Annotated in this window: 39 protein-coding genes (1 of these 39 running past the window's edge); 13 read left to right on the forward strand and 26 right to left on the reverse strand. The window is 70.8% G+C overall.

Annotation, left to right across the window (positions count from 1 at the left end; genetic code table 11):
- On the reverse strand, positions 1–3,334 hold a 3,334-nt coding region (locus K8640_RS36055; protein WP_223751237.1), incomplete at its 3' end, for a serine/threonine-protein kinase.
- A 329-nt stretch (positions 3,335–3,663) separates the two neighbouring features.
- Here K8640_RS36055 and rsgA point away from each other — a divergent pair.
- Positions 3,664–4,752 carry a ribosome small subunit-dependent GTPase A gene (gene rsgA, locus K8640_RS36060; RefSeq protein WP_223751238.1) on the forward strand — a complete coding sequence of 363 codons (1,089 nt, stop codon included), beginning with the start codon at positions 3,664–3,666 and terminating at the stop codon, positions 4,750–4,752.
- Positions 4,753–5,165: 413 nt separating this feature from the next.
- Here the strand turns inward: rsgA and K8640_RS36065 are convergent, their stop codons facing one another.
- The gene (locus K8640_RS36065; RefSeq protein ID WP_223751239.1) at positions 5,166–5,672 is read right to left on the reverse strand and encodes a hypothetical protein; all 507 of its coding nucleotides are present in this window, start codon (positions 5,670–5,672) and stop codon (positions 5,166–5,168) included.
- Positions 5,673–5,710: 38 nt separating this feature from the next.
- The gene (locus K8640_RS36070) at positions 5,711–7,315 is read right to left on the reverse strand and encodes a hypothetical protein (protein ID WP_223751240.1); all 1,605 of its coding nucleotides are present in this window, start codon (positions 7,313–7,315) and stop codon (positions 5,711–5,713) included.
- A 297-nt stretch (positions 7,316–7,612) separates the two neighbouring features.
- On the opposite strand from K8640_RS36070, the gene K8640_RS36075 reads away from it, so the two are divergent.
- Positions 7,613–9,739, forward strand: coding sequence for a PAS domain S-box protein (locus tag K8640_RS36075; RefSeq protein WP_223751241.1), 2,127 nt, complete (start codon positions 7,613–7,615; stop codon positions 9,737–9,739).
- Here K8640_RS36075 and thrA read toward each other — a convergent pair.
- The 6 genes from thrA to K8640_RS36105 form a co-directional block, all read right to left on the reverse strand.
- Positions 9,661–12,114 (reverse strand): bifunctional aspartate kinase/homoserine dehydrogenase I, encoded by a 2,454-nt coding sequence (thrA, locus tag K8640_RS36080; protein WP_223751242.1) that lies wholly within the window; start codon positions 12,112–12,114, stop codon positions 9,661–9,663. The two genes, K8640_RS36075 and thrA, sit on opposite strands and share 79 nt — an antisense overlap.
- Before the next feature lie 359 nt (positions 12,115–12,473).
- Positions 12,474–14,051, reverse strand: a complete 1,578-nt coding sequence (locus K8640_RS36085; protein WP_223751243.1) for an adenylate/guanylate cyclase domain-containing protein — start codon at positions 14,049–14,051, stop codon at positions 12,474–12,476.
- A 76-nt stretch (positions 14,052–14,127) separates the two neighbouring features.
- Positions 14,128–15,153 carry an inorganic phosphate transporter gene (locus tag K8640_RS36090; RefSeq protein WP_141330118.1) on the reverse strand — a complete coding sequence of 342 codons (1,026 nt, stop codon included), beginning with the start codon at positions 15,151–15,153 and terminating at the stop codon, positions 14,128–14,130.
- Between the two features lies 1 nt (position 15,154).
- Positions 15,155–15,781: a DUF47 domain-containing protein gene (locus K8640_RS36095; protein ID WP_223751244.1), complete on the reverse strand. Its 627-nt coding sequence runs from the start codon at positions 15,779–15,781 to the stop codon at positions 15,155–15,157.
- Positions 15,782–15,971: 190 nt separating this feature from the next.
- Positions 15,972–16,298 (reverse strand): thioredoxin, encoded by a 327-nt coding sequence (trxA, locus tag K8640_RS36100; protein ID WP_223751245.1) that lies wholly within the window; start codon positions 16,296–16,298, stop codon positions 15,972–15,974.
- Between the two features lie 123 nt (positions 16,299–16,421).
- The gene (locus tag K8640_RS36105) at positions 16,422–17,324 is read right to left on the reverse strand and encodes a LysR family transcriptional regulator (RefSeq protein ID WP_255653754.1); all 903 of its coding nucleotides are present in this window, start codon (positions 17,322–17,324) and stop codon (positions 16,422–16,424) included.
- A gap of 151 nt (positions 17,325–17,475) precedes the next feature.
- Between K8640_RS36105 and dusA the strand changes: the two genes are divergently transcribed.
- On the forward strand, positions 17,476–18,474 hold the full coding sequence (dusA, locus tag K8640_RS36110; protein WP_223751318.1) for a tRNA dihydrouridine(20/20a) synthase DusA: 999 nt from the start codon (positions 17,476–17,478) through the stop codon (positions 18,472–18,474).
- Between the two features lie 184 nt (positions 18,475–18,658).
- Here dusA and K8640_RS36115 read toward each other — a convergent pair whose 3' ends face one another.
- From K8640_RS36115 to K8640_RS36130, 4 genes are all read right to left on the reverse strand, one after another.
- Complete coding sequence (locus tag K8640_RS36115; RefSeq protein WP_223751247.1) at positions 18,659–19,552, reverse strand: Virginiamycin B lyase; 894 nt, start codon at positions 19,550–19,552, stop codon at positions 18,659–18,661.
- A 175-nt stretch (positions 19,553–19,727) separates the two neighbouring features.
- Positions 19,728–21,680: a hypothetical protein gene (locus K8640_RS36120; RefSeq protein ID WP_223751248.1), complete on the reverse strand. Its 1,953-nt coding sequence runs from the start codon at positions 21,678–21,680 to the stop codon at positions 19,728–19,730.
- Positions 21,681–21,832: 152 nt separating this feature from the next.
- Complete coding sequence (locus K8640_RS36125; RefSeq protein WP_223751249.1) at positions 21,833–22,387, reverse strand: CGNR zinc finger domain-containing protein; 555 nt, start codon at positions 22,385–22,387, stop codon at positions 21,833–21,835.
- Between the two features lie 9 nt (positions 22,388–22,396).
- Positions 22,397–23,326, reverse strand: coding sequence for an arginase family protein (locus K8640_RS36130; RefSeq protein ID WP_223751250.1), 930 nt, complete (start codon positions 23,324–23,326; stop codon positions 22,397–22,399).
- 422 nt (positions 23,327–23,748) lie between these two features.
- On the opposite strand from K8640_RS36130, the gene K8640_RS36135 reads away from it, so the two are divergent.
- Positions 23,749–24,375 carry a hypothetical protein gene (locus tag K8640_RS36135; protein WP_223751251.1) on the forward strand — a complete coding sequence of 209 codons (627 nt, stop codon included), beginning with the start codon at positions 23,749–23,751 and terminating at the stop codon, positions 24,373–24,375.
- Positions 24,376–24,453: 78 nt separating this feature from the next.
- On the opposite strand, the gene K8640_RS36140 is transcribed toward K8640_RS36135, so the two are convergent.
- Positions 24,454–24,852 carry a GFA family protein gene (locus K8640_RS36140; protein ID WP_223751252.1) on the reverse strand — a complete coding sequence of 133 codons (399 nt, stop codon included), beginning with the start codon at positions 24,850–24,852 and terminating at the stop codon, positions 24,454–24,456.
- A 252-nt stretch (positions 24,853–25,104) separates the two neighbouring features.
- On the opposite strand from K8640_RS36140, the gene K8640_RS36145 reads away from it, so the two are divergent.
- Positions 25,105–26,691: an adenosine deaminase gene (locus tag K8640_RS36145; RefSeq protein ID WP_223751253.1), complete on the forward strand. Its 1,587-nt coding sequence runs from the start codon at positions 25,105–25,107 to the stop codon at positions 26,689–26,691.
- A gap of 58 nt (positions 26,692–26,749) precedes the next feature.
- Here K8640_RS36145 and K8640_RS36150 read toward each other — a convergent pair whose 3' ends face one another.
- The 5 genes from K8640_RS36150 to K8640_RS36170 form a co-directional block, all read right to left on the reverse strand.
- Positions 26,750–27,142, reverse strand: a complete 393-nt coding sequence (locus K8640_RS36150) for a hypothetical protein (protein ID WP_223751254.1) — start codon at positions 27,140–27,142, stop codon at positions 26,750–26,752.
- Positions 27,143–27,224: 82 nt separating this feature from the next.
- The gene (locus K8640_RS36155) at positions 27,225–28,322 is read right to left on the reverse strand and encodes a hypothetical protein (RefSeq protein WP_223751255.1); all 1,098 of its coding nucleotides are present in this window, start codon (positions 28,320–28,322) and stop codon (positions 27,225–27,227) included.
- Between the two features lie 214 nt (positions 28,323–28,536).
- Positions 28,537–29,307 (reverse strand): tetratricopeptide repeat protein, encoded by a 771-nt coding sequence (locus K8640_RS36160; RefSeq protein WP_223751256.1) that lies wholly within the window; start codon positions 29,305–29,307, stop codon positions 28,537–28,539.
- A 107-nt stretch (positions 29,308–29,414) separates the two neighbouring features.
- Positions 29,415–30,944 carry an acetyl-CoA hydrolase/transferase C-terminal domain-containing protein gene (locus K8640_RS36165; protein ID WP_223751257.1) on the reverse strand — a complete coding sequence of 510 codons (1,530 nt, stop codon included), beginning with the start codon at positions 30,942–30,944 and terminating at the stop codon, positions 29,415–29,417.
- Between the two features lie 75 nt (positions 30,945–31,019).
- Positions 31,020–32,090: a hypothetical protein gene (locus tag K8640_RS36170; RefSeq protein ID WP_223751258.1), complete on the reverse strand. Its 1,071-nt coding sequence runs from the start codon at positions 32,088–32,090 to the stop codon at positions 31,020–31,022.
- A gap of 201 nt (positions 32,091–32,291) precedes the next feature.
- Here K8640_RS36170 and K8640_RS36175 point away from each other — a divergent pair, with 201 nt between their 5' ends.
- Positions 32,292–34,508, forward strand: a complete 2,217-nt coding sequence (locus K8640_RS36175; RefSeq protein WP_223751259.1) for a M3 family metallopeptidase — start codon at positions 32,292–32,294, stop codon at positions 34,506–34,508.
- Between the two features lie 53 nt (positions 34,509–34,561).
- On the opposite strand, the gene K8640_RS36180 is transcribed toward K8640_RS36175, so the two are convergent.
- Positions 34,562–36,322: a glycosyl hydrolase family 18 protein gene (locus tag K8640_RS36180; RefSeq protein WP_223751260.1), complete on the reverse strand. Its 1,761-nt coding sequence runs from the start codon at positions 36,320–36,322 to the stop codon at positions 34,562–34,564.
- Between the two features lie 199 nt (positions 36,323–36,521).
- On the opposite strand from K8640_RS36180, the gene K8640_RS36185 reads away from it, so the two are divergent.
- The 3 genes from K8640_RS36185 to K8640_RS36195 all read left to right on the forward strand — a co-directional run bounded on the left by K8640_RS36185 (position 36,522) and on the right by K8640_RS36195 (position 41,666).
- Entirely contained in the window at positions 36,522–37,982 is a 1,461-nt protein-coding gene (locus K8640_RS36185; protein ID WP_223751261.1) for a M20 family peptidase, read from the forward strand.
- Positions 37,983–38,186: 204 nt separating this feature from the next.
- The gene (locus K8640_RS36190; protein WP_223751262.1) at positions 38,187–39,995 is read left to right on the forward strand and encodes a DUF4215 domain-containing protein; all 1,809 of its coding nucleotides are present in this window, start codon (positions 38,187–38,189) and stop codon (positions 39,993–39,995) included.
- Positions 39,996–40,211: 216 nt separating this feature from the next.
- A complete protein-coding gene (locus K8640_RS36195; RefSeq protein ID WP_223751263.1) occupies positions 40,212–41,666 on the forward strand; it encodes a hypothetical protein in 1,455 nt (484 codons plus the stop codon).
- Between the two features lie 36 nt (positions 41,667–41,702).
- Here the strand turns inward: K8640_RS36195 and K8640_RS36200 are convergent, their stop codons facing one another.
- The 3 genes from K8640_RS36200 to K8640_RS36210 form a co-directional block, all read right to left on the reverse strand.
- Positions 41,703–42,413, reverse strand: a complete 711-nt coding sequence (locus tag K8640_RS36200; protein WP_223751264.1) for a hypothetical protein — start codon at positions 42,411–42,413, stop codon at positions 41,703–41,705.
- Positions 42,414–42,566: 153 nt separating this feature from the next.
- The gene (locus K8640_RS36205; RefSeq protein WP_223751265.1) at positions 42,567–43,376 is read right to left on the reverse strand and encodes an SAM-dependent methyltransferase; all 810 of its coding nucleotides are present in this window, start codon (positions 43,374–43,376) and stop codon (positions 42,567–42,569) included.
- Positions 43,377–43,416: 40 nt separating this feature from the next.
- On the reverse strand, positions 43,417–44,526 hold the full coding sequence (locus K8640_RS36210; RefSeq protein ID WP_223751266.1) for a kelch-like protein: 1,110 nt from the start codon (positions 44,524–44,526) through the stop codon (positions 43,417–43,419).
- A gap of 321 nt (positions 44,527–44,847) precedes the next feature.
- On the opposite strand from K8640_RS36210, the gene K8640_RS36215 reads away from it, so the two are divergent.
- Positions 44,848–45,279, forward strand: a complete 432-nt coding sequence (locus K8640_RS36215; protein WP_223751267.1) for a hypothetical protein — start codon at positions 44,848–44,850, stop codon at positions 45,277–45,279.
- A 141-nt stretch (positions 45,280–45,420) separates the two neighbouring features.
- The gene (locus K8640_RS36220) at positions 45,421–48,687 is read left to right on the forward strand and encodes an RCC1 repeat-containing protein (protein WP_223751268.1); all 3,267 of its coding nucleotides are present in this window, start codon (positions 45,421–45,423) and stop codon (positions 48,685–48,687) included.
- 78 nt (positions 48,688–48,765) lie between these two features.
- Here the strand turns inward: K8640_RS36220 and K8640_RS36225 are convergent, their stop codons facing one another.
- Positions 48,766–49,794: a kinetoplast-associated protein gene (locus K8640_RS36225; RefSeq protein WP_223751269.1), complete on the reverse strand. Its 1,029-nt coding sequence runs from the start codon at positions 49,792–49,794 to the stop codon at positions 48,766–48,768.
- 262 nt (positions 49,795–50,056) lie between these two features.
- On the opposite strand from K8640_RS36225, the gene asnS reads away from it, so the two are divergent.
- Positions 50,057–51,457, forward strand: coding sequence for an asparagine--tRNA ligase (asnS, locus tag K8640_RS36230; RefSeq protein WP_223751270.1), 1,401 nt, complete (start codon positions 50,057–50,059; stop codon positions 51,455–51,457).
- A gap of 24 nt (positions 51,458–51,481) precedes the next feature.
- Here asnS and K8640_RS36235 read toward each other — a convergent pair whose 3' ends face one another.
- Together K8640_RS36235 and K8640_RS36240 are read right to left on the reverse strand one after the other, a co-directional pair.
- Positions 51,482–53,203, reverse strand: a complete 1,722-nt coding sequence (locus tag K8640_RS36235) for a CotH kinase family protein (RefSeq protein ID WP_223751271.1) — start codon at positions 53,201–53,203, stop codon at positions 51,482–51,484.
- Between the two features lie 175 nt (positions 53,204–53,378).
- Complete coding sequence (locus tag K8640_RS36240; protein ID WP_223751272.1) at positions 53,379–55,358, reverse strand: hypothetical protein; 1,980 nt, start codon at positions 55,356–55,358, stop codon at positions 53,379–53,381.
- Positions 55,359–55,729: 371 nt separating this feature from the next.
- On the opposite strand from K8640_RS36240, the gene K8640_RS36245 reads away from it, so the two are divergent.
- A protein-coding gene (locus tag K8640_RS36245) for a TonB-dependent receptor domain-containing protein (RefSeq protein ID WP_223751273.1) crosses the window boundary here: on the forward strand, positions 55,730–57,671 show its 5' portion. The gene runs 818 nt beyond the window's last position; only the first 1,942 of its 2,760 coding nucleotides appear in the window; its start codon is at positions 55,730–55,732; its stop codon lies beyond the right edge, outside the window.

Raw genomic sequence — 57,671 nt, forward strand, 5'->3', positions numbered from 1 at the left:
CGCGCGTTGCCACGCCTTGCACCGCATCTTCGCGCGGGTGGTTTACCGCAGAGGCATCGCGTGGAGCGCGCGTTGCCGCGCTTTGCAAGGCATCTTCGCGCGCGTGGTTTACCGCAGGGGCCTCGCGTGGAGCGCGCGTTGCCACGCCTTGCACCGCATCTTCGCGCGGGTGGTTTACCGCAGAGGCATCGCGTGGAGCGCGCGTTGCCACGTCGCGCAGGGGGGCCACGCGTGCGTGGCTGAACCCCAGGCCGCGCTCCCACGCGTACGTCGCGAGCAGCAGCTCGGCGTGGCCCAGGTTGGCCCACGCGGTCGACAGCTCCGGCTGGAGCGCGAGCGCCGCCTGGGCCTCGCGCTTCGCGGCCTGGGCGTCCTCGCGCGGGTCCTCCCCGAGCTCCAGCCGATACGCCGCGCGAGCCGCCAGCGCCTCCGACAGGTTGCTGTGCGTCAGCCCCTGTTTCGGCGCGAGCGCGCGAGCCCGGACGAAGGCCTCACGGGCCTCGTCGACAGCAGGGAAGGGGGATTCTCCTCGCTGCCACGCATCGCGAGCACGCTCCAGGTGCACCAGCCCCACGCCACCGTGGAGCTGCGGCACCTCGGCGTTGAGCGCGAGCGCGCTTCGATACGAACCGAGCGCCGCGTCCAGCGCGGACCGTGCATCCTTGCCCGAGTCACGCGCGCGCGCCGCGCGGAGCGCATGCACCTGCGCTTCGTAGAAGTGGCTGACCAGGTTGCGCGGGTTGAGGCTCCGCGCCTTCTCCAGCGCCTCCCGGGCGCGCTCCAGATCCTCATCCGCCGTGGTGCTGCGCGGATTCGACGCGCGCTTGAACCAGGCGCTGCCCAGGTTGATCCACGCATCCGGCAGCGACTCGTCGATGCCGATGGCGGTGCGGTACGCCTCGATGGCGCGCTGCCGGTTGCCGAGCGAGTCCTCGCCCACCGCGTCCTCATGGTCCGCCCAGACCTTGAAGATGAGCCCCAGGTTGGCGTGATAGTCGTAGCCGCGCTCCCGCGGCGCCACCCCTTCGAACGCCTCGATGGACTGACGCAGCAGCGCGCGAGGGTCCTCGCTGCGCGCCTGCCGCAGCCGCGCCTCCTGCCAGAGCACCAACCCGAGCGCCTGCCGCGCCTCGCTGCGATTCGGCTCCACCTCGAGCGCCGCGCGCGCCGCCTTCAACGCGGCCTCCAGTGGCGCCCGCACATCCCCACCCTGTCTGCCGCGATACTCCGCGAGCCTGCGATGCAGCATGGCCTTGCGAACCAACGACGGCACATGCCGAGGCGAGGCCGTGAGCCCGCGCTCCAACGCCTCCAACGCCCGCTCAAGGTGGGGCGTCACGTCCCCCTGGCCATACATCCCCATGCGCAGCGCCACCTGCTCCACACCCGCGAGCGCCAGGTGCGCCTCCGGCAGACTCTCCGCGAGCGACGCGGCCCGGGCATGCGCCCGTCGCGCCGCGTCCAGGTCCTCCTGCGCGGACTCGCGCCGCCCCGCATCCCAATGACTCGTGGCGCGCGCCACCAGCACGTCCCCCCGCAGCAGCGGCGCCTCGAAGAACCAGGGCAGCCGCTCACCCAACGCATCCAGCCGCTCCAACGCGTCCGCGTAGCGCTCCTCGTGGTACGCGAGCAGCGCCGCGACGTACTCGGCGGGGGGCAGGTCCACGTCGCCGCCCTTCCTCAACCACTCCAGCGCCGGCTCCCGATACTGCGCCACCAGCGCCTTGCGTCGCCCCTGCCGCTCCAGTGCGGGCAGGTGCTCGGACGCGCGCAGCTGCTCCTGGTAGAGCTGCCCCAGCGCGAGCGCCAGCGCGCACGCGACGCGAGGCGTCCGCGTCCCGTGGTGCCACGCGGCCTCCAGCGCCTCCTTCGCGCGCCCGGGCTCCCCCATCGCCAACCAGCCCCGTCCCAGCGCCTCGTTGCCCGGCCCCAGCGCGCGCTCGCCTCCCGCGCGCATCTCCCGAGCGATGTCCTCCAGGCGCGCCTCCAGCGTGCGCCGCTCCTCCCGCGTGTCGTGCAGCCGCGCCAGGGCGGTGTACCGGGCGCGGGCCTCCACGTGCTCGGCGAGCTCGGAGAAGCGGCGCGCAAGATGTTCGCGCACGTCCGCCTCGCGTCGGGCGAGCACCGCCTGCACCCCCGCGAGCAGCAACACCAGCCCCACCACCGCCGCCAGCGTCAGCCCCCGCCAGTGCCTGCGCGCCAGCCGCGCCATCCGGTAGCCCGGCCCCGTCGAGCGCGCGAGCACCGGCGCCCCATCGAGGAAGCGCCGCAGGTCCTCCACCAGCGCCCGCGCCGAGTCGTACCGGCCCCCACGCTCCTTCTCCAGGCACTTGAGGACGATGGCCTCCAGGTCCGCGGGCACCTCGGGCGCCAGCGCGCGCGGAGGCCGGGGCTCCTCCGTGGGGATGCGGCTGAGCACCTCCAGCGCGTTGCTCCCGGGCACGGGCGCCTGGCCCACCAGGAGCGCGTAGAGCGTGGCGCCCAGCGCGTACACATCCACGCGACGGTCCAGCCGGCTCACCTCGCCGCGCGCCTGCTCGGGCGCCATGTAGTGCGGCGTGCCCAGGATGGCCCCCGTGGCGGTGACGCCTTCGCCCGGCGCCCGCGCCAGCCCGAAGTCCAGGACGTAGGGCTTCCACTGTCCGTCGGCCGTGCGCTCCACCAGGATGTTGGACGGCTTGATGTCGCGGTGGATGAGGCCGGCCCGGTGCGCCGCGTGTACGCCCTCGGCGGCCTGCGCCAGCAGCAGCGCCTTCTGCTCGACGGAGAGCTGGCTCGCGACCTGGTGGAGCGGCAGGCCGTCCACGTACTGCATCGCGATGTACGCGCGCCCCTGGACCTGGCCCACCTCGTAGACCTTGCACACGCGCTCGTGCTCCACGCGCGCCTGGGCCTGCGCCTCCGCCACGAAGTGCCTCACCCGCCCGGGCTCGTCGTCCTTCACGAACTTGAGCGCCACGAGCCGCCGCAGCACCAGGTCCTGCACCAGGAAGACGCGCCCCATGCCGCCCTGGCCCAGGAAGCGGATGGGCGCATAACGCTCCCAGCCCGGCACGGGGAAGGCGGGCTCGGCCTCCAGGGCCTCGGGCTCCAGCGGGCGGGGCGCCCCGACCTGGACCGTGGGCGGGCCCACGAGCGCTTCCTGGAGGGCGGCCCGCGAGGCGCTCCGGAGGGAGGCGAGGGTGGCCTCGGACAGTCGCCCCCGGGCATGGAGCAGGTCCAGGGGGCCTTTCTGCTCGCGCTCGACGGCCGCCCGCAGGGACTCCACCTCGTCGTCGGCCAGCAGGCCCTCGAGGAGCACCGCTCGCAGCTCCGCCTCGTCGTCCTCGCGCATCGGTGGTCCCCGGGCGCGCGCGCGTCCGGGCCCCGCCGGAACGCCGTGCGGGGAGAGTTGTACCACCCCGCCCCCGACGACATCCCGTGCAGGCGCCGGGCTGGATTGATATGCAGGGAGCGCCGGACGGCGATGGACGCCGCCCCGCCCGGTCCCGGAGGGCCCCATGTACGCCGATATTGATCTTGCCGCGGTGGGAGTCCCGTTCGCCCGGAGGACGTCGGCCTGAACAGGCCGACGTGAAGGTCCGTCACAGCGCGGTCCTCGCTCCGGGTGCCCTGACGAATCCAGGTGCGCCGCAGGCACCGCCTTGTCCGGAGTCCTTCTCAGTGTCTCTCGAAACTTTTGGTTGGGGGCCCCAGCTGGCCCAGGCTTTCTCCCTCCTCGTCGAGTCGTCCCCTCTTCCCCTCGTCCCCGGCCGCGTGGTGCGCCAGGCCCGAGGGCTGCTCACCGTCCAGACCGCGGAGCGCACCCTGCTGGCGCGCACCGCCGGCCGGCTGCTCCACCAATCCTCCAGCGCCGAGTCCCTGCCCACCGTGGGTGACTGGGTGGCCCTCCAGCTTCCTCCAGGCGAAGGGGAGGGGATGCTCCACGCCGTGCTCCCCCGCAAGAGCCTGCTCGCGCGCCGCGAGGTGGGACGCGAGAGGGAGGTGCAGCTCATCGCCGCCAACCTGGACGTGGTGCTCCTGGTCGCCGGTCTCGACGGGAACTTCAACCCCCGCCGCATCGAGCGCGCCCTCACCCTGGCCTGGACGAGCGGCGCCTCCCCCGCGGTGCTGCTCACCAAGGCGGACCTCCATGACGACGCCGACGCCGTCGTCGAGGAGGTCTCCGCGCTGGCCCCCGGCGTCCCCGTGCTGGCCCTGAGCTCCAGGACCGGCGAGGGGCTGGACGCCGTGCGGGCCCTCATCCCCGAGCACCGCACCGGCGCCCTGCTGGGCTCCTCCGGCGTGGGCAAGTCCACCCTCGTCAACCGCCTGCTGGGTGAGTCGCGCCTGGCCACGCAGGAGGTGCGCTACGAGGACGACAAGGGGCGTCACACCACGACCCACCGCGAGCTGTTCCGCCTCCCCCACGGGGGGCTGCTCATCGACGGACCCGGAATGCGCGAGCTGGGGCTGCTCGGCGAGGAGGAGAAGGCGATTGAGCAGGCCTTCACCGACATCCTCGAGCTCGCCGAGGGCTGCCGCTTCCGCGACTGCACGCACCAGCGTGAGCCCGGCTGCGCCGTCCGCGCCGCCGTCCAGTCCGGGGCCCTCCCCGAAGAGCGCCTCTCGAGCTTCGAGAAGCTGCAAAAGGAGAAGGCCTTCCAGGCGCGTCAGTCGAGCACCGCGCTGCAGAAGGAGCAGCGGCGCATCGACAAGAGCCGCTCCGTGCAGGGCTGGGAAATCACCCGCGCCAAGCGCCGGCGGGACTGAAACCCGGACCGAAAATTCGCCGTAAATCCTCCACTCAAGGATTCCGACGGGCCGCGTTTGGATATTTCGAAAGGTGGGGACACCCGGGCAGAGCCTGGATGTCCGAGGGCTTCGGGCGCTGAGCGTCCGGGCAGGTGGGTGGGGGGAGTGTCCGGGGGAATCACCGGCACTCGGGTTTTCGAACGTCCGACGTTCGAGGGGGGAAGAGGCGCGCCGGGGGGCTCGCCTCGGACCTTTTGAGGGGGCGCCCCTGGGGAGGGGCGTGGCTTCCGGAGGGTGCGCCGAGGGGCGCGCTCACGCTGGACCGGAGGTACGAATTCTCGCAGTCCTTCATACGGCGGGGAGCGCGTCGAGGGGGCGCGCTCCCCGCGGTTCTTTTCAGGGTCCTTCTTCGGACCCGCCCGCGTCGTGGACTACTTCGTGTCCGACGAGGGCATCATCTTGATGCGCTGGCCCTGGTCATCCGTCACCACGGAGCCGTCCGCCTTCTGCTGCTCGGTGGGCTGACCGACGGCGAAGCTGGCCACCTTCGTCAGGGGCACGCCCTGGAAGATGCCGCTCACCGTCACCACCAGGTGGGAGCGTCCGGCGCCCGGCGCGAAGGCCACGTCCAGGTTCGTGACGGCCGCCTTCTCCACGCTCACGCCCGTCACGGGCGAGGTGCTGCTGGTCACCTGGAGCCCGTCGACGCCGGAGACCTCCACCCGGACATCCTCGCCGGGGACCTGGAAGCGCAGCGAGACGGTGGCGCTGGTGTCGGACACCTTGGCGCCCACGTCCACGGGCGCGCTGAGCTTGGCGGTGGAGCCCGGGTGGTCGGCGCTGTCCGCCGGAGTGCTGCTCTTCGCCGGAGAGGTGCAGGCCACGGGCGCCATCAGCGCCAGGAGGCCGGAGAGGACCGCGGAGGCAATGCGATTCATGGGTGCTCCTGGGAACGCGGGAGGAGTGAGAGGTCCGCTCATTGGCTGCTGATGGAGAGGGTGTAGTTGTAGTTGCCCGAGCCCTCGTCGGCCCAGCCCGTCGTGACCAGGACGTAGCGCCGGTCGGTCTGGCTGTTGAAGTCGAAGGTCTCCTTGCCCGTGGTGAAGCGGTCGGCCTCACCCGCCGTGGCGCCCTGCTGCAGGGCGAGGATGCTCACGTCCTCCGTGGAGTCGGCGGTGACGGTCATCCTGCGGCCATTGCCGGTGAAGACGTAGTACCGGTTCTGCTGCCGCTGGTTGAAGGGCTCGCCTCGGGTGAAGAAGTTGTTCTCCGAGAAGGGCACCGTCACGAACTTGTACATGCCATACAGGTCCGTGTCCCCCTCGCCCCACTCCGAGCGGATGGCGCCGATGTTGTAGTGCGCCGCGAGCCGGTCCACCGCGGCGGCGTCCACGCCCGGCTGGGCCTTGAGGCCGTGGATGAAGGAGCCGACGGTGGTCACCGCCTCCGTGGTGCGCTGCGGCCCCACCAGCACGTCATAGAGCGTGCCCAGGCTCAGGGACACCTGGTCGAACGGGGTCTCCGACAGCGTCGACTCGTCGTGCAGGTCGTAGAGGAAGCGCATGATGCTGAACTCGGAGAAGACGCCCGGGTTCGGGTCGTCCGTGGTCGTCGGCGGCGTCTCCAGGTCGAAGCCGAACGCGCCCAGCCGGGTGCCGCTCCAGAGCGTGTCCACGTAGATGGAGCTGGGCAGGAGCATGCCGGACAGCGCGTTGCCGTAGCCCTCGCCGAAGGCGATGCGCGGGTCCAGCACGTCGCCGGAGGAGTGCGGGCCACCCGGGTTGTCGGCGCGCGACAGGTTGGCCTCGAAGAAGTGCCCCCACTCGTGGACGATGACGTGGCTGTCGAACTCGTCGGTGTCCGCGCCCGCGAGGCCCAGCACGTAGACCTCGTTCTCGTTGGGGGAGAAGTGCGAGGTGCCAATCTGGCCCCGGGCCTTGTCGCCGTTCTGCGGGGCGTTGTTCGGGCTCCAGTTCACCTTGAGCGGCGGGAAGGGCACGGGGCGCTCCGCCAGGAAGGCGTGGGACGCGGTGTACATGGCGTCCAGGATGGCGAAGGGCGCCGCGACGCGCTGGTTGGCGGTGTAGCTGGAGCCGTTCCAGCCGTGGCCCGCGTGCAGGTCCTTGCTCGTGGTGCCGCCCTTGATTTGCGTCACCACCGCCCAGATGGCGTTGCCGTCGGTGTTGTCCTCCACCTGGATGTCCGGCGTGGTCGTCTTGGCGAGCGTGGCCAGCGTCACGTCGGCCTGGTCGCCGGCCGTGAAGGTGAGCTGGTAGCGGCCGTCGTCGTCGGTGGTCGCCGAGGCGAGCACCGTGCTGCCCCGGAGCACCTGCACGGTGGCGTTGCGCACGGGCTTGACGCTCACCTGGTTGAAGGCGAGCGAGCCCTGGCGCGTCGTCGGCGTGTAGACGGCCGGGACGGAGTCGAACGTCACCCGGCCCGTGAGGGTGGCCGTGACGGGCGTCCCCTCGTCCTTGTCGTCGTCACCCTCCTTGTCGGAACAACCGAGCACGGTGAGACCGAGCGCGAGTGCCAGCGTCGCGCCTGTGCGGGCCCACGCTGATTTGCGAGATACGTACATTCCGTCCTCCCCCTTCCTTTCGTCGCCTGAGATGGGTGGCGGGCCATTCTCGACGGGACGTCCGGGAACTTCAAACACGGAGGACCCGGAGAAGGCCGTGGGATGAGGCTTGTCCGTCGTGAGGGGCGGGTGCGGGACAGCATCCTGGCGGGCGTGCCCGTCTTCCGGGGCTCGGTGGGTTGGCCGACCTGGGGGTGGCGCGGAGGCCGGGTTGGCGGGGCCCGGGGGCGCGCCAATCATTGAGGAGGGCGTCACGCGCGGAGGGCGGGCGACCCCACGGCCCATCGCCTCCTCGCCATGCCCCACCCGACCGACAGCCCCGCGTCACCTCCCGAGGCGTCCCGGGACCTCGCCGGCGTCGAGCGGGCCCTGCGCGAGAGCGAGGAGAAGTACCGCACGCTCTACAACAACACGCCGGTGATGATGCACTCCATCGACCGGGCGGGCCGGCTGGTGAGTGTCAGCGACTGCTGGCTGGCCACGCTGGGCTACACGCGCGAGGAGGTGCTCGGCCGCGACTCCACGGAGTTCCTCACCGAGGAGTCGGCCCGGCGGGCGCGCGAGGAGGTGCTGCCGGCCTTCCACAGGACGGGCCGCTGCAAGGACGTGCCGTACCAGCTGGTGAAGAAGGACGGGACGCGGCTGGACGTGCTGCTGTCCGCCATCATGGAGCGCGACGCCTCGGGCGCCTGCGTGCGCTCCCTGGCGGTGCTGCTGGACGTCACCGAGCGCAAGCGCGCCGAGGAGGCGCTCCAGCAGAGCGAGCGGCAGCTGCGCGCCATCCTGGACAACGCCACCTCCGTCTTCTTCCTGCTCGACACCCACGGGCGCTACATCTTCGTGAACCGCCAGTGGGAGCTGATGTTCCGCCGCACGCGCGAGGAGGTCTTTGGCAAGACGGTGCACGACATCTTCCCGGAGGACAGCGCGAGAGAGTTCCAGGCGCTGAGCGAGCAGGTGCTGGAGCAGCGGCTGCCCGTGGTGCGCGAGGAGCGCGTCCCGCAAGAGGACGGCGTCCACACGCACATCACCCAGAAGTTCCCGCTCCTGGACGCGTCGGGTGTGCCCTACGCCGTCTGCGGCATCTCCACCGACATCACCGAGCGCAAGCGCCTGGAGGAGTCCCAGCGCTTCCTCGCGGAGGCGGGGCGGGAGCTGGGCACGTCGCTCGACTACGAGACGACGCTCCAGCGCGTCGCGGAGCTGACGGTGCCCCGCCTGGGGGACGTGTGCATCGTCTTCATGCCCGACGGCAGTCGCGGGCTGCACCCGGTGGCGGTGGCGGCGCGCTCGCCCGACGTGGAGCGCGAGGTGCGGGAGCTGCTCGAGGCGCATCCGCTGGTCCCCGGCGTGACGTACGGCCCGGTGGGGGTCATGGCGTCGGGGCGCTCGGAGTGCTCGCCGGTGCCCCATGGAATCCTGCGCGACGGAGGGCTGGGCTCACCGCGGTGGCGCCACGTGCGCGCGTGGGGCGGCAAGCCCTCGCTCAGCGTGCCCCTGCAGGCGCGCGGGCGGGGGCTGGGCGTGCTGACGCTCGTGTCGCGACAGGGGGCGCGGGCCTTCGGCGCGGACGAGGTGGCGCTGGCGGAGGAGCTCGGGCGGCGCGCGGGGTACGCCATCGACAACGCGCAGCTCTACCGCGAGTCCCAGGAGGCCATCCGCGTGCGCGACGAGTTCCTCTCCATCGCCTCGCACGAGCTGAAGACGCCGCTGACGTCCATGAAGCTGCGCATGCAGCAGATGGGCGCCCTCCTGGCGCGGCCCCGGGCGGACTCGGGCCTGCGCGCGCGGCTGTCCGGCATGCTGAACGTGTGCGAGAGCCAGCTGTCGCGGCTGTCCCGGCTGGTGGAGCACCTGCTGGATGTCTCGCGCATCAACGAGTCGCGGCTGTCCTTGCGCCTGGAGGACATGGACCTGGTCGCCGTCACGCGCGACGTGGTGGGCCACCTGCGTGAGCAGCTGGAGAAGGCGGGCTGCGAGCTGGTGCTGGACACCCCCGGGTCCCTGCCGGGCCGGTGGGACCGGCTGCGGCTGGAGCAGGTGCTGATGAACCTCCTGACGAACGCGGTGAAGTACGGCGCGGGCCGGCCCATCCAACTGCGGCTGTCCGCCCACCACGACGAGCGGGTGTGGCTGAGCGTGGAGGACCACGGGATGGGCATCCCCCGCGAGTCGCAGGGGCGCATCTTCGAGCGCTTCGAGCGCGCCGCCTCACCCAACTACGGCGGCCTGGGCCTGGGCCTCTTCATCACCCGTCAAATCGCCCAGGCCCATGGCGGAGAGGTCTGGGTGGAGAGCGAGCCGGGGCGGGGCGCCCGCTTCGTCGTCGAGCTGCCCCGCTGGACTCACGGCAGCGGGCCCTCCACCAGCCGCAGCACGTCCGCCAACACGCCGGACGCCGTCACCGCCGCGCCCGCGCCATAGCCCCGGATGACCAGCGGCGTGGGGCTGTAGCGCTCCGACAGGAAGCTCAGCGCGTTCTCGCCGCCCTTCACCGCGGCCAGGGGATTGGCGAGCGGCACGGCCTTGAGCCCCACCGCGCAGCCCTCGGGCCCGACGCTGCCCACGTACCGGAGCACCTTGCCTTCCGTGCGCAGCGCCTCCACCCGGCGCTGGAAGCCCTCGTCGAGCGACGGCAGCCGCGCGAGGAACGCGTCGAGCGGACCGGACGCGTCGAAGTCCTCGGGCAGGAGCGACTGGAGCGCCACTTCCTCCAGCTCCACGGGGCGGCCCAGCTCGCGCGCGAGGATGAGCACCTTGCGCGCCACGTCCGTGCCCTGCACGTCGTCGCGCGGGTCCGGCTCCGTGAAGCGCTTCTCCATGGCGGAGCCCACCGCGCGCGACAGCGGCACGCCTTCCTCCAGCAGGCCGAGGATGTACGACAGCGAGCCGGAGAGGATGCCCTCGATGCGGTGCACCTGGTCGCCGGTGCGCAGCATGTTCTTGAGCGTGTCGATGACGGGCAGGGCGGCGCCCACGTTCGTCTCGTACAGGAAGCGGCGCTGGTGCCGCGACGCCGTCTCGCGGATGGCGCGGTGGTGGGCCATGCGCCCCGCGTTGGCCTTCTTGTTCGCGGTGACGACGTGCAGCCCCGCGGCCAGGAGGGACGGGTAGGCGAGCGCCACGTCCTCGCTGCTGGTGCAGTCCACGAAGATGGGACGGCCGGGCCGCTTGGCCCGCACCTGCTCGCGGAAGGACTCCAGCGACGCGGGGGCGCGGCTTGCCTCCAGGCGCTCCTTCCACTCGCCCAGGGGGACGCCGCCCGGCTCGATGAGCGCGTGCCGGCTGTTGGCGATGGCGCACACGCGCAGGTCCACGCCCTGCGCGCGCAGGTGGGGGGCCTGCTGGCGCACCTGCCGCATCAGCTCCGCGCCCACGCTGCCCACGCCCGCCACGAAGAGCTCCACCACCTCCGTGGTGCCGAAGTAGCGGTGGTGCACGTGCGCCATGGCGCGCGGGCCGTCGGCCTCCGTGATGACGGCGGAGATGCTCCGCTCGCTGGAGCCCTGGGCAATCGCGGCGATGCTGCAGCCCACGTCGGCCAGGCCGCTGAAGAAGGTGCCCGCCACGCCCACGCGGTGGCGCATGCCGTCGCCGACGATGCTGAGCACGGCCAGCTGGCCCTGGCGCTCGATGGTGTCGACCTTGCCGGCCTCGCGCTCCACCTCGAACTCCGACTCCAGCGCCCGCACGGCGGCGTCGGCCTCCGACTGCTGCACGCAGAAGCTGATGGAGCACTCGCTGGAGCCCTGGGTGATGAGCACCACGGAGATGCCCGCGCGGGCCATGGACTCGAAGACGCGCGCGGCGGTGCCGGGCACGCCCTTGAGCCCCGCGCCGGCGATGTTGACCAGCGCCACGTCCTTGAGGAACGACAGGCCCCGCACCGGGTGCTCGGGTGGGGCGGCCCTGTCGGTGACGAGGGTGCCAGGGTGCTCGGGCTTGAAGCTGTTGCACACGCGCACGGGGATGCCGCGCTCACGCGCGGGGGCAATCGTCTTGGGGTGCAGCACCTTGGCGCCGAAGTAGGCCAGCTCCATCGCCTCCTCGAAGCTCACCTCCGCCAGCGGGAAGGCCTCGGGGACCAGGCGCGGGTCGGCGCTGTAGATGCCGTCCACGTCCGTCCAGATCTCCAGCAGCGCCGCGTCCAGCGCCGCCGCCGCCAGCGCCGCCGAGTAGTCCGAGCCGCCGCGTCCCAGGGACATCGTCTTGCCGCGCGCGTCACCGCCGAAGAAGCCCGGCATCAGCAGGAGCCCCGGCCCCTGGGCGTCGCGCAGCGGGGCGAACCTGGCGCGAATCTCGTCCATGCGCGGCGTGGCCTGCAGCGGGTCCCCCGCGCAGATGAGCACCTGCCTGGGGTCCACCAGGTGGGGCGACAGCTTGCGCGCGGACAGGAGCGCCTCCAGCACCAGGCACGAGGCGCGCTCGCCCAGGCCCGACAGGTGCGCGAGCACCGACGGCGAGCACTCGCGCAGCAGCCCCACGCCCTGCAAGAGCCCGCGCAGCTCGGTGGAGATGGCGGCGAGCCCCAGCTCCAGCGGGGCCAGCGCCTCCAGCTCTCCGCCCAGCTCCCGGGCGATGCCCAGGTGCGTCTGCTCGAAGCGCGACAGGGGCTCCTCCACCGAGTGGCCCTCCTGCGCGAGCCGGGCCGTGTCCACCAGGAGGTTGGTGATGCCACAGACGGCCGAGGCCACCACGCACACGCGTGTCTCCTGACGTGCCCGGGCGACCAGGTCCACCACGCGCCGCATCTGCGCGGTGCCGCCCACGCTGGTGCCGCCGAACTTCATCACCCGCATGACGGCACCTCGCTCGGGAGCAGGCGGCCGAGGGACACGGGCGGGCGGGGCGTCGTCGTCGGGGTCTGGGTCTGCATGGGGTTCCTGGTGGGTGGAGGGAAACGAAAAAAGCCCCGCGCCGGGGAGCGCGGGGCCTGGTCGGAAGGACAGCGATTCCGAGCTAGACCGCCCGCGCTCCGCGGGTCGTCGTGTGCGTCGTCGTCGTCGTCGTGGAGGTGAAGGTCGCCGCGCGCGCGGAGGTCCGGGACGTCCATCCCGAGGTCCACGCGAGGTCGAGGCCGATGCCGTTCACGAACCCGAACGCTGACCGATGAGCCCGGTGCGAGTCAAGCCGCCCTCCCGGACGGGGGGACGACGGCTCACCCACCCGCCACGTCCCACTCCACGCGGTGCAGCGTCAGCGCCTCCTGCTTGCCCTTCACGTGGGTGGGGGGCAGCGTCGTCAAGGGCCAGCGCGACTCGCGCAGCCTCACGCGCGTGGCCTCGGAGAGCACCACCTGGCCCGCCTTCGCCACGCCGCACACCCGACTGGCCACGTTGGTGACGTCCCCGAGCGTGGCGTACTGGAGGTAGTGCTCGGAGCCGATGTTGCCGGCGGCGGCCGGGCCGCTGTTGAGGCCCACGTGGATGCGCAGCTCCGGCTGTCCCCGGGCCCGGAAGCGCGCGTTGAGCCCCGCAAGCTCGCGCTGCATGTCCACCGCCGCGCGCACGGCCCGGTCCGCGTCGTCCTCGCGCGAGAAGGGCGCGCCCCACACCGCCATCAGCGCATCGCCGATGTACTTCTCCAGCGTCCCCTCGTGACGGAAGACCACGTCCGCCATCACCGGGAAGTACGCGTTGAGCATGTCCACCACGTCCCGGGGGCCGCGCGAGGAGGACAGGGGCGTGAAGTCGGAGATGTCCGCGAAGAGCACCGTCACCTCCGTCTCCACCACCTCCAGCGCCGTGCCGGGCGAGGCATGCAGCCTGCGCACGACGGCGGGCGGGAAGAAGCGCAGGTACGTGTTGCGCAGCACCGCCTCCTCCTCCAGCCGCCGCGTCAGCCGCGCGTTGTCGAGCGCCACCGCCGCCTGGTGGGCGAAGGCGGTGAGGAACTCCAAATCCGCCTCCGTGAACAGGCCCCCGTGCGAGCGGTTGTCCACGTACAGCACGCCCAGCCACGTGTCCCGGGACTTGAGCGGCACGCACATGGCGGAGTGGATGGACTGCGCGCGGATGGAGACGGAGCTGTCCAGCCGCACGTCCTGCTGGGCGTTGGCGAAGAGCGCCGCCAGGCCGTGCTTGCGCACGGAGTCGACGATGTGCTGGCTGTGGAAGCGCTCGGAGAGCACCTCGCCGGTGGCGGCGCGCGCCACGCGGGGACGCAGCTCGCCGGTGGCCTCGTCCACGAGCAGCAGCGCGGCCCGGTCCACGCCGAGCACGCGGAAGACGAGCTGGAGGATGCGCTCCAGCAGCGAGTCGAGCGAGCCGGGCGACGACAACAGCTGCGCCACCGCGAGCAGCACCTGGAGCCGCTCGCGCGTCGCGTCCGCCTCCGGCTCCGGGCGCACCCGCAGGCGCGGCGCGTCCAGGGACAGCTCACCGGGCGCGGGCGAGAAGCGCGTGTCCAGGGTGCGCGTGTGCAGCGGGCTCAGCCCCGCGTCCAGGTCGGGGTCCGCCGCGAGGAGCTGGAACCACACCTCGCCGCAGCGGAAGGCCTGGCCCGCGTCGAGCTCATGGCGCTCCACGCGCTGCTCGCCGACGAAGGTGCCGTTCTTGCTGCCCTGGTCCACCAGCACCACGCGCGAGCCCTCGCGCTCCAGGCGCGCGTGCCTGCGCGACAGGCTCTTGTGGAGCACGCAGACGGAGCTCTCCTCCGTCCTGCCGATGGTGGTGACGCCCTCGGGGAGCAGCAGCTCCTGCTCGCCCTCCCGCCCAGGGTTGAGGATGAGGCGCATGGCGCCCGGGATGCTACACCCGCCCGCGGGCCTCCCGAAGGAAGTGGCCGGCGCGGGCGGGGAGGGTGGCGGGCCCTCAGCCCACCAGGCGGACGACGACCTGGGTCATCCCGTAGATGAGCAGCGCCATCAGCGCGGACGCGGGGATGGTGAACACCCAGGCCCAGATGATGCGGCCCGCCACGCCCCACTTCACCGCGCGCCAGCCGCGCGTGGAGCCCACGCCGACGATGGCGCCGGTGATGGTGTGGGTGGTGGACACGGGGATGCCCAGCTCCGCCAGCGCGATGATGGTGACGCCGCCGCCGGTCTCCGCGCTGAACCCGCCGATGGGCGCCAGCTTCGTCAGGCTGTGGCCCATGGTGCGGATGATGCGCCAGCCGCCGAAGAACGTCCCCAGCGCGATGGCCGCGTGACAGGAGATGATCATCCACCAGTCGATGTGGAACGGACGGTCCGCCCAGATGGTGCCGAAGAGCACCACGGCGATGATGCCCATCACCTTCTGCGCGTCGTTGGTGCCATGGCTGTAGGAGAAGATGGCGGACGAGACGAGCTGGAGCCGGCGGAACCAGACGTCCACCACGCGCGGCGTCTGCTTGTGCACCACCCAGGTGCTCACCAGCATCAGCGTCATGCCCAGCGTGGTGCCGATGAGCGGCGAGAGCACGATGAAGGCGGCGATCTTCGCGATGCCCGCGCCCATCAGGCCCTTGAGCCCCAACACCGGCAGCGTCGCGCCAATCATGCCGCCCGCCAGCGCGTGCGAGGACGACGACGGCAGCCCCCACCACCACGTGAGCAGGTTCCAGGCGATGGCGCCCATCAGCGCCGCGAAGATGACCGACAGCACCGCGGTGGGGCCCGTGGCGCGCAGCATCTCGAAGTTGATGATGCCCTTGCCCATGGTGTTGGCGACATGGACACCGCCGCCGAAGGCGGCCACGAAGTTGAAGAAGGCGGCCCACGCCACGGCCAGGTTCGGTGACAACACCCGGGTGGACACCACGGTGGCGATGGAGTTCGCCGCGTCGTGGAAGCCGTTGATGAAATCGAAGATGAGCGCCACTCCGACGATGACGATGACGGCCGCGAGTAGCATCTCAGGAGTGCTCCAGCACCACGCCTTCGATGACGTTCGCCACGCCCTGACACTTGTCCGTGGCGGTCTCGATGAGGTCGTAGATCTCCTTCCACTTGATGATGGTCAGAGTGTCGACCCCGCTCTTGAACAGCCGGCCCAGGCCCGAGCGAAGCACTTCGTCCGCCTGCGTCTCCAGGCGCTTGATCTCCTTGCAGCCGGCGAGGATCTGCTCCGGCTTCTTGATGAGCCGCAGCGCCGCCACCACCTCCTGCACCTTCTCGGCGGACAGCACCAGGAGCCGCGCCAGCTCCGTCGCGTCCGGCAGGCTGCTCTGGATTTCGTAGTAGTGCAGCCGTGACGCGGCCGCGTTCGCCAGGTCCAGCACGTCGTCGATGCGCGACAGCAGCGAGTGGATCTGCCCTCGGTCGAACGGGGTGATGAACTGCTTGTGCAGACGGTTGAAGGCGGTATGGGTGACCTCGTCACCCTGGTGCTCCACGTCCTTGAGTGCCTGGACCCGCCTGGGCACGTCCGTGTAGTCGCTGAGCAGTTCGTGAAGCATCTTCGCGCCCTGCACTGTGGCGGCGCACTGTTTGTCGAAGTCGTCGAAGAACTCGTCCGACTTGGGCATCAGCCTTTCGAGCATCGCTTCCCTCCCGGATGGGGGCATGCCCCGGGTGTCACCTTCGTGTGACACAGCCGAGGCGGCCCGTGACTACCTCACCTGGAGAGAATCGCCAGCCTTCCTTTTTGACTTGCAACGGAATGCCGGGCTCGGGAGCCCCGAGTCTCGCTGTATCGAGCCATTAGCCCGCCAGCGGGAGGGGCCCCCAGGTCTACAGGTGGGGAAGCAGCGCCTGTTCCAGCTTCGCCCGGGGCATGGCGCCCAGGAGTTGCTGGACGACCTGGCCGTCCTTGAAGAGCAGCAGGGCGGGGACGGAGCGGATGTTGTAGCGCTGGGCCGTCTCCTGGTTCGCGTCCACGTCCAGCTTCGCCACCTTCAGGCGGCCCCGGTACTCGGTGGCGAGCGCGGCCACGGTGGGGGCGATGGCGCGGCACGGTGGGCACCAGGTGGCGGTGAAGTCCACCAGCACCGGCTCCTTCGATTCGAGCACCTCCTGGTGGAACCGCGCGTCGCCCAGCTCGATGACGTCCGTGGCCATGTCCTGTCCTCCTCGGGTGGAGGCGCGGCGTGGGGCCGTGCCTCGGTTCGAGGAGGACATGTAGTGGCCGGGGCGCCCGGGGGCGAGCGTCCCTCACGGAACGCGAGGTTGCGTGAAGGGCCCTCAACGCCTCCGGGGGGAAGGGGCCTCCGCCTCCCAGGGCAGCGACGCGCCGCGCTCCGAGAGCAGCGACAGGAAGACGCGCAGCTTGGGTGGGAGCTGGCGGCTGCTCGGGTAGACGGCGAACACGGGGAGGCCCGGCGGCGTTGAGGACTCCAGGACGGGGACGAGCAGGCCGCTGCGCACGTCGTCGACGACGAGGGAGGCGGGCAGGCGGACCACGCCCAGGCCCGCGCGGGCGGCGGCCTGTCCCGCGCGCACGCTGGGGACGCGGAGGCGGCCGGTGACGGGGCGGCTCAGGGCGTCTCGGCCCTCGCCGAAGAACCAGACCTCGTCGGTACGGGGCTCGGCGAGCACGACGCAGGCATGGCCCTGGAGGTCGGCGGGGGTGCGGGGTGTGCCCTGGCGGGCGAGGTACGCGGGGCTGGCGTAGTAGCCGGTGCGCAGCCGCCCGAGCTTCCTGGCCACCAGCGACGAGTCGGCGAGCGGGCCGGTGCGCAGCGCCACGTCGTACTCCTCGGCGATGAGGTCGACGTGGGCCTCGGCGAGCGCCAGCTCCACGCGCAGCAGCGGGTGGTGCAGGAGCAGCTCCGCGATGAGCGGGGTGAGCAGCTCGCCCAGCAGGGAGAGGGTGGCGATGCGCAGGGTGCCCTGGGGCGTGGCGCGGGACTCGCCCAGGGCGCGGTTCACCTCGCGGGCCTCGGAGACCAGCCGCGCGCAGTGGACATGGTAGTCGCGCCCCGCCTCGGTGAGGCGCAGGTGGCGCGCGTTGCGCTCCAGCAGGCGGACCCCGAGCCGCGCCTCGAGCGCGGAGAGGCGGCGGCTCACGGTGGACTTGCGCAATCCCAGCCGCAGGGCCGCGGCGGTGAGCCCTCCGGAGGTGACCACCTCGGTGAAGAGCAGCATGTCGTCCAGCAGGGGCGGGCTCGGAGGCACGGGGGGGAGCCTAGCCGGGGAGGTCGTCCGGCTCCTCGCTCTTCGGGCCTCCGGGCGTCACTGGGGGGTGGGCAGGGGAGAAAAAGCCGGGTAGATGCAGGACGTTTCCCAGGTCCTGCCCATGATGCCCTCAAGCCCCATGCCGTTGTGTGTCGCGCCGATGATGGACTGGACGGACCGGAACTGCCGGTACTTCCACCGCCAGATCAGCCAGCACACGCTCCTGTACACGGAGATGTTGACCACGGGCGCCGTGCTCCACGGCGACCGCGAGCGGCTGCTGGGCTACGAGGCGGCCGAGCACCCGGTGGCCATCCAGCTGGGGGGCTCGGAGCCAGAGGCGTTGGCGGAGGCGGCGCGCATCGCCGAGTCGTGGGGCTACGACGAGGTGAACCTGAACGTGGGCTGCCCCAGCGACAGGGTGCAGTCAGGCCGCTTCGGCGCGTGTCTGATGGCGGAGCCGGAGCTGGTGGCGCGGCTGGTGGGCGCGATGCGCTCGGCGGTGAGCATCCCGGTGACGGTGAAGTCGCGCATCGCCATCGACGAGCTGGAGGAGTGGCCCACGCTGGAGCGCTTCGTGCGGCTGATTGCGGCGGAAGGGTGCACGCGCTTCATCGTGCATGCGCGCAAGGCGTGGCTCCAGGGACTGAGCCCCAAGGAGAACCGCGACGTGCCGCCGCTGCGCTACGACCTGGTGCACCGGCTCAAGCAGGAGCTGCCGCACCTGGACATCAGCATCAACGGCGGCATCAAGACGCTGGACGCGGCGGCCGAGCACCTGAAGCACGTGGACGGGGTGATGATTGGCCGCGCCGTCTACGAGAACCCGTACCTCCTGGCGGAGGCGGACCGCCGCTTCTTCGGCGCGACCCAGGCGCCGCGCGAGCGCCACGAGGTGGTGGAGGCGATGCTCCCGTACATCGAGCGCCGCCGGCAGCAGGGCGCGCCGCTGAGCGCGGTGACGCGGCACATGCTGGGCCTGTTCCAGGGCCTGCCGGGCGCGCGCGCGTGGCGACGGCACCTGAGCGAGAACGCGCACAAGGCCGGCGCCGGGCCCGAGGTGGTGGTGGCCGCGCTCGCCAAGGTGCGCCGCGAGCCCGACGCGGTCGTCGCGGCCTGAGCGGCGCGGACCCGAAAGGGCGCGGTGCGCTGCGTGCCTGCCGTCGCCGTATCGTCCCTTAAAGGCGCATGCACGGAGGGACTTCTGGCGGAGGCTCGCCGAGGGACGTCTTGAACGCGACGCCGCCATGGCGGCTCTCGCGACGTGTCCCCCCCGCGGGGTTTGGGCTGCTCGTGGCCAGCCCTCAGCGCGGCGCCAGTCGCCCTATCTTCCCCACCTCCTGCGCGAACCACAGCGCGCCATCCGGCCCGGAGCAGATTCCATGCGGCTCCGCCTTCGCGGTGGGGATGGCGTACTCCGTGACTTCGCCCGAGGTCGTCATCCGTCCGAGGTGATTGCTTCCCCACTGGGTGAACCAGAGCGCGCCGTCGGCGCCCGTGACGATGGCGTGAGGCTTCGCGCCGGTCCGAAGCAACGGATGCTCGGTGATGCCCCCGTCGAGCCCGATGCGCCCGATGCGGTCCGCGAGGAGCTCCACGAACCACAGCGCCTCATCCGGCCCCCGCGTGATTCCCACGGGGCCCGCCTTCGGCGTGGGCAGCGCGAACCCGGAGACCTGCCCGTCCACCGTGATTCGCCCGATGCGATTGCTCGCGTTCTGCGTGAACCAGAGCGCCCCATCCGGTCCGGAGGTGATGAACGACGGGTAGCTGCCGGCCTCGAGCGCGAACTCGGTGACGGCGCCCTCCACGGTGATTCGCCCCAGCCGATGCGTCGACAGCTGCGTGAACCAGAGCGCGCCGTCGGGCCCCGCGCAGAGCCCGAACGGGCCAGCCCCCTCTGTCGGCAGCGGGAACTCACGCACCTCGCCGCGCGTCGTCACCCGGCCGATGCGGTTCGCCTTCTGCTGCGTGAACCAGAGCGCGCCGTCGGGCCCCGCGGTGATGACGGAGGGCCCCGAGTCCGGCGTCGGCAGCGCGAAGGTCGTCACCGCGCCGTCCAGTTCGATGCGTCCCACGCGGCCCGCGTGCACCTCCGTGAACCAGAGCGCGCCGTCAGGCCCGGCGCAGATTCCATAGGGCCCGGTTCCAGCCGCCGTGAGCGGGTACTCCGTGATGCGTCCAGGGGCCTGCGTCATCGGATGTCTCCCGGAGGTCGAGCGCGAGGTGGAGGCCTGGACCCTCGCCCGGACGTGATACCTCGTCCAGCGTCACCTCGCCCCGCGCGAGCGCGTGTTCCCTCCACGACAGACACGACGAAGCCCGGGCCCTCACCTCGAGGACCCGGGCTCGCGGGGGTGAAACCGTGCTGGCTCAGCCGATGACGAGCTCGCCCGACAGGGGCTTCTTGCCCTCGTCCATGAAGAGCCCGAAGTAGCTCTGCGCCAGCTTGTACTCGTTGTACGCCGGCGAGCACGCCATGTTGCGCACCGCCATCAGCGGGTCATTGGGCTTGCCGTCGTAGTCGGTGAGCAGGACGTTGATGCCCATGTGCCCGCCGTTCTGCGCCTGGATGCCGGAGCGGCGCTGCATCTCCTCGATGTCGTCGGCCGTCAGGTTGAGGGTGATCGGCTTGTCGTGCTCGCGCGCGGCCTTCGCCTTGTCGGCGTCACCGGTGAACGAGTACACGAGCAGCTCGCGCGCGTTGTCGTCCTTGGTGTCGAACTTCATCGCGAACTTCTCCGAGCCGGGGACGAGCTTGCCGTCCTTGTCGTACTTCTGCTCGAGGGTGATGTCCGGGTGGTCACCGCCGTAGGTGATGTCGGACGTCAGCGACTTCGTCCCATCCGGGTGGTGCGTGATGAGGTAGTCGCCGGTGTTGGTGGTGCCGTCGGTCTCGATGCTGAAGGGCCCCACGTCGATGCCCACCTTGCCGCCCGTCGACTCGTAGTTGATCTTGTCGAAGCGCAGCGTGTTGGACACGCCCGGGCCTTCCTTCTCCGGCATCCGGCCGTCCTTGGCGAAGGCCTCGAAGGCCTTCTGGCCCTCGGGGTTGCCCAGGTCGAACTCGGCGGTGCGCAGCTTGTACTCCTTGAGCGTGTCCTCGCGGCCCATGCTCACGGAGACGGGGCCGGCGCCCAGCGTCACCTTGCCGTTGTTCTCGATGAACTCCGTGGGGCCCGTCGTCATCGACAGCTTGTCGCCCGCGCGGCTCACCTCGATGGACATGCCCTTGCCGCTCTTGACGTCGCCGGAGATGCCCAGCTCCACCGCGTGGTAGGACAGGCCCACGTCCAGCCCGTAGCCGGTGAACTGGCTCTGCTCCATCTTGATGGACGTGCCATCCGGAATCGTCTCCGGGTTGAGCGGGTGCGGCGGCGCGATTTCACCGCGCTTGAGCTTCTCGAAGTCCGCCTCCGTCATCTTCACTTCGTACGTCATGCTCTTGCCGGCCTCGACGCTGCCCTCCACGGACGCGCCCACGCCGACCTTGGCCTTCTTGAACTCCACCGAGCCCGACGCGGACACGGACGTCTCCGCGCTGATGGACACGGTGACGAAGCCGTCCTCCTTCTTCACGTCCTTCTCGAGCGAGTCGCTGAACTCCACGGACACGGGGCCCGCCTGGCCCGGGATGGTCGTCTCGTGCGGCTGCACGTTGGCCGCGTCCGGCACGCTGCCCACGTCCGCCGGGTAGTCGGCCACCATCATCTGCTGCAGCTCGGGGGACACGTTCGCGTCCGCCAGCGCCTGGGCGCGCTCGGGCGAGCCCGCCTCGGTGCCGAACACCTTGGCCGCCGTGGTGCCGAGGAGGGAGCCCGCCTCGCTGTAGTGCGAGTTGCCCTGGAGGTACGACTTCATGTCGTCCCAGCTCTTGCCGTTGCTGGGGTCCAACACGCGCTCGCCCTGGCGCACGACGACGTGGCCCGACTGGCCCTCGGCGCCCGCGCGCGAGTCCTTCAGGAACACCAGGTCCGAGCGACCCTGCAGCTCCGGCGAGGACTTGTTGATGAAGTCCGCGGCCTTGTCCAGGCAGTTGACCTTGGCGTCCTTGCTGTCTTCCGTGAACAGCGACGTCGAGGGGGCCCCCTGGCCATCCAGCTTCAGCTTGTTCTTCGCGCCCGCGGGCTCGAAGGTGGACACGTCCTTCTTCTGCGCGGCCAGCTTCTTGGCCGCCTCCGCGGCCTTCTTCGCGGCCTCCGCGGCAGCCTGCCGAGCCGCCTCCGCCGCCCTGCGCGCCGCCTCTTCCGCGGCCCTGCGCGCGGCCTCCGCCGCCCTGCGTGCCGCCTCTGCTGCTCCACCGTCACCAACGCGTCCAGTTCCCATGGGGTGTGGGCTCCTAGCTGCCGTACGAGATTCCCAATTCTCGGGAGTCGACGCGCCGGGTTGCGGATGGCGAGGAGTTTCCGGGTGTTACCCGCGAGATTCGGCCCGGGAGTGAAGCCCTGGCGCTCATCCCGTGCGGATGTGGAGGTGCTTCAGCGCCGGGGCGGGCTGGCGCGGAAGCGCTGGAGCTTGGTGCGGTTGCCGCACACGGCCATGGAGCACCACCGGCCGGAGCGGTTCTTGGAGGTGTCGTAGAAGGCCTCCTGGCACGCGCCCGCGGCGCACACCTTCATCCGGGGCCAGTGGCCGTCGCGCTGGGTGGAGACGATGGCGGCGAACAGGGCGCCCAGGGCCTTCCAGCCGCCGGTGGCCGCGGGGCGCAGCGACACGCCGTCCTGGCCGAAGCCCACGGTGAGGGGGCTGGAGGCGGCGACGCGCTCCAGCGTCTTCAAATCCGAGGCGGCCAGGGGCTCGCCGGTGTGGGAGAGGAGCACTGCGCGCAGGGCCTCGCGGGCGTCGATGGCGGCGCGGAAGGCGTCCGGGGAGAAGGTGTCCGAGGCCGCCACCAGGCCCCGTGCGCGGCACCAGGCGTCGAGCGCGGCCGGGGTGGGCACGGCGTCGACGAGCTTCTCCACGTCGAGCGTGTTGACGAACTCGAGGAGCAGGACGACGTCCGTGGGAAGTCCGGGGCTGCGCGCATCGGCCATGCGGTGGGCCTATCGTGTCCTGGGCGTGGGCACCAGGGCCCCCAGGCCGCGGGTGAGCGCCTCGACGAGGGCCCGGGCCGCGTCGCGCCGGGGGTCCAGGCTCGGGTCGTAGATGGTGACGTCCAGCCCCACGGCCAGTCCCGAGTCGACGAGCCGGGCGACCAGTTCCCCGAGCTCGGCCACGCGCAGGCCGTCGGGCTGGCGCGAGTCGACGGCGGGCATCACCGCGTCGTCCATGACGTCGGCGTCCAGGTGCATCCAGAAGCCGCGCACGCCGCGCTCCTTGAAGCGGGTGAGGGCGCGCTTCGCTCCGGCGGCGATTCCCTGCGCGCGCAGGACGTCCAGGTCCAGCCAGGCCATGCCCGTGTCGCGCGCGTCCTCCGCGCCGACCTTCTCACCCTGGCGCTCCGGGTCCCTGACGCCGAGCACGGCCACGTCCTCGTCGAGGACGAGGGGACCTCGGCCCTCCAGGTTCGACAGCAGGGCGGGGCCCCGGCCGGTGGAGAGCCAGAGGTCCATGCCCGCGGCGCCGCCGAGCTCGGAGGCCTCCGGCGGCCAGAAGTCGGTGTGTCCATCCATGAAGGCGAGCCCCGAGTGCGCGCCGGTGCGCTTCAGTCCCAGCAGGCACCCGAGCAGGATGCTGCAGTCTCCGCCCAGGACGAGCGGGAAGCGCCCGGCGCGCACGATGGCCTCGACGGCGTCCGCGAGTTGGAGGCTCAGCTCGGCGATGCCATGGGGGTTGAGGATGTGCGTCCGGGCGTCGCGCTGCTCCACATAGGGCCGGGGCGTCACGGTGTGCTCCACCTTCGCCTGGAGCTTGAGTCCCAGGCCCGCCTCCATCAGGGCCTCGGGAAGCAGGTCCACACGGGGAATCCGCCCGTCCGGACGGCTCAGACCCAGACCGGAGGGCACGGCGACGAGGGCGATGGGCGATGACATGGGCGCACCCTGTTGATGGCCGGAAACCATCAAATGGATTTTAATGGTTTCAGTGAAGCTAGGGCGGAGGTGGCGCAGTTGCAACCGCCAAATTGCGATAGGGGGTTTCAGCTCGGATGCATGTTTATTCCCCGAATTCGTCGGCTTCTGCGCAAAGATCGTCCAGCCTCGGTGGAATCGAGACGCTCGACGGGGGCGCTCGGGAGTGAGACTGAAACATTGTGACGCGGGGCGTTGAGTTTGCTCGCTTCTCTCGGAGAGGACCGTAACAATCCTGATACATGACCCTGCAACGCTCGATTCTCTCCTGGATGTTTGTCTCCCTCGTTGCTGTTGCCGCACTCTCTGCTTGTGATTCTGATGACAAGCCGTCGGCGCCCGAAGTGGGCGACGACGCGGGGACCCCGCCGGATGCCGGCACCGTGCCCGATTCGGGCTCGGAACCCGACGCGGGCCTCGAGCCCGACGCCGGCACGGAGCCCGATGCCGGCACGGAGCCCGACGCTGGCACGGAGCCCGATGCGGGCGTGACGCCTGACCCGTTCACCACCTGCGAGGGGGCCTGCCGTGAGACCTCGGCCACCATCCGCATGGGCGACAACTCGCGCGTCCTGACCAACGCGTACTTCGGCTACACCGAGCCGGAGAGCCCGGACGGGTCGTGGACCCTGTGGATCGAGCTGAACAACGGGACCCCGGGCGAGTGCCCCTCGCCGGATTCGTCGGTGCCGGCTCAGCTCGTCAACGTCTACGACGTGAAGGTGCCCGTGGACGCGACGCCGCAGAGCGGTACGACCACGGAGGGGGAGCCGCGAGCGACGCTGGTCGACTTCGATGGCTCGCTCAGCCTCAACTGGTTCGACCACAGCTCGAGCTTCACCTTCACGCCCGTGGCGGCTTCCCTCTGCGCCACCTGCGCCAAGACCGGCGAGTTCCCCGCGTCACACTTCGTGGCGTTCGACGTGGATGCCGTCATGGAGGACGGCGCATTCACCGGCCATGGGTACGCCACCTACTGCCCGGCGCTCACCGAGCTAATCGAGGAGTGACCTCAGGCCGGCTCACGGCGGCGTGAGTCGGTCCCGCCCGGGCACCCGAACTGGGTGCTTGGGCCGTTGTTCCCGTCCTCAGTGGGGCCTGGGCGGAATGGTGTCGAACCGGGGCGTCCCTTCCTCCAGTTCGTAGTAGTCGCCCTTGTTGGCCAGGTGGACGTGGAGCGCGACGCGCGTCCGCGTGGGCGTGTCGAACGCGCCCATGGCGATTCCAATCCAGTCGCGCTGGAGCGGGTCCCAGAACAGCGACGCGCCGCAGACCGAGCAGAACCCGCGCCGCGCCTTCTCCGAGGACTGGAACCAGCGGACCTGGTCCTGTCCCTCGAGGGTGACGGCCGAGCGGGGCACGTCCGTCGACACGAAGTAGTGCCCCGAGTGCTTGCGGCACTTCGTGCAATGACAGGCGTCGGGGGCGGGCAGCTCGCCCTCCACGGTGAAGCGGACCGCGCCGCACAAGCAGGAACCCCGATGCATGGATGACCTCGTCCGAAGGGTGGGGGCGGGGAGCCTGCGGCTTCAGCCGCGGACAGACAAGTGCAACCTTCCGGACGGCGCGCCAGCACGTCAAGACCATCGAGGGGCGGCGCGAGGGCGTGGGTCATGGTTGAAAAGTCCCTCTTGGCGCAGCCCGATGCGCGGCAGGGAACGCATGGCGCCCGCGCCGACTGGTGTTCGCCGCCCCGCGGACAAGACGCTCCTCGGACACCCCCGCCGTGAGGTCCCCACATGAGCAAGCTTTCGCTGGTCGTCGTCACGATGACGCTGGGCCTGAGTGCCTGCAGGGAGGATCCGGAGCCTCCCACTCCGCGTCCCCCCGAGGACCTGACGCAGGAGCACATGGAGACCCTGCGCTCCAACCCCATCGCGCTCTCCGCCTTCCTGCGCGACATGCCCAAGGGCGGCGACCTCCACAGCCACACCTCCGGCGCCATCACCATGGAGAAGCTCATCCAATGGGGCTCCGAGGACGGCGCCTGCGTCAACCCCACCACCTACGTGGCGAGCAACCCCTGTGAGCAGGGCGCGACGCCCCTGTCCAACACGGCGTCGGACCGGGCCCTCTATGACGCGGTGATGGGCGCCTGGTCGATGGAGGGCTTCACCGGTCCGCTGCTGGAGGCGCACCAGCACTTCTTCGATGCCTTCGCCAAGTACGGCGCGGTGCAGACGGAGGCCCGGGGGGACGACATCTACGCGGACATCCTCTCCCGCGCGGGCCAGCACAACCAGGTCTACGTGGAGCTGATGCAGGGCTTCGGCGCGAGCACGGGGGGACGGCTCGCCGCGCCGCTGTTCTCGCCCACGGACCCCTGGGACGCGCCGACGCTGTTGGCCAAGCGCGAGCAGCTCATCGCCCTGCCGGACTTCCAGACGGCGCTGACCCGTCAGGCGGAGAGCATTGCCAGCTTCCTGGTGGGGAGCCGGCAGGTGATGGCCTGTGGCACGCCCCAGGCGGACCCGGGCTGCGACGTGGAGGTGCGGCTGCTGGTGTCGGCCAACCGCACGGCGGAGCGGGCCAACGTCTTCGGCCAGTGGGTGTATGCCTTCGAGCTGGCCCAGCGCGTGCCCCAGATTGTCGGCGTCAACCTGGTGTCACCCGAGGAGCACCCGAACTCGCTCGCGTACTACAACGACGAGATGTTCGCGCTGGGCACGCTGGATGACCACAATGACACCACGCCCGGCCGCAAGACGGTGCACGTCTCCCTGCACGCGGGCGAGCTGATTCCCGAGGTGCTCAAGCCCGAGGACCAGGGGCACCTGCGCTTCCACATCCGCAACGCCGTGAAGCTGGCGCACGCGGAGCGCATCGGCCACGGGGTGGACGTGTTGGGCGAGACGGACGGGGAGGGCGTCGACGCGCTCCTGCGCGACATGCGCGAGGCAGGCGTGCTGGTGGAGATCTGCCTGTCCTCGAACAACGTCCTGCTGGGCGTCAAGGGCACGGACCATCCGCTCTCCGCGTACCTGGTGGAGAAGGTGCCGGTGACGCTGGCGACGGATGACTCCGGCATCCTCCGGGGGGACATCACCCAGGAGTACGTCGCGGCGGCCACCGTCCAGGGGCTCGACTACAAGACGCTCAAGCAGCTGGCGCGCGCCAGCCTGGAGCACGCCTTCGTGGAGGGGGACAGCCTGTGGGCCCAGCGGGATGTCTTCACGGCCCGGGTGGCGGCCTGCGCCCAGGACGACGCGGGCGAGGCGGGCCCGTCCGCGTCGTGTCAGACCTTCCTGGGGGCCAACAAGCGCGCGGCGCTGCAGTGGCGCCTGGAGGCGCAGTTCACGAACTTCGAGGCGCGCTTCGCGAACTGATGCCAGGGCCGTGGTCGCGCGAGTCCCTGGCGCGACCACGGCTCATCGCAGGAGGGGCTCAGCAGTTCTGCTTGCAGGGCGGCGGCGGGCCGACGGGCGGCGGGCTGCCGGCGGGCGGCGTGCTGATGCTGCTGTGGCAGGTGTAGAGCTGCAGGTCATAACAGTACTGGCGGTAGTACTGGGCCGTCGGACCGGAGCCCGCCATGTACTGGGAGCAGTTCCAGAAGCTCCACTTGTACGGCGTCGCGGCCGGACAGCTCCCATCCACCCATCCGCCGCTGCCGTAGTCGCGACACGCGCCCTGGTACGTCCCGACGCTGCACGCGTTCTGCTCCACCTGGCCCAGGTCCTCCGTCTCCGGAGCCACCTCGTCCATCGGCGTGCCACCACAGGCGATAATGCCCATGCACAGCGCTCCCAGGAACAACGGCCGCATGACTTGCTTCAACATGGATTGACCTCGTGGATTGTCAGCCCGCCGTGGCCGGGACCTCCCCGTCGGCGAGTGGAGGCCACCCTACGTTCCTCCCTGATTAACCGGGATTAAGCGCGATTAAATGTGGCGGAGGTTGGGTCAGCCCACCCGCCCGGGTGAGGGGGGGCGAGAGCCGGTCCTCCCAGTAGCGCAGCTCGGGGTAGACCTCCTGCAACAGATAGCGCCGGCTGCGGAAGTGCCAGTAGATGAAGCTCTTCAGGTAGTGCTCCACGTGCGCTCGCAGCTCCGGGGCGCGTGAGGACGCGGACTCCAGGATGGCGTGATAATTCCTCACCGTCGTGGCGAGCGTCTCCCGGTACACCTCCAGGTAAGGGCGCTTTTGCGTCTGGGATTGCTTGAACAGGTAGCAGTTCTCGAAGTCGAGCTGGGACTTCGCCTCCTTGTAGAAGGAGAAGACGTCGTTGGTGAATGCGATGAAGTCCCGCGCCGCCTCCAGGGTGTCCACCCAGAACAGCGGGTCGCGCGCGAAGCTCAGCCGCGCGTCGATGAACTGGAGGGACAGGTACCAGAACTCCGAGGAGCCGTTGTGGTCGCGGATGTACCGGACGCTGTGCGTGGTGCGCTGGGCGCCGTGCCGGGCCACCAGCACCTCGAGCAGGGTTCCAAGGTGGTATTGGAAGAACAGGTTCTTGTAGAGACCCAGGAAGTCCGAGTCGCAAGAGTGACCCAGCTCCTCGAAGGAGAAGTCGACGTAGTCCATGAGCGCGGAGGGCGGGTGGGCCACCGCGCTCGCATGCTTGAGGGACAGGAAGTGCTTCTCCGGGTTGTATTCCTTGTCGGGGTCGAACCACAGCACCAGGCTCCAGACGCGACTGATGGCCCGCCTCAGCCTGGGGTCCTGGATGGGAATCGTGATGTGGCGCATGTATGTCATGGTCTGGATGAACTCCTCATCCATGTCCAGGCCACGGGCCAAGGCTTCCTGTCGGATGAAGCGGGTCTCCCGCTCGACCTCCGCCAGGTCGACCGCGGGCTCGAAGACGGGGATGTTCCTCTCGCGGGAATCCCCCGGGACGGGGCCGATGAGGCGTATCAGCTTGCGCAGCTCCCCCGAGCGGAGGACGTTCTCCGCCTCTTCGCGAAAGCCCTGGTGTCTGATCTGTTCCAGTCTGGGATTGAGTTCGAGCTCGAGCATGTGCGGCCCCCACGTCCGGGTGTCGGGTGTGGATGTTCAAGCTAATGCGGTCGCGGCGGGCGGCAGCCGCGGGGCCCTTGGGTTGTGATTGGCCGCGTGGGCATGTTCAGTCCGCATCAGTGACATCGCCCTCGGATGCAGGAGTGCAGGGGGGCCCTTCGTCCTGCGGGCTCGACTGCGGGCCCGAGGCGAAAGGCCGCGGCGGGAGCGTGTTTCAGGGCACGTCGAGTGCCTGGACTGCCGAGCGCAGCGCGTCCGGCAGCCAGTCCGGGTCTCCCCGGCGCAAGGCTGCGAGCCCGGCCTGGAAGTCCGCGCGCGCGCCGCCGACGTCGCCGAGCCGCACGCGGAGCAGGCCGCGCTCGTGGAGCAGCTCCGGGTCCACGTCAGCGCCCTGTTGCAGGGCGAGCGCGGCGGACAGGTCCTCCAGCGCCTCCGTGTGCATTCCCAGGCGCGCGCGCACGGCGGCACGTTGCTGGAGCAGCCAGGGGTTGTCCTGGTCCTCGGCCAGCGCGAGCGTCCAGTCCTGCTCCGCGCGGGTGTCCTGTCCGAGCGCCTCCAGGGACTCGGCGCGCTTCATGTGCAGCACCAGCGCCTTGCGATAGCCGCCATCCACCAGCGCGTCGAAGTCCGCCACGGCCTCCGCATGGCGACCCAGCCGGGCGAGGCACAGCGCGCGGTGCAGCCGGGTCGTCCGGTGTCCGGGGGCCAGCTCCAGGACGCGCTCGAACCAGGGGAGCGCCTCGGCCGGAGCGCCGCCCCAGATGCCGAGCGTCATCGCCAGCTCCATCAGGACGATGCCCAGCCTCGGGTGCGCTTCGGCGAGCGCGCGCACCTGCGCGAGCGCGGAGGTGTACCGGCCCGTGCGTCGCAGCCGGTCGACCTGTCGGAGCTGCTCCGCCACCTCGGGAGGGCAGGGCTCCCGCCCGTTCCTCGCGGTGCCTCCGGTTCTCGCCGCGTCGACGGCCGTGGAGGCCTCCGCAGGCATGCGGGAGGCGCGCCCCTCGGAGGGGGGGGGCGTCGTCGCGGGGCTCCCTGGCCCGGGCGTTCCCCTTGGCGCGTCGTCTCTGTCGTCCCGCCCCGCCATGCCGGTGCTCAGCCTCCCTGGGGGAAGGCGCGGCAGGCGGCGTCGTAGTCGCGCCACCAGGCCTCGAGCACCTTCATGTCCGTGGCGCGCGGCTCGTCCCCCGGGCCCGCCATGTCCAGGTACGCGTGCAACAGCGGCCGGAAGTAGGGGTGGGCGCAGTGGTCGATGATGTCCGTGGCCCGGCGCCGGGGCGAGCGGATGTCCATGTTGCGCGCGTAGCCGTGCTCGGTGACGACGCACTTGATGTCGTGCTCCGTGTGGTCGATGTGCCGCACGTACGGCATCACGCAGCTCACCGTCCGCCCGTCCTTGAGCTTCCGCACCGACGGCGTGTGCACGATGCTCAGGTACGCGTTGCGGAAGAAGTCCCCGGAGCCGCCCAGCCCGTTGACGATGCGCGAGCCGTCGATGTGCGTCGAGTTCACGTGCCCGTAGATGTCCACCTCGATGGGCGTGTTCATCGCGATGACGAACAGCCGCGAGATGATTTCAGGGCTGTTCGACAGCCACATCGGCCGCAGCACCAGCCGCTCCTTGCACCGCTCGAACAGCTGCTGGAACCGCTGGCGCCCCTCGGCGGAGAAGGACACCGCCGTGGCGGACGCGTACTCGAACTTCGCGTCGTCCTCCACGTAGCGCAGCATCCCGTCCTGGAACACCTCGGTCCAGAAGCGGATCTTCTGGAACGGTGACTCGTACAGCTCCCCGATGATGGCGTTGGCCACGTTGCCCACGCCGGACTGGATGGGCGGCAGCCGCTTGCCCCACCCGAACTCCTCGCGGCAGCTCAACAGGAAGTCCACCACGTTGCGCGCGATGCGCTTGTCCGTGTCGTCCGCCGCCTTGAAGGGCACCGGATGGTCCGGCGTCCTCGACTCCACCACCGCCACCACCTTGCCCAGGTCGAACTCCACGTACGGCGTGCCGATGCGGTCTCTCACGTTCAACAGCGGCAGCGGCCAGCCCACGTGCGGATGCACCGTGGGCACGACGATGTCGTGGAAGCCCGTGTAGTCCGGCGCGGACGTGTTCACCTCGAGGATGACTTTCTTCGCCTTCGCCAGCGCCTCCGCGCTGATGCCCACCGAGGACGTCAGGATGACGCTGCCGTTGGGGCGGATGCGCGACACCTCCACCACCGCCACGTCGATGTCGCCGTAGAACCCGTACATCAGGTTGCGCGCGAAGGCGGACAGGTGCACGTCCGTGAAGTCCATCTCCCCGGCGTGGATGCGCCGACGCGACGCGGACGAGGACATGTACGGCCCGCGCTTGCGGATGAAGGGCGCCATGGGGCCCTCCACGTCCTCGGACAGCGACGCCCCGGACAACAGCGTGAGCCGCGTCTGGGGCGCGGTGCGCGACAGGTGGAAGGCCAGCGCGGGGAAGAACGTCTTGGGCTCGCCCGACTTGGTGAAGCCGCTGATGGCCACCGTGTTCCCGTCGGTGACGTGCTTCACGGCCTCCTCGACGGGGACGACCCGGGCCAGGAGGTCGGCGTTCTGGATGCGGTCCTTCAGCGTGCTCGGAGCGGTCATGTTCAAGTCGGGAACCCCCGCGGAAGGCGGCGGGTCCGCGGTCGAAGATGTCACACCCGGGACGTCCTGCCATCCCTAGCGGAAGCCCGGCGGACGCCGCGTCCCGGCGTCCCCGGGCGCCTCCTCGGCCTTGAGCCTGGCGCCGGGTGAGAGCTCGAAGACGAGCCCGAACTGCCACTGGCTCAGCCGCTCCAGGAAGAGGATGTTGTACGAGTCCTGGCCGTACACGTAGCGGGTGAAGACGCCGAAGCCCGCGCCCCAGTAGGGCAGCGCGGCGAGCGCGCCGCTCACCGTCGCGCGCCGGTGGGGCGTCTCGCCGAAGGGCGCGGACACCGTCCCCTCGAGCCGGAAGCGGTGCTGGTGCCAGATGCGCTCGCCCAGCGCGCTCACGCCCCAGTTTCCCTTGCCGTAGACGCGCCTCTGGTCCTCGGTGATGCCGCCCGAGCCGATGGCCGTGTTCAGCTCCAGGAACGAGCCGCCGCCCACCAGCCACGCGCTGTCCAGGTCCGGGTCCACGCCGAACGCCACGCGCGCGTGCAGCTCCCCGCGCACGAAGTTGGTGGAGAAGCTGCCGGTCAGCTCGTTGAGCGGCAGCTCCCCCTGGGCCGGCGCGCAGTCGGGGTCCGTGCCCTCCTGGTTCGCGAAGAAGCAGCCGTCCTGGCCATTGGAGTAGTGGCCCACCGTGAGGTTCGCCGCGAGCGCGAGCCCCCGCATCGGACGGTCCTCCGCCAGCGAGCCCGGCAGCACGCGCAGGTGCGCCACCTGGAGCGTGATTTTCGGGACGTACGACGGCGGGATGACGGGGCTGCTGTCCGTGTTCAGCATCCGCAGCCGGATGTACGGCGTGAGCACCGCGGTGAGGAACCACTCGCCGTGCTCGCTCCGGAATCGGCCCGTGTGCAGCTGGGGCAGGAAGAGGTTCGGGGCAAGCTGCGCCTCGAACAGGAGCGGCGCCGGGGAGTCGGGATCTCCCTGCCGGCGGATGCGGTTGGGCGAGCCGAAGATGTAGCTGCGGTCCAGGAAGAGCGGGGCGGGGGTGTTGTACTCCACCTTCCAGTCCGCCCGGGCCCCGCCCGCCGCGAAGAGGAGCGCCAGCGCGAGGCCCCGCGAGGCACGGCCCCTGGGCTGGGCGAGGACGGTTCGCATCCGGCGGGTGTCTCCTGGCGACGAAGGCCCTCGAGGACGGAGGCCTGCACGCCTCCTCTATCCGGCCCGGGGCCCCGTCCTCATCCGACCCGCCAGGTGTTTGTCGCGAGAAGGGAACAGGTGGACGGGTGGACGTGTTGGGCGCCGCGATTCCGTGCTTTGGTGCACAACCCACCCCATCCTCGGGAGACCTACACTTTCATGCGCAACCTCCTCATCGTCAGCGCGGGCGTGGCCGCGCTCGCCTCCACCGGATGCGCGACCTCCAAGGACGCCCGTCCCGAGGACGCCGCCACCTCCACCGCGGCCCCTGCCGCCCCTGCCCCCGAGGCCCCCGTGGCTCCCGCCAACCCCCTGCTGGCGAAGTGGAGCGGCCCCCATGGCGGCGTGCCCCCGTTCGACCAGGTGAAGGTGGAGCTGTTCAAGCCCGCCATCGAGGCGGCCATGGACACCTTCCGCAAGGAGCTGGCGACCATCGCGTCGAACCCGGAGGCCCCCACCTTCGAGAACACGCTCGCCGCGCTGGAGGACGCCGGCCGCGGCTTGAGCAACGTGGAGACGCTCTACGGCATCTGGGGCTCGTCCTTGAGCAGCCCCGAGTACCAGGCCGTGGAGCGCGAGCTCGCGCCGAAGTTCGCCGCGTTCGAGGATGAGATCTTCCAGAACGAGGCCCTCTTCCGCCGCATCGAGGCCGTCTACAACTCGCCCGACAAGGCGAAGCTGACGCCCGAGCAGCAGCGGCTCGCGTGGCTGCACCACACGCGCTTCGTGCGCTCCGGCGCCAAGCTGGACGGCGCCGCCAAGCAGCGCCTGGGCGCCATCAACCAGCGCCTGGCCTCGCTCTACACGGCCTTCAGCCAGCACGTGCTCGGCGACGAGGAGGCCTACACCGTCGTCCTGGAGTCCGAGGCGGACCTGGCGGGCCTGCCCGACTCCGTGCGCGCGGGCGCCGCCGCCGCGGCCGAGGCCCGGGGCCAGAAGGGCAAGTGGGTCATCACCAACACGCGCTCCTCCATGGAGCCGTTCCTCACGTACTCGTCCCGCCGGGATTTGCGCGAGAAGGTCTGGCGCAACTACGTCAACCGCGGCGACAACGGCGACGAGCGCGACAACAACGCCATCATCTCGGAGGTGCTCAAGCTGCGCGCCGAGCGCGCGAAGCTCCTCGGCTACGCCACGCACGCGCACTGGCGGCTGGAGAACGCCATGGCCCGCACGCCCGAGCGCGCGATGGAGCTGATGGAGGCGGTGTGGAAGCCCGCCGTGGCCCGCGTCCGCGAGGAGGTCGCGGACATGCAGAAGGTGGCCGACAAGGAGCGCGCGAAGCTCAAGATCGAACCGTGGGACTACCGCTACTACGCGGAGAAGGTCCGCAAGGCGAAGTACGACCTGGACCAGAACGAGGTGAAGCCCTACCTCCAGTTGGAGAAGCTGCGCGAGGGCATGTTCTGGGTGGCCGGCGAGCTGTTCGGCTTCAGCTTCGAGCAGGTGACGGACGTGCCCGTCTTCCACGCCGACGTGCGGGTGTGGGAGGTGAAGGACAAGACGAGCGGCAAGCACGTGGGCCTGTGGTACTTCGACCCGTACGCGCGCAAGGGCAAGCGCTCGGGCGCGTGGATGAACGCGTACCGCGGCCAGGAGCGCTTCCGGGGTGAGGTGACGACCATCGTCTCCAACAACTCCAACTTCGTGAAGGCGGCGCCCGGAGAGGCGGTGCTCATCTCGTGGGAGGACGCGAGCACGCTGTTCCACGAGTTCGGCCACGCGCTGCACGGCCTGAGCTCGTCGGTGACGTACCCGTCGCTGTCCGGCACCGCCGTGGCGCGGGACTACGTGGAGTTCCCGTCGCAGCTCTTGGAGCACTGGCTGTCCACGCCCGAGGTGCTCAACACCTTCGCGCTGCACTACCAGACGGGCAAGCCCATCCCCCCGGCGCTGGTGGCGCGCATCGAGAAGGCGGCGACCTTCAACCAGGGCTTCGGCACGGTGGAGTACCTGTCCTCCGCGCTCATCGACATGAAGCTGCACCTGGCCGGCGACGCGAGCATCGACCCGGACGCCTTCGAGCGCGACACGCTCAAGGCGCTGGGCATGCCGAAGGAGATCGTGATGCGTCACCGCACGCCGCAGTTCGGCCACGTGTTCGCGGGCGACGGCTACTCGGCGGGCTACTACAGCTACCTGTGGTCCGACACGCTGACGGCGGACGCGTACGAGACCTTCACCGAGGGCAAGGGCGCCTACGACAAGGCCGTGGCGGAGAAGCTGCGCAAGAGCGTGTTCTCGGTGGGCAACACGGTGGACCCGGCCGAGGGCTACCGCGCCTTCCGCGGCCGCGACGCCGGCATCAACGCGCTGATGCGCAAGCGGGGCTTCCCGGTGCCCGCGCAGGCGAAGCAGTCCAAGTCCACGCCGTAGGCGGCGGGTGACGTCCGGGTGCGCGGGGGATGACGCCTCGCGCACCTGGGGGCTCACGGGTCCAGGAAGGCGCGCTTCACCTCGAGCAGCAGCTCATCCTTCTTGCCCGCGGGCTGCAGGGGGCGGTGGCCCTGGTTGATGGTCCAGATGATGGTGCCGCCCAGTCCCTCGTCGCGCGCCCACTGGCCCTTCACCGCGACCGACTGCCCGTCCTCGTACGAGACGTAGTTGCAGTGGCCCGCGCCGGTGACGTCGGAGGCGGACAGGTAGGGCGAGGCCGCGCGCTCGTCCCAGTGCCGCTTCATCAGCGGGTCCTGGAGGTACTTGTCCACGATGTTGGCGTAGCTCATGGCGTTGTCGCTCTGGCCCTCGTTGACGTCGGGCCGGCCGTCCAGGGGGATGCGCGGCTGGGTCACGCCCTGCCAGCACGTGCCGAAGAAGCCGATGCCCACGCCCAGCCGTCCGCGCGGCACGCCCGCCCGGATGTAGCCCGCCACGGAGTTGGCGACGGAGCTGGGGCGGTTCTGCGCCTCGTCCCAGAGGGGGCTGGAGTGCCAGCTCTCCCAGCCGCCCCAGTGGCCGCTCATCTTGTAGGACATGATGTTGAGCTGGTCGACGCGCGAGCCCAGCTCCTTCATGAACTTCGCCTCGTGCTCCGGCATCCCGAAGTTGGAGTTGAGCCAGTTCACCGGCACCGTGAGGATGATGTCCGGACGGGCCGCGCGCAGCTCGTCGATGAGCGCCAGCAAGAGCTCCCCGTCGTTGCCCGCGGGCGGCAGGTTGATGGGCTCCCAGTCCAGGTCCAGCCCCATGTAGCCCAGCTCATCCATCGTCTTGAGCAGCTCGCGCACGAAGACGATGCGGCTCTCACCCGTGGACGCCAGCACGAAGCCGTCGTGCTCGCCGAAGCCGCCAATCATGAGCAGCGGTATCTTCCCCGCGGCCTTCGCCCGGGCGGACAGCGTCCGGGCGATGGCGGGGCCCTCCAGGTCGGAGACGTCGAAGTCCGTGAACAGCGTCCCGTCGAAGCGGGGGCGCACGCGGCCCACCATGATGTGCGTCATCCCCGAGAAGTCCACCGCGTCGGGCGGGTAGGCGCGGTGCTGGTAGCCCACGTAGTAGCCGGACACCCAGCTCGCCGGCGCGCCGCCGGGCTTGGGCGTCACCGGACCGACCTGCGCACCCGGACCCTCGCCCACGTCGTTGACGGCCCTCACCGTGACGGTGTGCGGCTTGCCGTTGGGCAGCCCCGGGACGTTCGCGCTCCCGGCCTTGACGTCCACCGTCACCGAGTGTCCCCCGGGCTCGGCGGTGACGAGGTAGTGCTTGAGCGCGCGTCCGCCGAAGCTCGCCGGCGCCAGCCAGCTGACGAACACCGCGCCGTTGCCCGGCGTCGCCCTCACCGAGCGCGGCTGACCCGGCGTCGTGGGGTTGGGGATGGACATGCCCGGCTGGGGCACCACCGGCACCGACGGCAAGGAAGCGTCGCCCTCGCCCCGCGCGTTCACCCCGGAGACCTTGAACAGGTACTTGAAGCCGTTGTTGAGCCCCAGCACCGTGGCCTGGCGCTCGCTCGCGCTGACGATGGCGCCGCCGCAGGCCGGGTCGCACCGCACCACGTAGTACAGCAGGGGGTGGCCGCCATCGCTCGTCGGAGGCGTCCACGTCACCAGCGCCTGGGCGTCCGCCGCCTGCGCCTCCACGTCCGAGGGCGCCCCGGGAAGCCCCGGCCCCTCCTCACCCTTTCCGCATCCCCCGAGCAGCACCCCCGCCACCAGCAGGCACCACCACTGCGTCACGAGTCGAGTCTTCACCTGCGCACCTCTTCGAACTGGCACAGATAATACGGGGAAGTCCGACATCCCTGCGTTGAAATAGTGTGGCAATACTGCATCTGCTCGACGAGCGACAAGGTGGTCGCGTCTGTCTCGGGTTCTGGGAAAACGCTAGGGAGGGTGCGGGCCGTTCCCGCGTCGTTGGAGGCGGCCTTTGCTACGGTGGCCGCTTCCATCCATGAAACGACTGCTCCTGTCCATGGCCCTCGCGGCCAGTGTCCTCGTCCTGGTGCTGGTGGTGCGGACGCTGTCCTTCACCTCGCGGCAGGTGGCGCCGGCGGCGATGGAACCCCTGACGGTGGACGCGGACGCCGCGGCGGCGCGCCTGGCCGGAGCGCTGCGGCTCAAGACGGTGGCGGCGTCGGAGGGCGTGCCCGCGGAGGATGCGGCCTTCGCGGGGCTGCATGCCTACCTGGCCGAGCACTTCCCGCGCGTGCACGCGGAGCTGAAGCGCGAGCCGGTGGGGACGCACTCGCTGCTCTACACGTGGCCGGGGACGGACGCGTCGCTGTCGCCCCTGTTGCTCGTGGGGCACCTGGACGTGGTGCCGGTGGCCCCCGGGACGGAGGAGTCCTGGGCGCACCCGCCGTTCGCCGGCGTGGTGGCGGACGGGTTCGTGTGGGGGCGCGGCGCGCTGGATGACAAGAGCAGCGTGCTGGCGCAGTTGGAGGCGGTGGAGGCGCTGCTCGCCGCGGGGGAGAAGCCCCGGCGCACGGTGATGTTCGCGTTCGGCGGGGACGAGGAGGTGGGGGGCCTGAAGGGCGCTGTGGCCATCGCGGCGCTCTTGAAGGAGCGGGGCGTGCGGCTGGAGTCCGTGCTCGACGAGGGCGGCGTCATCATGTCCGGGACGGTGCCTGGGGTGAGCGCCCCGGTGGCGTTGGTGGGCACGTCCGAGAAGGGCTTCACCAGCGTGGAGCTGAAGGTGAAGGGGGAGGGAGGGCACTCGTCCATGCCGCCGCCGCGCAGCGCCGTGGGGGTGTTGGCCCGCGCGGTGGCGAAGGTGGAGGACTCGCCCATGCCCGCCCGGCTCGAGGGTGGCAGCCGCGAGCTGTTCCTGCGCGTGGGCCCGGAGATGCCCTTCGGCATGCGGCTGCTCTTCGCCAACCTGTGGCTCACCGAGCCGCTCGTGGTGCGCCAGCTCACCCAGAAGCCCACCACCAACGCCGCGGTGCGCACCACCACCGCGGTGACGCTGTTCCAGGGCGGCGTGCGCGACAACGTGCTGCCCGCCAGCGCCCGCGCGGTGGTGAACTTCCGCATCCTGCCCGGCGACAGCGTGGACGGGGTGCTCGCGCACGTGCGCTCGGTGGTGGATGACTCGCGCGTGGAGCTGGGCACGCTGGCGTTCCAGAGCGAGCCGTCCCCCGTGTCGCGCACGGACACGGAGGCCTTCGGCCACCTGGAGCGCACGCTGCGGCAGGTGTTCCCGGAGGTGGTGGTGTCCTCCTACCTCAACGTCGCCGCCACCGACTCGCGCCACTACGTGGGCTTGAGCGACAACGTCTTCCGCTTCTTCCCCGTGCACCTGCGCGCCGAGGACCTGGCGCGCGTGCATGGCAAGGACGAGCGCATCGCCGTGACGGCGCATGCCCAGGCCGTCCGCTTCTACGCGCAATACCTCCGCAACGCCGCGCGCTGAGACATGGCTGAGACAGGGGCCCTCCCCTCGATGGGGGCCTGTATCGCGACATGGACGCGGATGTGTGTCCGAGACACGAAATCAGGCGATTCAGTCCGCTCTTCCTGCACATCTGCGCAATTCCTGCATTTTCACGCGCTGTGCGGGAGTGAGAAATCGCAACCGCGTTGACACGCACCGCGCGCACTTCCAGCATCGGGGGTCATGGTGACCGTCCCCTCTGCTGGAAAGCGCCTCGCGGGTCTCGTACTCGCCTCTCTTCTCTTCTCGTTGATCGCATCCTCATGTGGAGGCGGTGGTGGTGATGGCAAGCCGGATGGCGGCGGTGGGGGCAATGACGATGCCGGCCCCACCCAGCCGTGTGACGGAGGCACGTGTCCCGTCGAGAACTGCGGCAACGGCACCCTCCAGTCCGGGGAGACGTGCGACGACCGCAACCAGGTGAGCGGCGACGGGTGCTCGGCCACGTGCACCCTCGAGGAGGGTTGGGCGTGCAACACGCCGGGCGAGCCGTGCGTGAAGGTGGTCGGGTGCGGCAACGGCAAGGTGGAGGCGGGCGAGCAGTGTGACGACCGCAACGTGTCCAGCGGCGACGGCTGCAGCGAGACGTGCACCGTGGAGCAGGGCTGGAACTGCCCGTCGGCGGGTGGCCGCTGCCACGCCGCGCAGTGCAACGACGGCTTCAAGGTGGGCGAGGAGGAGTGCGAGGACGGCAACACCAATAACGGTGATGGTTGCACCGCGGAGTGCCGCCTGGAGGAGGGCTGGAAGTGCCCGACGGTGGGCGCGGCCTGCTCGAAGACGACCTGCGGCGACAACATCGTCGAGGGCACCGAGGAGTGCGACGACGGCAACAAGGACATGGGCGATGGCTGCTCGGCGGCGTGCAAGCGCGAGCCGCGGTGCCAGAACGGCCAGTGCCAGGCGACGTGCGGCGACGGCATCATCCTGCCCAACGACACCTCCGAGGAGTGCGACGACGGCAACGCCCGCTCGGGCGACGGCTGCTCGGCCACGTGCAAGCTGGAGACGGGCTACGTGTGCCAGGTGGTCCAGACGGATCCCCCGGCCTCGCTCGACCTGTCCGCCGTCTTCCGCGACTTCCGCGGGTATGACCTGCCGGCGGATGGCGCGCTGCCGCGCGGCCACATCGACTTCGAGAACGGGAACGCCGGCGAGCGCGGCATCGTGAAGGCGCAGCTGGCCACGACGCTGGAGGGCATCCCGGGCAAGACGTTCCCGGGTGGCAAGCCGGAGTACGCCAAGACGGGGCAGTCGTCCGCCACCACCCACGGCGCGACCGCCTTCCACCAGTGGTACACGGACCACGCGAACATCAACAAGACCATCGTCGGGACGCTCAAGCTCAACCGCCAGGCGGGTGGCTCGTACGTGTTCGACAGCGACCGGTTCTTCCCGCTGACGAACCACCCGGACAGCTGGGTGGCCGCGGGCAAGGAGCCGCTGCGCGGCGACAACGGACAGCCCTCCCAGCAGCACAACTTCAGCTTCACGAGCGAGGTCCGGTACTGGTTCCAGTACAAGGGCACCGAGGTGCTGCTGTTCCGCGGTGACGACGACGTGTGGGTCTTCATCAACGGCAAGCTCGCGCTGGACCTGGGCGGCGTCCACGGTCCGGAGAACGGCACCGTCACGGTGTCGCAGCAGGCCGCGGCCCTGGGCCTGACGGTGGGTGGCATCTACGAGGTCGTGGTGTTCCAGGCCGAGCGCCACACCTCCGGCTCGTCGTACCGGCTGACGCTCAACAACTTCGAGACCCGTCGCACGGTGTGCAACGCCACGTGCGGCAACGGCGAGGTGGACGAGGGCGAGGAGTGCGACGACTTCGTCAACGCCGGTGGCTACGGCAAGTGCGCGCCCGGCTGCGTCTGGGGTCCGCGCTGCGGCGACGGCATCCCGCAGACGGCGCCTCCGGCCAACGAGGAGTGCGACGACGGCAACACCACCAGCGGCGACGGCTGCAGCGCCACGTGCAAGTCGGAGATCGGCTGAGTCGTCCGACGTGACGGGCCGCTCCGGGCGCGAGTGCCCCGGAGCGGCTCACCGCCTCGCGGAAGAAGCTCCCGCGAGGCGGCTGTCGCCGGGGGCGAGTCGTCCCCAAGGCCCTGGGGCCGGGATGACCGCGCCGCCCGGTGGGGAAGCAGGCAGGCCCGTGCTCCCAAGTGGGATGCTCACGCGAGGCCGTCTGGTATCTTCGCGCCCGACTTCATGGCGCCCTCCGTCCTCTTCCGTCTGTCGCTGCTGCTGTCGCTGGTGCTGGCCGTCCCGGCCGGGGCCGCGAGCGCGCGGAGCACACCACCTCCCGCCGACGAGGTGATGGGCGTGCTGCGGCGGGTGGAGACGGCGCGGGTGCGTGGGACGCTGCGCGTGCTCGACAGCGAGTTCGAGGAGCTGACGCGCGCCCAGCCCAGGAGCGTGATGCCGCGCGTGTACCGCGCCTGGCTCGCGTTCCCCGCGGACACCAGCTGGAACGAGCTCAAGGCCCTGTCCTCGCTGGAGCCGGAGAACCCCTGGCCGCACCTGGGCATGGGGCTCATCTACATCCGCTGGGGGCTCCTGTCGGAGGCGCGCGCGCCGCTGGCCGCCGCCCGGCGCGTGTCCCCCGACTTCGCGCCCGCCCTGTGGGGGGAGGGGCTGCTGCTCCAGGCGGAGGGCAAGCCCGCGGAGGCCGAGGCGCGGCTGCGCGAGTCGCTCTCCAGGCTGGACGCGCCCCAGGCCCGCACGGCGCTGGGGCTGCTGCTGGCCGCGAGCCCGGGGCGCGAGGCCGAGGCCCGCGCGGAGCTGACGCGCTCGGTGGAGGCGTGGCCGGAGCAGCCCGAGGCCCTGCGCAAGCTCGCCTCGCTGGCCCAGGCGGCCAAGGACGTGCGCGCCGCCGCGGCGGCGGGCGAGAAGCTGGTCGCGCTCAAGCCCGCGGACCGCGAGGCGCACCGGCTCCAGGCGGAGCTGTGGCTGTCCGCGTCGGAGAAGGACAAGGCCGCGCGCTCGCTGGAGCGCTACGTGGAGCTGGGCGGCGCGGACGTGGCGCCCCTGGCGCTGCGCGCGCACGTGTACGCGGAGCTGGGGCGCGCGGCGGACGAGGAGAAGGCGCTCGCGCGGCTCATCGAGGCGGAGCTCAAGGACCCCGAGCCCCTGCTGCGGCTGTCCGAGCTGGCCGAAGCGCGCGGGGATGCGGCCGCGAGCGAGGCCTTCCTGGTGAGCGCCTCGGAGCGGGCGCCGGCGCGCTCGGACATCCACGTGCGCCGCGCGCGGCTGTGTCTCAAGCAGGAGCGCTGGCGGGAGGCCCTGGTGTCCTACCGCGCCGCGCTCGCCGCGCCGGAGCGCAAGGTGGCCGAGGCCGAGGCGGAGACGGCCGAGCTGGTGAGGCGCTTCCGGCTGCCCGCGACGCCCGCCAAGGGGGTGCCGGATAAAATCTACGCCCGCGTGTCCCTGGGCCTGGTCGCCATCTACATGGAGCGGCTCAAGGAGTCACCGGAGCTCAAGGGCAACCTGAAGCTCCAGGTGCAGGTGGACGAGACGGGCAAGGCCACGCAGGTGAAGGTCCTCTACGACAGCCTGGAGGACCCGCTCGTCGCCGGCCACGCCTACTTCGCCTTCCTGGACGCGCAGTACCCGCCCGCGAAGGACGAGCCCATCTTCCAGTACGTCTTCCGGCCGCCGAAGTAGCCGCCGGAAGACGCGGGCCTGGAATCAGGGCGCCACTCACTCGTCGTCGTTCATGCCGCTGCCGCCGTAGCCCTGCGAGGAGCCGCGGGCCTTCTCGAAGTCGGCGCGGGCCTGGCGCTCCTCACCCAGGCGCACGTCCACCTGGCGCTGGGCCTCCTCCGTCTTGCGCTGGGCGTCGGCCACCGCGCGGGTGAACTCGGCGTCGGACATCTCCTTGGCGCGCACGTCATCGCTGTTCTTCAGCGCCTGCAGCTCCGCCTGGCGCAGCTGGGCCTCGGACAGCTCCAGCTCCGCCTGGCGCAAGTCCTTGCGGGCCTTCTGCGTCTCCACGGCGCGCTGGCGCCACGCCGTCTGGGCGCGGGCCGCCTGGAGCTTCGCCTCGGTGGTCCTCAGGTCCTTCTGGGCCTGGGTGATGTTGGCTTGCTGACCGGTGGCGCGGGCGGCCTCGAGCGCCGTCTGGTTCGCCTCGTGGGAGAGCCTGGCCGCCTCCTCGTTGCGCCGGGAGACCTCCACCGCGCGCTCGGCGTCCTTCACCGCCACGTCGGCGCGGGTGACTTCGTCCTGGGCCTTGGTGCGCTCGGACTGGGCGTTGCGGACGTCGCCGAGCTGGCTCTCGGGGACGCGCGCCAGCCAGGACTCGTCCACCTGCTTCTTCGCGGACTTGGATGAGCTGCACCCGCCGAGCACCAGCGCCGTCCCCAACACCACTCCCGCCAGAACCCGATGCTTCCTCGTCGACTGGAACATGAATTCCTCCTGACCGTGCGTATCGTCGCTTGCTCGACACGGTAGGCACTCGGCGACGGCGAGGCAGGAGGCGCGGTGCGACACCCGACGCTGGCCTTGACGCGCCCGCTCGGGGGACGGGCGTGGAGGAGGGCGGCTCGTGTGGCCGCCTGCTCAGTGCTTCTCGAGGATGACGGCGTAGAACTCGATGCCCACGCCCTCGCGGTCCTCCTCGGTGATGTGGCCCACGGGCAGGCCCAGGAACTCCCGCACCGTCATCACCCCGCCGGGCCCGGGAGACCAGGGGCCGCACAGGTCCAGGTACTCGCGCAGCGAGTAGAGCTGGAAGGACTCGCCCATCTTCTGGAACATGCCGACGAACTGCTCCCACTTCGGCGTGCTCAGCCCGGGCGCCTTCGTCTCGAAGGTGGCGAAGAGCTTCGAGCCGGGCGCGGCCCAGTCATACAAATCCTTGAAGAACCTCCGGTTCTCCTCCGAGGAGAGGAACACGGTGATGCCATTGGCGCCGAAGGCCACGCGCCGCTCGCCATCCAGGAACGCGCGCACGTCGGGCCGCCGCAGGAAGTCGCCCGCGGAGCGGATGTCGCATTCCATGTAGCGCGTGCGCGGATTGTCGCCGAGCAGGTGCTTGCCGGTGGCGATGGTGAGCGGGTTGATGTCGGTGTAGAGCACCTTGGCGTCGGGCAGCACCGAGTGGATGTGGTCGCTCGTCGGCAGGCCCGAAGCGAAGTCCACCCAGTGGTCGAAGCCGTCCGCGGACAGGCGCAGCGCGGCGGTGCGCAGGCAGCTTCGGAGCATGCGCAGCCACTTCCGGGTGGAGGGCACCAGCGAGAACATGAACTCGGCGGCCTGTCGGTCCACCTCGAAGTGGTGGGTGCCGCCCAGCGTGTAGTCGTAGATGCGGGCCGCGTCGGGCACGTGGGGGTTGACGCCCGGGATGCGGGAGAGCTCCTGGTTGTCCATCCTTCGCTCGCTCCTCGTGGGGTAGGGGGTTGCGCGGCTCTCAGGGGCGCCAGACCTCGGAGGTCGTCTCCGGCGGGCTGTCCGGCGCGGCGCGGGTGGTGCCCACCACCAGGTAGGCGCCGTCGCCCAGGGGCGCGACGCGGTGGCCCGCGCGGCCGAGGGCCAGCGGTGTCCCCGGGCTCCACAGGCCCGTGGCCGGGTTCCACAGCTCCACGTCGGGGGTGGCGCCGTACGTCGTCGACTCCAGGCCTCCGGACACGGCGGCGCGACCGTCCGGCAGCGCGGTGAGCGCGAAGCTGGAGCGGCCCAGGGCGAGCGGCGCCGTGGCGCTCCACTGCTCGGTGGCGGGGTCGAAGAGCTCGGCGCTCGTGAGCAGCGTGCCCTGGTGCCAGCCGCCCACCACGAGGATGCGGCCGTCGGCGAGCGTGACGCCGGCGGCGTCGTCGCGCGACGCGGTGAGCGGATGGGGCGCGGTCCTCCAGGTGCGGGTGGCCGGCTCGTAGACCTCGGTGCTCATGTCGAGCGGCGGGGCCAGGTGCTGCCCCTCGATGATGGCGAAGCCGAAGCCGTTGTCGCGCCCCCCGGCGATGACGACGCGGCCCCGGCTCACGCAGACCGGGCCGATGTGGAAGATGCGGACCGTCTGGCCCGCGGGCTCCCACTCCGCCGCGCCGGGCCGCAGCAGCTCCGCGCGCGTTCCGCGCTCGAGGTCGTCGTCGTGGTCCGAGCCCAGCACCAGCACCGCCCCGTCCTCGAGCACCAGCGCGACGGGGTGTGAGCGCGAAGCCCGCATGGAAGGACCGGGGACGAAGCGCAGCGCGTCCGGCTCCCAGACCACGGTGCTGGCCAGGTCCGGGTGGGCATTGTCGCGGCCGCCCACGAGCAGCACGCGCCCGTCCGGGAGCGCCACCGCCGCGTGGTCGTGCCGGGGCTCCGGCAGGGGCGCTGCCTCCCGCCATTCCTGACGGAGGGTGTCCCAGAGGAAGGCGCTGGCGGAGGTCCTGGGCGTGGAGCCGCCCCCTTCTGCGTGCCAGCCCTGTCCGCCGGTGAGCAGCGCGCCGCCGGCCACGGGCGTCAGGCCGAAGCCCTCCAGCCAGAGCCCGGGGGCGGGAACACGTCGAGTCGCCGGGGACGGAGGGCTGCCGGTCATGGCGCCATCGTACGCCGTCCGCGCCGCGCCGCGCCTGCCACCGGGGAGGTCCACGGTGACCTGGAGACAGTCGCCGTCCGGGGGCCCGGCCCTGGGAATGACAACCTGGGAGGGCGGCCGGGACGAGGGTGTCCTGGGCAATGGCTTGTTCCGCATGCGTGTCTGGTGATTCTCTGGGGCCCGCATCGTTCCGAGGGGGGAAACATGCGCCGTGCGCCACGAGATTCCGCCGAGCCCGTCTTGCCCTGGCGGGGCGCGTCCATGTCGGGACGGGGCCCATGACAGGCATTGCGTGAGACGTCGTCTGGAAAAGGGGGAGTCATGCAACTCATCGGGAGACGTGTGTCGGGGCTGCTGGCGGGGTGCGCCTTGCTGTGCGTGGCGCTGCTGGGCGCCTGCTCGGAGCGGGGGGCCGCGAGCGAGGAGGGGCGCCTGGGCGCCGGTGCCCAGGCGGTGGAGGGGGTGGCCCGACAGGGGACGGTGCTGGCGGGGCGGCATCACACGCTGGCGATGCGCGCGGATGGCACGGCGTGGGGCTGGGGAGACAACGGCGCCAGTCAGCTGGGTGACGGCACGACGGCGTCGCGGTGGGCGCCGGTGCATGCGGTGGGGCTGACGCAGGTGGGCGCGCTCGCGGCGGGCCATGCGCGCTCGCTGCGCGCGGGAGGTGTGTGGGCCTGGGGCGACAGCGCCCAGGGACAGCTGGGCACGGGCCTGTCGACGGTTCGGGCCTCCCCCGTGAAGGTCTGGTAGCGCGCCGCGCCTCACGCGAAACGGGAGGGCGTCCTATGCGCCCTCCCTCGAGAACTCCGCGCCCCGGTGGGCCCGGATGCAGCGAGTACGTCGTCGGGCAGTCTGAAACGGGGGTGTCCCATGGAACGTGTCGCGAGGCGTGTGTCTGGGTTGCTGCTGTGCCTGTTGTGGTGGGCGGGCTGTGTCGAGCCCGGGGCGTCGTCCTTCACCGGCGAGCTGGGCACCGTGCGCGCCAGGGAGGGTGCCTCCCGTCAGGGCTCGGTGCTGGCGGGACGGCATCACACGCTGGTGTTGAGGACGGACGGCACCGTGTGGGCATGGGGTGGCAACACCTTCGGCCAGCTCGGCAACAACTCGACCCGCCCCAACCCGATGCCCTCGCGCGTCTGGCGCCTGTCGAGCATCCGCGCCATTGGCGTGGGGGAGCAGCACTCGCTCGCGCTGGGCGTGGACGGCACGGTGTGGTCCTGGGGCTGGAACAACAACGGCCAGCTGGGCGACGGCACGACGACGTCGCGCTCGGTGCCCGCGCGAATCCCGAACCTGACGAACGTGGTGGCCATCGCCGCCGGCTTCACCCACTCGATGGTGCTCAAGTCGGACGGCACCGTGTGGGCGTGGGGGCTCAACGCGACGGGGCAGCTCGGCGATGGAACGACGGTGCGCAAGCTGTCGCCCGTGCAGGTGCAGGGGCTGCCGGGCGCGGTGGCCATCGCCGCGGGCAACGTGCACTCGCTGGCGCTGACGGCGGATGGGCGGCTGTGGACGTGGGGGGGCAACGCCGACGGGCAGCTCGGCACGGGCAACCAGACGCCCCGCTCGCTCCCGGGCGCGCTGGCGAGCATGACGGGCATGGTGTCCGGGCTGTCGGGTGGAGGCTCGCATTCGATGGTGCTGAAGACGGACGGCACCGTGTGGGGCTGGGGGAAGAACGACGATGGCCAGCTGGGCCTGGGGAACACCACCGCGAGCCTGGTGCCGGTGCAGGTGCCGGGCCTCACCAGCGTGGCCGCGGTGGTGGGGGGCGGGCAGCACTCGGTGGCGCTGAAGGCGGACGGGACGGTGTGGGCGTGGGGCAGCAACATCCGCGCGCAGCTGGGGGATGGGACGCAGACGCAGCGGCTGTCGCCGTTCCAGGTGCCGGGGCTGACGGGCGTGCTGGGCGTGTCCGCGGGCGGAGGGCAGCACTCGGTGGCGGTGAAGGCGAGCGGCGAGGTGTGGACGTGGGGCTCCAACTCCGATGGGCAGTGCGGTGATGGGACGTACCTGATGAAGCTGGTGCCCACGCTGGCGCGCGGGCTGCTGGAGCGCGCGGGCGCGTCCGCGGGGGAGGGCTACTCGCTCGCCGTCAAGGGGGATGGCACCGCGTGGGGATGGGGGAACAACACCCAGGCCCAGCTCGGCGACGGGACGAATGTGTCGCGTCGGTTGCCGGTGCGCGTGGGGACGCTCACGCAGGTGGCGTCCGTCGCCGCCGGGGCGTTCCACTCGCTGGCGCTGAAGGAGGACGGCGCGGTGTTCGGCTGGGGCGCGAACGGCTGGGGCGCCGTCGGGGACGGGAGCGTCGTCAATCGCCCGCAGCCGGTGCGGGTGGGGCAGGGCACCCTGGTGGCCTCGGCGGTGGCGGCGGGGGCGTACCATTCGCTGGCGTTGGGCGTGGATGGAACCGTCTTCGCGTGGGGGGACAACAGCGTGGGGCAGCTGGGCGACGGCAGCGACGCCACGCCGACGCGGACCACGCCCACCCGCGTGCCGGACCTGGACGGCGTCGTCTCCGTGGCCGCGGGCCTGGAGCACTCGCTCGCCTTGAAGTCGGACGGCACCGTCTGGGTCTGGGGCCGGCAGGACACGTGCGAGGACCCGGGGGGCGAGGCGCTGGCGGTGCGCGCGCCGCGCCAGGTGCCGGGGCTGACGGACGTGGTGGCGGTGGGCGCGGGGCTCTGTCACTCGATGGCGCTGCGCGCGGATGGCACTGTCTGGGCCTGGGGGAGCAATGACCAGGGGCAGCTGGGGGATGGGGGGCTCCTCGCGCGGATGACGCCCGCCCAGGTGACGGGGCTCACCGGCGTGGTGTGGCTCGCCGTGGGGCCGCGCCAGGCGCTGGTGCTCAAGCAGGACGGCGGCGTGTGGGGGTGGGGGAGCAATCCCCTGGGCCAGCTGGGCGCGGGCCTGTCCGCTCCGCGCGTGGCGCCCGTGCAGGTGCCCTCGCTGGCAGGCGTGAGGACGCTGTCCTCGGGGGCCTCGCACACCCTGGCGCTCAAGGAGGACGGCACGCTCTGGGCCTGGGGCGGCAATGGCGACGGGCAGCTGGGCATCGGCGCGGTGGACTGGCAGCTGACGCCGACCCGCTCGGGGCTGGTGGCCTCGCGAGGCGTGGCCGCCGCGTCCCGCCACTCGCTGGTCGTCGCGCTGGATGGCAGCGTGCAGGGCACCGGCGCCAACGACTCCGGGCAGCTGGGTGACGGCAGCCTGCTGACGCGCGCGGACCCCGTGGCCGCGATGGGGCTGACGGAGGTCCGGGCCATCGCCGCGGGCCCGGGGCACGCGCTCGCGCTGAAGACCGATGGCCACGTCTACGCCTGGGGCGCGAACCTGGAGGGCGAATTGGGGGATGGCACGACGACGCCCCGCATGCAGGCCGCGCAGCTGCCGTCGCTCGCGGGCGTGCTGTCCATCGCGGTGGGCGGCCGTCACTCGCTGGCGCTGCATGGCGACGGCACGGTGGTGGCCTGGGGCTCCAACCTCCAGGGCCAGCTCGGCGATGGGACGACGGTGTCCCGGCGGCTCCCCGTGCGCGTGCTGAACCTGTCGGGCGTGGCCGCCATCGCCGCGGGCGAGGGCTTCTCGCTGGCGCTCAAGCACGACGGCACGGTGTGGTCCTGGGGCGCCAATGGCCTGGGACAGCTGGGGGACAGCTCCACCCAGCGCAGGCTGGAGCCGGTGGAGCTCACCGGCCTCACGGGCGTCACCGCGGTGGCGGCCGGGCGCACGCACGCGCTCGCGCTCAAGGCGGACGCGACGCTCTGGGCGTGGGGCTCCAATACCTATGGCGAGCTGGGGGACAACACCCAGACGCGGCGGCTCGCGCCCATCCTGGTGAACACCCTGACGGGCGTCACCGCGGTGGGCGCCGGCGAGCACCACAGCCTCGCGGTGACCACCGGCGGCAAGGTCTGGGGCTGGGGCCGCAACCAGCACGGCCAGGTGGGCAACGGCGTGAAGTCGAACTGGCAGAAGCTGCCCGCGCAGGTGCTCGGGCTCACCGGCGCGGTGGCGGTGTCGGGCGGCGGGGAGCACTCGCTCGCCGTGCTCGCGGACCGCGGCGTCTGGGCCTGGGGCAACGGCGGCCAGGGCCAGCTGGGCACCGGCATGGCGGGCTTCCGCGAGGCGCCCGTGCAGGTCTGGTAGCGCCCCCCGCGCGGACGGCGGCCCGCTCGCGTGAGTCCATCGCGAGCGGGCCGGGTGGGACGCGGGAGCGGGGCGGGACTACTTCGCCTTGCCGAACTCGCGGCTGGCGATGACGCCCTGCACCTCGGCGAGGGCGCGAGCGCCGGAGGCGGACTCGAGCGCCTTCTCCGCGATGGCCTGCACCTGGCGCTTGGCCTCGGCCAGCTCCGTCTGGAGCGTCTGGAGGGCCTGGGCCTGCTTCGTGCTGGTCTCCTTGAGGGACGCAATCTCCATGCTGGCCACCTTCTGCGCCGTCTCCGCGTCCTTGTTGGCGAGCGTCAGCTTCAGCTCCCAGTCCGCCTTGACGCGGTTGCCGGCAATCGCCGCGGCCGTGTCCGCCTCCTTCTTCAGCTGCGCGGGGAACTCGGCCACCTGCTTGCGCAGGTCCTCCAGCTCCTTCTCCCGCAGCTTCAGCTGCTCCTCGCGGCCGGCCCAGTCCTTCTCCAGCTTCTCCTTGCGGTCCCTCTCCGAGGCGGCCTGCACGCGCAGCCCTTCGGCGAACGCGTCCTGCTCCTTCTTGCGCTGCACCTGCACGTCGTAGGCGTACTGCTCCTCGGCGCGCGTGCGCGAAAGCTCCGCCGCCGCCTTCTCCGTGGCCAGCTCCGAGGCCGCCCGCTCGCGCGTCTCCGCGATGTCCTTCTGGAGCTGCTCCATCTCCTCCTGGAGCTTCGCCTTGCGCACGTCGTACTCGGCCACCAGCACGTCCACGGCGCTGGCCGCCACGTCCTTGCCATGCAGCTCCGTCAGCTCCTCCGTCTTCAGGCGGATGGCCTCGTCCAGCTGCTTCATCTCCTCCACCAGCGCGATGACCTGCTCGTTGATGCCCGCCAGCGTCTTGCCGATGGTGAGCCCCGCCTCGGTGACCTTCTTCACCGCGGACTCGGCCGACAGGTTGGACACGTCCGCGAGCACGCCGCGCGCGTGCGCGTCACGGGCCTCCTGCTCCTTGGCCGGGACGACGGGCTTGTTGCGCGCCTTGCGAGCCAGGTCCTCGAAGGCCGCCTTGGTGGACTCCGAGGAGCGGCTGCGGGAGGCGGACTTGCGGGACTTGGACTGGGTGGAAGCCATGTGACTCTCCAGGTAGGGCACGGCCAGGCGGGCCGCGTTGGCTCGCGAATGGCGTGAGGGTTTCGTGGGGTTTCTGGTCCCCTTCTCGGGCGACCATGTGAAAAGAGTACCTGGAGGGTCTGACACGGCTGGCCGGGTTCCAGGCGTGCTTCCAGGGGCCGGGAAAGGGCTCCTGGGAGCCCCAAGAAGCCACGCCGGGCTTGTGGTCGAGGCCGGGGGCCGGCTAACTCCCGGCCCAGACTCCGCTCAAGGGAGAGCGTCAATGCAGGTCGTCAGTGTGAAGCAGGTCCTCGCCGGCGCGGTGGAGGCAGGGACGAAGGTGGAGGTCCGTGGCTGGGTGCGCACCCGGCGCGACTCGAAGGCGGGCATCAGCTTCGTCAACGTGAGCGATGGCTCGGTGTTCGACCCCCTCCAGGTGGTCGCCCCCAATTCGCTGCCCAACTACGAGAAGGAGGTCCTCCGCCTCACCGCGGGCGCCTCCGTCGTCTGCCGCGGCACGCTGGTGAAGTCCCAGGGCAAGGGGCAGGCCTTCGAGGTCCAGGCGGACGAGGTCCAGGTGCTGGGCCTGGTGGACGACCCGGACACGTACCCCATCCAGCCCAAGCAGCACACGCTGGAGTTCCTGCGCGAAGTGGCGCACCTGCGCGTTCGCACCAACACGTTCAGCTCGATTACGCGCGTGCGTCACCGCGCGGCGCAGGCGGTGCACCGCTTCTTCGACCAGGAGGGCTTCTTCTGGGTCAACACGCCCATCATCACCGCGAGCGACGCGGAGGGCGCCGGGCAGATGTTCCGCGTGTCCACGCTGGACGCCGTCAACCCGCCGCGCACGCCCGAGGGGAAGATCGACTGGCACAAGGACTTCTTCGGCAAGGAGGCGTACCTCACCGTCTCCGGCCAGCTCAACGTGGAGGCCTACGCCATGGCCATGTCGAAGGTGTACACCTTCGGCCCCACGTTCCGCGCGGAGAACTCCAACACCACGCGCCACCTGGCCGAGTTCTGGATGATCGAGCCGGAGATCGCCTTCGCGGACCTCAACGCGGACGCGGACCTGGCCGAGCGCTTCCTCAAGTATGTCTTCAAGGCGGTGCTGGAGGACTGCGGCCCGGACTTCAAGTTCTTCGAGGAGCGCGTGCAGAAGGGCGTCACGGAGCGGCTGGAGAAGTTCATCCACTCGAGCTTCGAGCGCATCGACTACACGGACGCGATTGAGATCCTCAAGAAGGCGAAGAAGAAGTTCGAGTACGCGCCGGAGTGGGGCAAGGACCTGCAGACGGAGCACGAGCGCTACCTGTCCGAGGAGCACGTGGGCCGGCCCGTCGTCGTGATGAACTACCCGGAGGCCATCAAGGCCTTCTACATGCGCATCAACGAGGACGGGAAGACGGTGGCGGCCATGGACGTGCTGGCCCCGGGCATCGGCGAAATCATCGGCGGCAGCCAGCGCGAGGAGCGGCTGGACGTGCTGGATGCGCGCATGAAGCGCTTCGGCCTGGAGCCGTCGCACTACGAGTGGTACCGCGACTTGCGCCGCTACGGCACGGTGCCGCACGCGGGCTTCGGGCTCGGGTTCGAGCGGCTCATCGTCTACATGTGCGGCCTGCAGAACATCCGCGACGCCATTCCGTACCCGCGCGTGCCGGGCTCGGCGCAGTTCTAGGCCGCGCCGGCCCGAGCACGGGTGTCAGGGGAGCTGGGACTGGAGGGCGGGCCAGCGGGTGCGGACCCACTGGCGCACGTACTCCAGCTCCTGCTCGTAGGTGTTGAAGTCGGTGCGCTGGTACCAGTTGGGGAAGTTGCCCTCGCCCACGGTGCCGGGCGCGCCCAGGGCCCGGTACTCCAGCTCCCACTTGGCCCAGTCGCGCTTCGCCACCGCGGAGGTCTCGCGCTCGTAGACGTCGATGAGGGCGAGCACCGTCTCCAGCTTCACCTCGTTCTTCAGGAGGGCGCGGTAGCGCTCGCGCATGGGCCCGGAGAACGTCGGGTCCGCGAGCAGGCGCGCGAAGATGCGGTTGGTGTTGGCGAAGTTGGAGCGCGTGGTCGGCGACGTGCGCGTGGTGTCGAAGTTCTGCCCGAAGCTCGCGTCCAGATCCCACGGGATGAAGCGCCAGGGGCCCTGCGTGTTCGGGTCATACGCGTGATAGGCGTTCTTCGAGTGCGAGTCCGTGCCGTGGATGAGCGTGTTGAAGATCCACCAGTTCTCGTAGTCCCTCAGGCTGGCGCGCTGGGGGAACTGGGCGCGGAAGGTGGCGTCATCGGAGTCCGCGACGAAGCCGATGAAGGCCTCCAGGGTGTCCCAGGCGTGGGGCTGGCCCATCTCCGGCTCGCCGACCTTCTTCTCGAAGCCCTCGCGCAGGGAGGCCTTGGGCGTGCCGTCGCGGCGGACGCGGGAGAAGTTGGCGTCGTTCTCCACGGCCTTGAACAGGTCGGAGTCCTTGTCCAGGCCGTGGTCGGCCATCAGCCGTTTGTGGGGCAGGTCCGCCACGGTGTAGAGGCCGAGGTAGCGGTTGTTGGCGTACAGCACGGCGCTGTAGGTGCGCACGCGGATGTTGTCGGGAGAGATGCGGCTCCACAGGTCGAACGCGAGCCGGGTGCGCACGTACGAGTTGTCATTGAAGGTGGTGACGAGCGCGATGCGCTTCTTGTCGACGAAGCCGTCGCCGTAGACGGTCTCATCGAAGAGGTCCTCGTCGGGGAACTTGAAGGTGAAGCTGCGCTTGGGGAAGGCGCCGGAGGTGGCGCCGCGGTACTTGGCCTCCACCTGGTAGGTGCGGCCCCGGTAGATGAGCCTGGCGCCCTTGTAGCTGCCCGACGTGAGGGGCGGCTCGTAGGTGAGGTGGAAGACGGGCAGGCCGTACTCCTCGGTGTACTTCGAGGGGTCGACGATGGCCACGTTGCCCGGGCCGCCGTTGTTCTCGGCGACGCCGACCTTGAGGGTGCCCGTCTCGTTGGTGGAGCGCTCGCGCAGCACGAGGTTCCACACGGCCGCCTGGTCCTTGCCGGTCGTCCAGCGCAGGGTGGCGGTGGCCTCGTCGAAGGTGGCGCCGGTGGGCAGGTTGTCCACGGTGAAGCGCACGGCGGCCCCGGTGTGGCCGGTGGAGCACGTCACGGTCGCGGTGACCTGTTGTCCCTCGGTGACCCACTTCGCCTCGCCCGCGGTGGGGGCGCAGACGGTGGGCGCGGGGCCGGCGTCGGGTGTGCCCGCGTCGGGAGCAGGAGGCTCGCCGGCGTCGGGCACGCCCGCATCCGGGCCGGGCTGTCCGGTGGGGGGACCCGCGTCGGGGTCACCCGAGGGCGCCCGGTCGGGCGGCTGACCCTCGGGACCGGGGGGACTGTCGCCCCCGCAGGCCACCAGCACACTCACGACACACGCCAGTACGACGCTCGACACGCTTTTCCGGGCCACCGTGTTGCTCCTCCGCCTCCCGCCAACCCCGTCGGACTCGAAGGAATAGGCATCCGGAGGAGCGCTGACAGGCCCCCTGCCACGGACAGGTGTCATCCGGTGGACGGGGGGCCTCATCTCCGGCCCGGTGTGCGTCGGGCCGGGGTGGTTCGATGAAGGTCGAAGTGGCCGCTTGTCAGTCGAGGATCAACTGATAGGGGACGGCCAGGTGAGGACCGCCATCCAGCCTCATCAAGAGGTGATGGACGCCCGAGACCTGGGGCGTGAAGCCACCGCTGAAGTCGACGGGAACTGGCTGGCCCGTGGGGTCCAGGACCTGGATGGCCTGCGGGGAGCCCGGTGAATTCGTCCGACGTGGCTGACCCGCGGGGAGCGCGACCGCGAAGACATCCACGTCGTGGAGTGACTCCAGCATGCCCATCAGCCGCAGCGGATAGGTGATGGGCGTGGCATGTCCCACGTCATCCCCATGGTCATCGACGCCGACAATCTCCAGGAGGACTTCGTAGGTGAAGCCCTGATTGACGGTGACGTAGATGGGGCCCGTGGAGAGAGGGTCGATGAAGATGCGAGCGGGATTGGCGAGGTGGAGACGGCGCACCCACCCCGTGGGGGACTCCAAGGTGACTTCGCACCCGGTGCAGTACAGCTGGTAGAGCGTCTGCTCCTGGGCCTGGAAGACGAAGACATCCTTGTCCTCGCTGCGATGCCGCCAGCCGGAGGCCGGCTGTCCGGGGACCAGGAGGGTCGCGGAGGCGGGCGTGTTGCCATGGTCATCCGGTCCCCTGTCGACGGCCTGGATGACGAACGTTCCGGGTTCGCGAGTGGAACTGTCGAGTCGTACCTCGAACGTGTACACCGCGCTCTCGGGGGCCTCGTAGATCAGCGCCCCGTAGCCTCCGGTCTGGACGAGCTGCCCCTGGGCATTCCTGAGCTGGAGGAGGATGGAGCTGGCCGTGCTGCTTGTCCGCTCGAAGTGGTAGATGCGACCCGCCTGGACCTCGAAGGCGAAGGCATCCACGTCCGCGCGCGTCTCCAGGTGGCCCGTGAGCACCGTGGGGAGAGACACCGGGGTCGCCGCCATCGCCGAGTCCCCATGGTCATCGAACCCCAGGTCCTCGAGGGCGCAGGAATAGGGGCCATCGTAGCTGCCATGGGAGAGCTCGACGAAGTAGGCGCCCGTCACGGGCGTCTCGACGGAGACCGTGGTGCCCCGGTTCTGGCTGGAGCTGGAGCCGTCGACGATGGTGCCCCCGGCGTTTCGCAGCAGCAGCGAAGGTCCCGATGTCCTGCCCTGGAGCACGTCGCAGGCGAAGCGGTACACGCGCCCCTGCGTCGCGGTGAAGGTGAAGACATCCTGGTCCAAGGCCCCCGACAGCTTTCCCGTGAAGGAGGTAGAAGAGGGCGTCAGCGCCGTGGCGTGCTCCAGCGTGTCCGCATGGTCATCGGTCTCCAGCAGGTCCAGGTGGAGTGTGTAGGCAGTCTGGAGCACCGGGGTGCTCGTCCAGTTCATGGTGACCTCCACGAGGTACGTCCCCGAATGGATGGCATTGAAGGACGCGGTCTGGGTGGGCATGCCCGGCGGGGTGATGGTCCCCACCGGACTGGTGACCCTCACCTGGCACTCGTTGGGCACCGCCGACTCGCAGCGCACCCGGTAGAAGGCTCCGCGTTGCAAGGGAAGGGAGAAGACGTCGGTGTCGATACCGTACTCGATGGTCCCCGTGGCCACGTTTCCAGGAGCCCAGGCAGAGGCCGAGGTCGCGGTATCCGCATGGTCATCCATCCCCAGTTCGGTGATCTGGCAGGAGTAGGGACCGACGATTTCGGGCATGGGAGAGCGAATGCTGACATAGGCGGTCTCCGTGGCCCTGGCCTTGAAATACAACCCATGTCCTGGAGGGTCGAAGACCACGGCGGTGCCGCTGGGCACCTGCTGTGCATTGTAGTAGTAGAAGACCCAACCCGTGGCGGGTGAATCGACGACGCAGTCGAACCGGTAGTAGCGCTGCGCCTGGGCGGTGAAGGAGAAGACATCCTCGTCGGCGCGGAAGTCCAGGGTGCCTGTGATGAGGGTATGCGGGAGGACCGGGGTGGCTTCGCTCGGCGCATCCCCATGGTCATCCTCATACAGACGGGAGTGCTGGGTGGACACCGGGTCTGGGGGGCTCGAGATCGGCTCGACGGAATCGCTTCCACAAGCAGCAAGGAACAAGGCGCCGAGCCACGGCAAGACGCTTCGTGATGATGGGGACAAGGGGCTGTCTCCGAGGAGAGGCTTCACCTCTCCGACAACGGTTGTGTCCGGCCCACTGCCAAAACCATACAGGAAGGGATTGGAGTGGTGGTTGAGAAATCGCGGAATTGCATGTCAAGGCGCTTTCAGGAGCGCCTGGAGATGATTGCGCCGTGGGCCGGCCCCCGATTCCGACACCGGTACGAGGTGGACAGTTTCACCGAGGCATGAATGTGCCGCGGCGTGGAAATCTTCCAGCCAGGACAGGGGGCTGCCCTCGTATCCCTCCCATGAAGGACTCCCCCCGTCCCTCCCTCGCCCTGTTGCTCTGCATCCTCTGGGTGCCGCTGGCCTCCTGGGCTCAAGCGCTCCCCACCGCCGGTGGCGAGGCCCGCGCCGTCGAAATCGATGTCCAGGCCACGGACGCGGGGACCACCATCGCCGCGGAGGACGCCACGCGCCTGGGCCTGACTCCGGATGGCGGCGCCGTCTCCCTGCTGACGCCTCGTCTGCTGACCGAGTCCCCCGTCTCCTGGCCCGAAGGGCTGCAAGGTGCCCCCAGCGACGTCGGCCTGCTCCTGCGCATCGACGAGCAGGGCGCCGTGGCCGAGGTCACCGTGGAGAAGCCCGCCACGCACCCCCAGCTCAACGAGGCCGCCATCCAGGCCGCGAGAGGTCTGCGCTTCACCCCGGCCACCCTCGGCGACCGCGCCGTGTCGGTGCGTCTGCCGTACGCCTACCACTTCGAGCCTCCAGCTCCGCTGCGCTTCACCCAGTCCCGCCTGCGCGGCGAGGTCCGCGCCCGAGGCACCCGCGAGCCGCTCGTGGACGCCGCCCTGTTCCTCGCGGACGGCGAGGAGCCCGTCGCCATCACGGACCTGGAAGGCCGCTTCGAACTCGAGCTGCCCCCGGGCACCCACTCGCTCCGCGTGCGCGCCCCCGGCCATCAGCTCGGTACCTTCGAGGAGTCCCTCACGTCGGGCCAGACGCTCGACGTCATCTACCGCCTCCAGCCCGCCCGCGTGAGCCCGTACGAGACGGTGGTGCGTGACACGCGCCCGCGCACCGAGGTCTCCCGCATCACCTTGCAGGAGCAGGAACTGCGCGAGGTGCCCGGCACGCAAGGCGACCCGTTCAAGGTCATCATGCTCATGCCGGGCGTGGCCAGCGTCGCCTCCGGCCTGGGCTATCCCGTGGTGCGAGGCGGTCAGCCCGCCGCCACCGGCTACTACATCGACGGCGTGCGCGTGCCCATGCTGTACCACCTGCTGCTCGGCCCCGCGGTGGTGCACCCCGAGTTCATCGACACCATCGACTTCCATCCCGGCACACCGCCCGTCCAGTACGGACGGCTCCTGGGGGGCGCGGTGGAGGGCCGGCTGAGCAAGCCGCGCGAGGACCGTCCGCACTTCGCCGCGTACGCGGACCTCCTCAACGCGGGCGGCTTCGTCGAGGTCCCCTTCGACAGCACCGGCACCTCCCTCACCGTGTCGGGCCGCTACAGCTACACCGGGCTGCTCATCCCCCTGGCCTACGCCATCTTCAACGACGAGGAGGACAACCCCATCCACGCGGCCTTCTGGGACTACCAGGCCCGCATCGAACAGAAGGTCGGCGCCGGACGGCTGCGCCTGCTCGCGCTGGGCAGCTCCGACGACGCGGGCGAGGCCACCGCCGGCTACGAGGACAGCATGGGCGCCACCATCGTCTCGCGCTTCCATCGCGTGGACCTGCGCGGCACCCATCCCCTCGCGGGCGGCGAGGCGGAGCTCGGCTTCACGGTGGGCCTCGACGAGGTGGCCCTGCTCGGCTACCGGCGCATCATCCTCCGCGAGGAGCGGGGGCCGGAGGAGGTCCTCGCCGGCCGCTACGGCCTGGACCAGCTCACGTTCTCCGCGCGCACCGGCTGGAAGCGCGAGCTGTCCACATCCCTTGCGGTCCACGTGGGCGCGGACGTGGAGCACCGCCGCGTGGCCACCGGCATCACCGGCTCCGCAAGACCCCCGGGCTGGCGTCCCCAGGATGATGCCCATCCGCTCAAGCAGCCCTCCGCGCTCGCCACCTTCACGGGCGTGTTCGCCGGCGCGACGTGGCGTCCCGCGGAGAAGTGGCTGGTGTCACCCGGCCTGCGCGTGGATGGCTATCACCTGGTCCCCGGCATCCAGCACTTCGTCATCGAGCCGCGCCTGGCGGTGCGCCACACGCTGACGTCCTCGCTCACCCTCAAGGGCG

This window comes from Myxococcus sp. XM-1-1-1, from assembly GCF_020037095.1.
Classification (GTDB): Bacteria; Myxococcota; Myxococcia; order Myxococcales; family Myxococcaceae; genus Myxococcus; species Myxococcus fulvus.

Coding starts and splice junctions, on each gene's coding strand:
- K8640_RS36150 (WP_223751254.1), bottom strand. CDS start 27,142: ATGTTGAAGCAAGTCATGCGGCCGTTGTTCCTGGGAGCGCTGTGCATG.
- K8640_RS36170 (WP_223751258.1), bottom strand. CDS start 32,090: ATGCGAACCGTCCTCGCCCAGCCCAGGGGCCGTGCCTCGCGGGGCCTC.
- K8640_RS36165 (WP_223751257.1), bottom strand. CDS start 30,944: ATGACCGCTCCGAGCACGCTGAAGGACCGCATCCAGAACGCCGACCTC.
- K8640_RS36190 (WP_223751262.1), top strand. CDS start 38,187: ATGGTGACCGTCCCCTCTGCTGGAAAGCGCCTCGCGGGTCTCGTACTC.
- K8640_RS36130 (WP_223751250.1), bottom strand. CDS start 23,326: ATGTCATCGCCCATCGCCCTCGTCGCCGTGCCCTCCGGTCTGGGTCTG.
- K8640_RS36175 (WP_223751259.1), top strand. CDS start 32,292: ATGCGCAACCTCCTCATCGTCAGCGCGGGCGTGGCCGCGCTCGCCTCC.
- K8640_RS36145 (WP_223751253.1), top strand. CDS start 25,105: ATGAGCAAGCTTTCGCTGGTCGTCGTCACGATGACGCTGGGCCTGAGT.
- K8640_RS36105 (WP_255653754.1), bottom strand. CDS start 17,324: ATGCTGCTCTTCACCGAGGTGGTCACCTCCGGAGGGCTCACCGCCGCG.
- K8640_RS36085 (WP_223751243.1), bottom strand. CDS start 14,051: ATGCGCCTCATCCTCAACCCTGGGCGGGAGGGCGAGCAGGAGCTGCTG.
- K8640_RS36155 (WP_223751255.1), bottom strand. CDS start 28,322: ATGCTCGAGCTCGAACTCAATCCCAGACTGGAACAGATCAGACACCAG.
- dusA (WP_223751318.1), top strand. CDS start 17,476: ATGATGCCCTCAAGCCCCATGCCGTTGTGTGTCGCGCCGATGATGGAC.
- K8640_RS36120 (WP_223751248.1), bottom strand. CDS start 21,680: ATGGGAACTGGACGCGTTGGTGACGGTGGAGCAGCAGAGGCGGCACGC.
- K8640_RS36115 (WP_223751247.1), bottom strand. CDS start 19,552: ATGACGCAGGCCCCTGGACGCATCACGGAGTACCCGCTCACGGCGGCT.
- K8640_RS36140 (WP_223751252.1), bottom strand. CDS start 24,852: ATGCATCGGGGTTCCTGCTTGTGCGGCGCGGTCCGCTTCACCGTGGAG.
- K8640_RS36090 (WP_141330118.1), bottom strand. CDS start 15,153: ATGCTACTCGCGGCCGTCATCGTCATCGTCGGAGTGGCGCTCATCTTC.
- K8640_RS36225 (WP_223751269.1), bottom strand. CDS start 49,794: ATGGCTTCCACCCAGTCCAAGTCCCGCAAGTCCGCCTCCCGCAGCCGC.
- thrA (WP_223751242.1), bottom strand. CDS start 12,114: ATGCGGGTGATGAAGTTCGGCGGCACCAGCGTGGGCGGCACCGCGCAG.
- asnS (WP_223751270.1), top strand. CDS start 50,057: ATGCAGGTCGTCAGTGTGAAGCAGGTCCTCGCCGGCGCGGTGGAGGCA.
- K8640_RS36200 (WP_223751264.1), bottom strand. CDS start 42,413: ATGTTCCAGTCGACGAGGAAGCATCGGGTTCTGGCGGGAGTGGTGTTG.
- trxA (WP_223751245.1), bottom strand. CDS start 16,298: ATGGCCACGGACGTCATCGAGCTGGGCGACGCGCGGTTCCACCAGGAG.
- K8640_RS36125 (WP_223751249.1), bottom strand. CDS start 22,387: ATGGCCGATGCGCGCAGCCCCGGACTTCCCACGGACGTCGTCCTGCTC.
- K8640_RS36210 (WP_223751266.1), bottom strand. CDS start 44,526: ATGACCGGCAGCCCTCCGTCCCCGGCGACTCGACGTGTTCCCGCCCCC.
- K8640_RS36195 (WP_223751263.1), top strand. CDS start 40,212: ATGGCGCCCTCCGTCCTCTTCCGTCTGTCGCTGCTGCTGTCGCTGGTG.
- K8640_RS36160 (WP_223751256.1), bottom strand. CDS start 29,307: ATGCCTGCGGAGGCCTCCACGGCCGTCGACGCGGCGAGAACCGGAGGC.
- K8640_RS36205 (WP_223751265.1), bottom strand. CDS start 43,376: ATGGACAACCAGGAGCTCTCCCGCATCCCGGGCGTCAACCCCCACGTG.
- K8640_RS36075 (WP_223751241.1), top strand. CDS start 7,613: ATGCCCCACCCGACCGACAGCCCCGCGTCACCTCCCGAGGCGTCCCGG.
- K8640_RS36065 (WP_223751239.1), bottom strand. CDS start 5,672: ATGAATCGCATTGCCTCCGCGGTCCTCTCCGGCCTCCTGGCGCTGATG.
- K8640_RS36070 (WP_223751240.1), bottom strand. CDS start 7,315: ATGTACGTATCTCGCAAATCAGCGTGGGCCCGCACAGGCGCGACGCTG.
- K8640_RS36185 (WP_223751261.1), top strand. CDS start 36,522: ATGAAACGACTGCTCCTGTCCATGGCCCTCGCGGCCAGTGTCCTCGTC.
- K8640_RS36095 (WP_223751244.1), bottom strand. CDS start 15,781: ATGCTCGAAAGGCTGATGCCCAAGTCGGACGAGTTCTTCGACGACTTC.
- K8640_RS36215 (WP_223751267.1), top strand. CDS start 44,848: ATGCAACTCATCGGGAGACGTGTGTCGGGGCTGCTGGCGGGGTGCGCC.